Raw genomic sequence first — 49,333 nt, forward strand, 5'->3', positions numbered from 1 at the left:
TTTTCCAACAAAGAAGAATACTCTATCATAGGAAATATGAAGTTGAGATGGCTTCATTATCAGTTTGATGATGTAAAAGAAGCTGCGGATAAGTCTGTGATCTTCAGCGATGGAGGATTTTACAGAGCAGATGATCTCAATAACCGTGCTGCCATGCTCAATCAGATGCAGTCAGCCACCCGTACCATCAATCAGAATATCAATTATCTACTGCTTGATTTGGATAAATTAATCCTTTAAGAAAAAATTAACTGTAATGAAATTTGTTACATTTGAAAAAATGTTTACCTTTGCAATGTAATTACAATGAACAATACAAGATTTGCTACGGCAATACATATCATGACATTATTGGCGAAGAGCCCTCAGGAGTGGCTTACTTCCGAGTGGATCGCCGGTAGTATCAATGTGAATCCGGTGATTATCCGAAAGGAGATCAGCGTATTAAGAGAAGCAGGTCTGATGATTAGCAGACAAGGGAAAGAAGGAGGAAGTCAGCTTGGCAAAAATGCGGAACTGATCACCATTTCGGAGATCTATAAAGCAGTAAAAAATACAGAAGTATTGGGTAAAAAAAATCAGAATCCTAATCCGGCCTGCAGTGTTGGAAAGGAAATTAACGTTCATTTAAATACATTATTTGAAGAAACAGATCATTTGGTAGTAAAGTTTTTAGGAGACAAGTCATTACAGGAATTCGCTGACCAGTTCGAGTAAAAATTTTTTAACCTTAAATGTAACAAAATTTATTACAATTTAATTTAAAAATAAACATTATGAAAAAAGTAGCAGTAATCGGTGCAACAGGATTTGTAGGTGCACACGTAGTAGCAGAATTAGCAGACAGAGGATATGCTGTAGAAGCATTGGTAAGAGATGCATCTAAGGTAAAATCACAGGCAAATGTAACAGCAAAAAGCGTTGATGTAAACAATGTAGATGACTTGGCTGAAGCACTAAAAGGAAGCGACGCTGTCATCAGTACTTTCAACGCAGGATGGACGAATCCTAATCTTTATAACGATTTTTTGAATGGTTCTGAGAATATTCAAAAAGCAGTAGAACAGTCCGGGGTAAAAAGACTTATCGTAGTAGGGGGAGCAGGTAGCCTTTATACTTCGGATAATATACAAATCGTAGACACACCTGATTTTCCGGATGCTTACAAGCCAGGTGCTACAGCAGCAAGAGATTATCTGAACAAAATCAAAGAAAACAACACGCTGGATTGGACATTCTTCAGCCCTGCAGTAGAAATGAACCCGGCAAATGTAGGAGAAAGAACAGGAAAATACAGAACATCATTAGAAACTCCGGTATTTGATGAAAACGGAAGAAGCCGTCTGTCTGTAGAAGATGTAGCCGTAGTTTTGGTAGATGAACTGGAACAGAACAACCATATCAGAGAACGTTTTACAGCTGCATATTAATACATAAAAGAACAGAAATGATACAAAAGAAATTATTGTCGATATTAACGCTATTGGGATTTATCAGCATATTTGCCGGAAACCTTAAAGTAAAAGTGTATAATCCGGGAACCAAAGCTATTTTCCCGATTACTTCCACCATTATTTATGGAGATAAAGATGCCATACTTGTTGATGCTCAATTTCAGAAGCAATATGCAGAGCAGCTTGTGAAAGAAATAAAAGCAACAGGAAAGAACCTGAAAACAGTTTTTATCTCTCACAGCGACCCTGATTTTTATTTCGGGTTGGATGTCATCAAAAAAGCTTTTCCTAATGCAAAGATTATCTCAACAGCTCAGACAGCCTATTTGATATCAGCTTCAAAAGATGATAAAATGGGAGTATGGAAACCACAGTTGAAAGCAGATGCTCCATCAGAAATTATTGTTCCTGAAGCAGCTGTTTCAATTCCTGATCTTGAAGGAAACAAAATTGAAATCAGACAAAACCCGGAAGATCCGGCACATAGTTTTCTTTGGATTCCTTCCATCAAAACCATTGCGGGTGGTATTTCGGTTTCCATAGGCTCACACCTTTGGATGGCAGATACACAAAATGTGAAAGCAATTGATCAATGGATAGGACAGATTGATGCAATGAAAGCATTGAAGCCGGAGCAGGTTGTTCCTTCTCATTTTGCAGAACTTTCTACCACTCCAAAATCTCTTGATTTTGTGAAAAGCTATTTGGAAAACTATAAACAAGCAGTCACTGAAAACAAAACATCTTCTGCTGTTGTAGATTTTATGGTTAAAAAATATCCTGATCTTCATGGAAAAGATGAGCTGGGAATGGGAGCAAAAGTTTTTTTTGGCGAAATGGCTTGGGATCTGAAATTACCTTATCCGGCAATCAGGAATAAAGTGGAAGTTGATTTTGGAGCGGTGAAATTCCTTCTTGATTTTAAAGATAACAAAACAATGACGTTTACAGGAACAGCCGGAAGTTCAAAAAACAGTACAGATACTGTAGAATATACGGCTGTAGAAGTAGCGAAGAATGTTTTTATGGTGTATTGGCATGAGCCACATCTTGGCTTCAACGTAACCCATATTCAGGATTATAATCAAAATATAGTGTATTCAAATATTGCAGGTCCTGATGGTACATTTACCCATCCGAAAGGAACGCTTAAGATTTTGAAGTAATGATAAGAATCAAAAGTACATGTAAATTTTACATGTACTTTTTGTTATATTTGATTAGCAGAAAACCTTCTTTAAAAAGAGAAGAGAATCTGTAATTTATTTTTAAAATCAAATAATAACCAATGAAATTAATTAAAATTCTGCCTTTTCTGTTATTGCTGTTTTTATTCAGCTGTGGTAAACTGGCGACAACCTCCTAAGATAAAAAATCTGTTAATGAAGTTCTTAAGTTTTACGGAGGCTATGTTGAAACGATGAAAGGAGTACAAACACTGAATGGAAAATCCGGTGATTTTTTTGAAGTGGAGATTAAAGACAGTAAACTGATCAATAGCCAGCCTCAAAGAGCTGTATCCAATGCTGCCAATATTGCATTTATAGTTTTTCAGAATCAAAAGCCTAGAGAATATGATGTCATCAAAACAAAATTACTTTTATCAGACGGAGCCAGTTTTACAAAATCATTCACTCGAAAAGAACTGCAGGAAGTAAAAGATATATACCCGGAAATTGATAAGATCAATTCATTTTTGATTAATAAAGATGATAAAGGAATTCTTGAAATGTTTGAGCCAAAATTTAAGCCTAAAAAAGAAGTAGTCAAAGAAACAATTTCAAGAATGGATTCTGAATTAGGCCCGATTACAGAAATACAGTTTCAGGGATTTGAATTTCTGGATAATCCCAATCTGGGACAGATGATCTTAATAAGAGAAGTAAGCAAAAGAGATAAGGTTTTCCCGTTTATCAATGTAGCATTTGACAGAAAGACTAAAAAAATGCTGAACATTGAATTTCCATAAAGAATAAAATACGCATAACGTATCCGGAACCTGGGTAATATCAAAATAAAAAAGGCTGTTCATACTGAGCAGCCTTTCTTTTTATAGATTCATAAACAATTTCGGATTAATCGGAGTATTGTTTTTGTGGACTTCATAATGAAGATGAGGACCTGTAGAACGTCCTGAATTTCCGGATTTAGCAATTACCTGACCTACCTTTACTTTATCATTTACTTTAGATACAAGCTGTGATAAGTGTCCGTAGAGTGTAGCCAATCCATTTCCGTGAGAAACAATCACACAGTTTCCATAGCCCCCTCTCTGTCCGGAAAAAATAATTGTTCCGGCAGCGGCAGCTCTTACATCAGAACCATAGGCAACGGCAATGTCCAGTCCTTTGTGGAACTGCATCTGGTCAGCTTCTGCAGGCGGGTTGTTTTTTTCAGCAGCAGTTTTAGTTGTTGTAGTTCCTGCCACAGCTTTTGTTGTAGAAGGAGCTGATGCTGACGCTACAGGAGCTGCTTTTGGAGTAACCATTACTTTTACTTCCCTTTTATTTCCATAGCTGTCTGTAAGTTCTATAATTTTCTCAACAGGTTCAGCTTTTACTTCAGGCTTTGGAGCTGCAGCTACTGCCGGTTTTGCTTCCGTTGCAACACTTGTTTTTACCGACGCAAAAACAGTTTTGAATGGAATCGGATTTTTTCTCACTCCAAAATTAGAGGAAATATACCCGTCTGTAGGCATACCCAACGGAACCTGCATCAGCTTTTTCTGAAGATCCATCAGATATTGGCTGTATCGGTTTGCCTGTTTGGAAAGATAAATAGAATTTGAAATACTGTCCTGGTTGAGCATCATCAGTTTTTCGTTGGTAATGTCTTTGGACTTCAGGAAAGAGTTGAGTTGAGCCACTGTCTGATCTACGAGCGTAAGATCAGTTTTCATTTTTAGATAATCTACACTGTCTTTTTCAGTGTTTATTTTTACAAGATTGACTTCGTAGGTTTTGTTGTCTCTTTCAGAAAAGAGCTTCGCAATGAAGACACCTTGTGCAAAAACTACTAGTAAAAGTCCTCCCAGGAGAATGTTTACGTTCTTCTTGCTGCTTAGAAATTTTTTCATATTTCTTCTCTTAATAAATTTAAAACGGTTTTGAAGCTGCAAATTTAATTAAAAATAAGCTTTGTGGGTTATTTTTAATTAAAATTCAGTTTTTTCTGTATTTAACGGTTAATTAGCTGTTTAATTGTGTTGAAGTGTTAATTTTTTCAGAAAATGGCGTTTATCATAGTTTCAAAGCCTTTGTTACGTCTTTGTTTTAATATCTTTGCAGTTCACATTCCAATTATGGCTAAAAAGAAAATTATTTCAGAATCTTCGAATCCAAAAAAGAATAAAAAGGATATTTCTGTAGGAGTTGTAGGGAGCGGAAGTTTTGCAACCGCTATCGTAAAAATGCTTGTTGAAAACTGTAAGGTTGTACACTGGTGTGTAAGAAGTGAATTTGTAAAAGGAGCCATTGAGCTTCGCGGACATAACCCGACTTATCTTACAGCTGCCCACTTTAATCTGAAAAGCTTAAAATTAACAACAGATATCAATGAACTGGTTTCTGCCTGTGACGTTATTGTTCTGGCAACTCCGTCCATCTACCTGTCTGATACACTGGATAAGATGACGTGTGATTATTCAGATAAGATCTTTATCTCTGCAATTAAAGGGATTATTCCTAAAGTAAATGATGTGGTAGCGCATTATCTGCGTGATGAATTTAAAATCGGGTTCAGAAATCAGGCGGTTATTGCAGGGCCATGTCATGCAGAAGAGGTAGCGATGGAAAGGCTTTCTTACCTTACCATTGCGACAGTAGAAGATGAAACGGCTGAAAAACTTGAAGGTATTTTCAGTTCAGATTTTATCAAAGTACAAACAAGTAAAGATATTTTAGGAAATGAATACAGTGCGATTCTTAAAAATATTTTTGCAATCGGAGCAGGAATCGCAAGTGGTTTAGGATATGGAGATAACTTCACGGCTGTTTTTGTTTCAAATGCAATCCGTGAAATGGAAACATTCCTGGAAGCCATCTATGAAGCACCAAGAGATGTGAATGAAAGTGCTTATCTGGGTGACCTTCTGGTGACTGCTTATTCACTTTTCTCAAGAAACAGAAACCTGGGGAATCTTATCGGAAAAGGATATACCGTGAGATCTGCCATTCAGTCTATGAATATGGTGGCGGAAGGATACTATGCAGCAGATTCTATTTATAAAACAGCAAAACAGAAAAATCTTAAACTTCCAATTATAGATACTGTTTACGCTATTCTTTATGAAGGTAAAAATGCTGAAAAACAGTTTAAAAAACTGACTGCAAAATTGAATTAAAATAACAAGGCTTTATTGATAAAACCTTGTTTGTAACATTAGATTAATCAAAACTTAAGTATTTCAATGCTTAAGTTTTTTTGTTCATTTTGATGATCCAAGAGATTATAATGATCTGATATTATCAATCATTTCAATGATGTTTTATTGAAATTTTCCATAGCTTTTTGTTGCGTACTCAAGAAGTGTTTTTGCTGTAAAAAATAACGTGTTAAAATCGTTAAACGCGGTCCAGTTTTTAAAACTTTTCACGAAATTTGAAGTAAAATTTTAAATTATGTCACAATCGCTTACAAGCAGAACACCGAAACCTAAATATGACGTTGTACTGATAGGCGGCGGAATCATGAGCGCCACTTTAGCAACGCTGCTTCATGAATTTGATCCAAATCTTGAAATTGCAATCTTTGAAAGACTCGGAAGATTTGCCAAAGAAAGTACAGCAGCATGGAACAACGCCGGAACAGGGCACTCCGCATTTTGTGAGCTAAATTATACCCCTGAAAAACCAGACGGGTCTATTGATATCTCCAAAGCAGAGAGCATTGCAGAACAGTTTGAAATTTCAAAACAATTCTGGGCCTATCTGCTCACCAAAGGCTATATTCATGAGCCCAAAGAATTTATCAATTCCTGCCCGCATATGAGTCTGGTATTCGGAGAAAAAGATGCTGAATATCTTAAAAAACGCCACGATAAAATGGCCGAATCTGTTCTTTTCTCAGGAATGGAATTTTCTAAAGATCATGAGAAACTGAGAGAGTGGATTCCTTTGGTAATGAGCAAAAGAAATCAGTCTGAAGTAATGGCTGCAACGAAGATGGATATGGGGACGGATGTGAACTTCGGAACACTGACAAGAAAAATGGGAAGACATCTTCTGGAAGATTCCAATGTTGAGGTTTTCTTATACCACGAAGTGAAAGATATTGATGCAAGAGAAGACGGAAAGTGGGAAATGAAGGTGAAAGACAGAATCAACAGCCACAAACAGGAAGTGGTGGCAGACTTTGTTTTCATTGGTGCCGGAGGGTATGCACTTCCGTTATTAGACAGTTCAGATATTAAAGAAAGTGAAGGTTACGGAGGTTTCCCGGTTTCCGGACAGTGGTTGGTAAGCCATAACCAGGAATTGGTGGAAAAGCACCAGGCTAAAGTATATACTCAGGCTACAGTAGATGCTCCTCCAATGTCTGTTCCACACCTTGATCTTAGAATTATTGATGGTAAGAAAGCTCTTCTTTTCGGACCTTTTGCAGGGTTCTCCACCAAATTCCTGAGAGAAGGAAGCTATCTTGACCTTCCTGAAAGTGTAAACACCAAAAATCTGAAATCCCTTTTTGGAGCATGGTGGCATAATATTCCTCTGACGAAATACCTGATCCAGCAAGTTGCAATGACGAAATCTCAAAGAATGCAGCATTTAAGAGAATTCGTTAAGGATGCCAAAGAAGATGACTGGGAATTGAAAGTAGCAGGTCAGAGAGTTCAGGTCATCAAAAAAGATGAAAAAGAAGGGGGGAAACTGGAATTCGGAACTGAAGTAGTTGTGAATAAGAGCGGGACCATTGCTTCTCTGCTGGGAGCTTCACCAGGTGCGTCTACAGCAGTATATGCCATGTTGAATGTACTGGAAAAATGTTTCCCGGAAAAATTACATGGCGAATGGAAAGGAAAACTGCTTGAAATGGTTCCTTCTTATGGACAAAAACTGGCTGAAAATCCTGACCTGACCAATGAGGTGAGAAATTATACAAAAGAAAAATTAGAATTAGAATATTAACATCAGTAATGAACAATGGGAGTAGACACTGCTACCCATTGTTCATCACTCATTATTTATAAAAGGTGGAAGAAGTAATTGTAAAACCTGTTATTGCAAAGGAAATCCTGGAATCTCTTAAGGCAAAAACGGAAGAGGAAAAACAGGTGATCGTACATTGTTGTTTTCCGGCGTCACCGTTTTTAGGAAACCTGATCAGAATCTGGCACTCGACCTATCTTTTTGACAACCAGTCTGAGCATAGAAGCAAATTGATTCATGCGGAAAATATTTCAATTTCTCCCTATTGGACAGCGGTTCCTTTTATGAAAGATTTTTGGTTTACGTTGATCTTTTCCGGGCTTCCGAAAGATTGTAAAAGTTTTGATTTAAAAGAAGTAATTCCTGAAGAAGGCGGCTTTTTTGTAGAATCAATCAAAAGAAATTCTTCCGATGTGTATCGGGTAAAAATCTCAGAATCCTAATAAAGATGAAAATAAGGGAAGAAAAACTGAAACAGATTATTCATTGGGCTGAAAACAATCCCGATATCCGTGCTGTTCTTCTGACCAGTTCATTGGTAAACCCTTATGCTCCCGTAGATGATTTAAGTGATCTGGATGTAGAACTTGTTTTTGAAAACAGGGCATCTTATGAATCAGGAAATGAATGGATCAGGCTTTTTGGTGAACCTATTTCTATGATTGAAGAAGCTGACAGTGTTTTTGAGGGAAAACATGCCATGAAAATGGTTTTGTATAAAGACCATGTGAAGGTTGATTTTAAGCTGTATCAGGTGTCAGAATTTAGTAAAGAAATCAATGAAGAAAATCTTCCCGAAGATTGGGATGTAGGGTATAAAGTTTTACTGGATAAAGATAATCTGACTAAAAACCTGAAACCTCCAACCTATCAGTCTGTCATGATCCATAAGCCTACGGAAAAAGAATTTCAACAGCTGTTCAATGATTTTTGGTGGGATACAACGTATGTGGCAAAATGCCTTAAACGCGGTGATATTTTTTATGCCAAATTTATGTCTGAAAATGTCCTGCGTACTGATTATCTTGTTCCTTTGATTGAATGGTATATTGCCGCGAATCATAACTGGAATAATATTACGACCAATAAGCATGGAAGACTTTTCAAACAATATTTATCCCCGGAATTATGGAATAAAGTGGAAGCTACATTCTCAGGAAATGATATTGAAGAAAACTGGAAAGCTTTGCTTGCCTGTGCCGATCTGGTACATGAACTGGGAACTTCTCTGGCAGGAAAACTTCATTTTATCTATCCGGTAAAACTGGAAGATGATATCCGCAATTATCTTACAGAAATACAATCAATGCCCTGATTTCAGGCAAATTCATTTTGTTTGATGAGGTTTTCAATACAGTATTCTGCAATGGCAGTAATGGTTACAAACGGATTGACACCAATGGTTCCGGGAATTAGTGATCCATCCAGAACATACAGGTTTTCATGATTTTTTAATTTTCCAAATTCGTTGGTAGCTTCACCCAAAACACATCCTCCAAGCGGATGATAACAGATATCAGCTCCAAAACCATTATTGAAAAGCAGGTGGCTTCTCGTTCCGCCATTGGCTTTATTTATTTTCCGGATAAAATATTGGGCATTTTCTTTCATTTTGACGGTATTGCTTTCGTCCCAGTTCAAAGTCAGGGATTGGCTGGCTTTATTGTATGCAACTTCTCCTTTTTTATCGACTCTGTTGATGAGCAGATATAAAGCGGTAGCAACATCCATTCCCATCGGTAAGGGGGCAATTTCTGTGAAAAACGGATGTTCCGGATCTTCCCAGTTGTCAATTCCGCCTACCGGAATAGTAGATTGCTTGGCTCCTGTACCGCCAGACAAAGGTTGTACCCAGTTTCTTCCGGTCATAAAATTCCCATTGTTTCCCCATTTTTTTCCGATCTTTTCATGGAGGGGGAAATTATTTTCTGCATGAGATTGTAACAGAAGCTGTAAAGTTCCCATTGTTCCTGCAGAAAGAATCAGCTTTTTACAGTGGAAAACTTTGTCAGCAGCCAGGATACCTGATGTATCAATCTGGCGGACATTTAATGTATAGCTTTTATCATCATTAAGTTGTATCGTTTGGACATGATGAAGGTCGAGGATTTCCAAATTGCCGGTTTCCAGTGCTTTTCTGAGATAGGTTTTATCCAAACTATTTTTCCCATAATTGTTGCCATAGATCACTTCGGTATTAAGAGCAGAACGGGGGACTTCATTCCGGAACTCTTTTTCCATATACTTAAAATCATACACATTCGGAACTCTCATGGTTTTAAAACCTGCTTTATGAGCCTCTTCTTCACCTACCCGCGTGAATTTATAATATGGGCAGTCTTTCAGAAACTGTTCATCAATCACATTTACTTTGAGTTCTTCCCGTACCAGAGGAAAATAATGATTGTAAAACCTTTCAGGATCAAGATCAGGAAAAACTTCTTTGAAATAACTTTCTTTGGGAGTAACAGCCATTCCGCCATTCACCAGAGAACCTCCGCCAACGCCTCTTCCTACCCAGATATTGATATGTTCAAAATCCAGACGGTCCAATATCCCGGTAAAAGGAGTCAGAGAAAAAATATTCATGAAAGGGGCAATGCTTTTCTTTTTCAGCCAGGCCGAACTTTTCCCAGGTTTCAGCAGATTGGAAAACGGAATTCCTGCTTTCTCCCAGTTAAGACCCATTTCAAGCATCACTACTTTTTTCCCGGCTTCACAAAGACGTAATGCAGATACAGCTCCTCCGTACCCGCTGCCAATGATCACAATAGGAACATCAGTATTTTCTTTTATCTGGCTGTTTTTTCTTTCCGCGGCCCGGAACAATTCAGATTGAAGAAAATAGAAACCTGATATAGCCAATGCACTGGTCCTGATGAAATTTTTTCTGTCCATGAGCTTTGCTTTCCAAAAAGTATGCTAGATCAGCTGGTGCTTATTTTATTTAAAACAGATTATGTTTTTTTATCAGAATTTTAACTTTTGTTGTTCCGAAAATTCATAGTTTTGGTTATAATTTTACATACATGAAAAAATATATAGTACTCTTTTTACTCCTTCCATTATGGGCTTTTTCTCAGAAAACAGTTTCAAAGGAAGAGAAAGATGTTCAGAAATTTCAGAAAGAACTCAATGCTGAATATCTGAATCCGAAAGAGACTCCATTAAGGGGAGATAACTTTAAAAACTTTAAAGGTCACCCTTTCTTTCCTTTTGATGCTAAATACAGAGTAACCGCAAAATTTGTTAAATCAAAAGATACTAAACCCTTTGAACTTCCTACTTCTTCAGGAAAAACAAAGACGTATCAGGAATATGGAAAAGCTACATTTATGCTGGATGATAAACCCTATACGGTTACCTTATATCAAAGCCTGGCTTTAATCAAGCAAGATAAATATAAAGACTATCTTTTTCTTCCGTTTCGTGATGCTACCAATGAAAAAGAAACCTATGGAGGAGGAAAATATATGGATTTAAAGATACCGAAACGAAATACGATTGTGCTTGATTTCAATCAGTCCTATCATCCTTTTTGTGCCTATAATGCTTACGATTACAATTGCCCTGTTGTTCCTGAGGAGAATAAACTTCCTGTGGAAATCCGTGCGGGAGTAATGTATGAAGATATTTACCATCATTAAGACTATGATACATTTAGAATTCTTTAAACCAGAAGATCTTTCCGGAGTCAGTTATGCTTTGGATGAAAACCAGATGCAATTTACTGCGACAGCTCAACAGGCTTTGCAAAGTATCAACGAACGGGATGATGACGACGCATTTCCGATAACGATATTTGAAAATGAGCTGCCTGTCGGGTTTTTTGTACTTGATTTCGGGAAAGATAAATTTGAACTTACCGATGATAAAACATCAGTTTTACTGCGTTCTTTATCTGTAAATTCTCAGATGCAGGGGAAAGGAATAGGAAAAATGGCTATGCTGGAAGTAGGAAATTTTGTAAAAACCCACTTTGGAGATTGTAACGAAATTGTACTGGCAGTAAATCAGAAAAATGATTCCGCATACCATATTTATCTTCAGTCAGGATATATTTTTGACGGTAAAACCAGAATAGGAAGAAGCGGTCCTCAATATCTGATGTACAAAAAACTTTAATAAAATTTTAAAATCATAATTTTTTATCTGCTGATATCTTTCCATAACTTTGAGTAACATCAAATTACAAAACATGGAAATATCACTTCAAAATCAGGTAGCTGTGGTTACAGGTGCCTCCAGCGGAATAGGTTCAGGAATTGCAAAATCATTAGCTGCAGCAGGAGCGACAATCATTGTCAACCATTCTTCGGAAAGGTCTGCAGAAGAAGCCAAAGCTGTTTTGAAAGAAATCACTGATGCCGGAGGAAAAGGAGTAACCTATGCATGTGATGTATCCAAAGAAGATCAGGTGGTCAAAATGTTTCAGGATGTTGTTTCTGAATTTCAAACTGTAGATATTCTGGTGAATAATGCGGGTATTCAAAAAGATGCGAAATTCACCGAAATGACCATCGATCAGTGGAATGCTGTCATAGGGGTCAATCTTACGGGACAGTTTCTATGTGCCAGAGAAGCCATTAAAGAGTTTCTAAGGCGGGGAATAGACCCTTCACGTTCCATTGCATGTGGGAAGATTATTCATATCAGTTCTGTACACGAAATTATTCCGTGGGCCGGACATGCCAACTACGCATCAAGCAAAGGAGCCATCAGAATGTTGATGCAAACTCTTGCTCAGGAATATGGTGCAGATAAAATCAGGGTCAATTCTATTTGCCCGGGAGCTATTCAGACTCCTATTAATCAAAATGCCTGGAATACTCCTGAAGCACTGAATTCTCTTCTTACCCTTATTCCTTATAATAGAATCGGACAGCCTCAGGATATTGGAAATTTAGCCGCTTTTCTGGCCAGTGATCTTGCTGATTATATTACCGGAACCAGCATCTTCGTTGATGGTGGAATGACTACGTTTGAGAGTTTTTCTACAGGAGGTTAAGAAGTTCAAGGTTTAAAGTTTATAGTTTTGAGGTTGTTCTCATAGCTTCAAACGAGATCAGATATGACTCATTGCTTATTATTCATTACTCATAATTATCGCTTATGTCAGAAAAACAGAGAATTTCAGATATTTCATGGAAAAAATGGGGTCCTTATGTAAGTAACCGGGAATGGGGGCTTGTTCGTGAAGATTACAGTGAAAACGGAGATGCCTGGAATTATACCAGTCATGATACTGCGGAAGCCAAAACATACCGTTGGGGTGAGGAAGGCATATGCGGAATCTGTGATGACCTTCAGAAGCTTGTATTCTCTGTCGGATTCTGGAATAAAAAAGATAAAATGGTGAAAGAACGGTTCTTTGGATTGACCAACGGACAGGGAAATCACGGTGAAGATGTAAAGGAATATTTTTATTACCTGGATTCTACACCTACCCATTCTTATATGAAAATGCTGTATAAATATCCCCATACTATTTTTCCCTATGAAGATCTCATAAAAACAAATGCTTCAAGAAGTAAGGATGAAACGGAATATGAATTGATTGATACCGGAATTTTTGATAACAATGAATACTTTGACATTTTTATTGAATATGCAAAAGAAAGTCAGAATGATATTCTAGTCAGACTAACGGTTGTCAACAAATCTGAAAAAGAAGCATCCCTTGTAATATTGCCTACGGTTTGGTTCAGAAACACCTGGAAGTGGGGCTATGATGACTATCAACCCAAATTGTATGCTGAAGATGCAGACCGGATTGAAGTAAATCATCAGGATATTGACATCAAAAATGTATATGCAAAACAATCCTTAAAAACACTGTTTTGTAATAATGAAACCAATAATGAAAGACTTTACCAGTCGCAAAATGAATTAAAGTTCTGCAAAGACGGGATCAATAATTTTGTAATGACGGGTAACTCTCAATCTGTGAACCCGAAGAATGTAGGAACCAAAGCTTCTTTTTTTATTGATGAAGATTTCAAAGCCGGGGAATCCAGAATATTTGAATTCAGAATATCGGATAAGGACTTACGAGAGCCGTTCGGTGATTTTGATACTGTTTTTAATCAAAGACAGAAAGAAGCAGATGAATTTTATGCTGAAATCCAGAAAGGAATTGCTTCGGAAGATGAGAGGCTGGTACAAAGACAGGCTTTTGCAGGGATGCTGTGGAATAAAATGTTTTACCACTACAATGTTGAAAAATGGCTGAAAGGTGATCCTGCTGAAATGCCTCCTCCACAGTCGCGGAAAAAAATAAGAAATTACGACTGGAAGCATCTTAATAACGAACATATTATTTCCATGCCGGATAAATGGGAATATCCGTGGTATGCCACCTGGGATCTGGCATTTCATACCATCAGCTTTTCCTTGATAGATCCTGATTTTGCAAAGCATCAGCTGAAACTTTTCCTGTTTGAATGGTATATGCATCCAAACGGACAGCTTCCCGCCTACGAATGGAACTTGAGTGACGTGAATCCTCCGGTACATGCCTGGGCCGTTTTCAGAGTATTTAAAATTGATGAATATTTAAATAACAAACCTGACCTGGAATTTCTGGAAAGTGCTTTTCAGAAACTGTTAATGAACTTTACATGGTGGGTCAATAAAAAGGATACCAATGGCAATAACATATTTGAAGGAGGTTTCTTAGGACTTGATAATATTGGCGTTTTCGATCGGAATGCTGTTTTGCCAAACGGAGAGCAGCTGGAACAGTCGGACGGGACGAGCTGGATGGCCATGTTTGCCCTGAATATGATGCGGATTGCTTTGGAACTGGCTCTTTACAATAATGTGTATGAAGAAATGGCGATGAAGTTTTTTGAACATTTCCTGGCGATTGCCAATTCACTGGATAATATGGGTGAGGAAGAATTCAGTTTGTGGGATGAACAAGATGAGTTTTTCTATGATGCCATAGCTTCTAATGACGGAACGCATATGTATTTAAGATTAAGAACCATTGTAGGATTGATCCCGATGTTTGCCGTTGAGGTTATAGATGATGAAATGATTGAAAACCTGCCCAATTTTAAGAAAAGAATGAAATGGGTACTGGATAATAAACCGGAACTGGCTTCTCTGGTTTCAAGGTGGGAAGTCAAAGGCCAGGATTCCAAACACCTTTTGTCTTTGCTTCGCGGACACCGTTTGAAAAGATTATTAAACAGAATGCTGAATCCGGATGAATTTTTAAGTGATTATGGAGTAAGAGCGTTATCAAAAGAGTATGAAAATAATCCTTATACTTTAACACTGAATGAAACGGATTATAGTGTGAAATATACTCCCGCAGAAAGTGACAGCGGGCTTTTCGGAGGGAACAGCAATTGGCGCGGTCCGGTGTGGTTTCCTATTAATTTTTTGATTATCGATAGTCTTCAGCGCTTTTTCTTCTACTATAGTCCCGATTTTTTAGTGGAATATCCTACAGGGAGTGGAAACTATTTAAACCTTGATCAGATAGCGGATGCTTTAAACAAACGGCTTGCAAAGATTTTTTTAAAGGATGAAAAAGGGAAAAGACCTGTCCACGGGCAGTATGAAAGATTTCAGACGGATCCGGACTTTAAAGATTATATCCTGTTCTACGAATATTTTCATGGGAACAACGGACGTGGAGTAGGAGCTTCCCACCAGACAGGCTGGACGGGACTTATTGCCAAGATCTTACAGCCAAGATTCTCCAAAAAAGAAATTGCCGAATCTGAAACTGAAATGCCTGCAGATATTGAAAAAACAAAAGAATCATAAAACAATACTACCCATCGGCCTATTCAAATATCTGCTGGATAATTTCCAATGAGGCAGGTGTTTTGAAGTCTGTGATATGATAATGATAATATATCAGAAGGCTGTCCAGAAAATCTTTTCTTAATGAAGAGTGGATTTTTGTAGCATATAGATTTTCAGCACAAAGTGCTTCTTTCCATAATGTAGAAATTTCTTCATTGAATTGCTGATGACAGATTCCTAAGGAAAAAGTTCCGGTTTCCGGATCTAAAAACTTACCGTCACCCAACAGTGGAGCAACTCCCTGAATTTTTAAAACAGCCAGTAAAAAGAGCAGATGTGCCTGATAATTCCTGTTCGTCAGTTCATTGATAAAATGATTTATGCCGGTATAGATAGGAATATTTTTATCCTCATATTTAAGGATATGACTCAGGAAATCTGAAATAAAGAAAATAACGGTATTGACTTTTATATCTGTATAAATGTCATTATTTTTTACCAGTTCAAACTTTGAAACAGTTGGTATACCATTGCCACGGAGCGGTTGTATTGAAAAATTCAGATGGCTCAGGGGTAGCAGCAGGGCTTTCTTTTTGTTCTTTTTAGCATAAATTCCTTTCAGAAAATAGCTTTGAAAACCCTCTTCTTCAGTAAAACAATGCAATACAGCATCATTTTCTCCATATTTTATAAACGAAAGTAAAAAACCGTTTTGTGAATTCATTAATTAATTGACTACTCCTATTTTGGCTGTAGCTTTATCTGACCCATCTTCATTGGTCATCAGGACAAAGTACATTCCTGATGCTACTCTTACCCCTTTCTGATTATTAAGATCCCATTCATAATAACCTCCTCTTGCTACTGCAGAGTGTACAACATTTCCTGCTGCATCTACAATTCTTATATTCGTTTTTTCTGCAAGACCCTTAAGGGTAACTTTTCCTTTAAAATTAGAATATACAACAGGGTTAGGATATACTACAACATCACCGAAATTGGAAGTTACATCAGCAACATCACCCTGATATGTTACAATACCATTATATGTTACAAAATATACTTTCCCGGTTTTCTTATCAACTTTTATATCTGTAACACTGTTTGTAGGAAGAGGTGAATTTTCTTTAGTAAAATGTTTTATTGTTTTCTGGCCGTCAGCAGAAAGGTAATATACACCACCACCATCAATGGAAACCCATTTGTAATTTCCTTCGTCTACTGCGATCTGAAGAATAGCTGATTCCCTGAAAAGCTCTTCACCCAGCCCGTTTTGTTCTATGACTATAGGTTCTACTTCCGGCTGTGGATTTTTTATCTCAGATGCAGCATTAGGCATAATCCTTAAACCTCCGTCTGTACCGATCCATGCATCTCCGGACTTATCAAATGCTACAGATAAGATTCCTCCTGAACTATTAAATCCATTAGAAGAACCCAGAATATAATCTGTATCATCGGAAAGGTTGGTTGCATTTTTATAGTCATATACCCAAAAGTTATTAGATCTCGGCAGCGGAGTCCACAGCATATTTTCATGGAAAACGGCCTTTTGTATACCATCACTGGCAAGAACTATTTTCTTGATGATAAAATCATCAGCGGCTTTATCATAGATTCCCATGGAAGGGTTTCCGTCATTAAATCCGAAGGAAACAAAAAGATTGTTCTGAGTATCTGTAGTCAATCCTACCGGACGTCTGTAGTAAGGCTGTGCACCGAGATTATAATACTTTACCAGATCAAAATCTTTGCTTGTGGCATTATATTTCATTCTATACACTCCATTATCCAACATTGTATAGTTAGTAAAGAGAACTTCATTACTGTTATAAGGACTTATAATAGCATCCAATACGTTGACAAAGACTGGACGATTTGGATTACTTTTATTGAAAAAAGAAGGATAAATCCAATCCGTACCGTTGAAATAATAAAATCCCGGTTCTTGTGGAATAATGGACGGGTGGTTGTAATTATTTGCTCTGGCACCAGAGGAAACCAGAAGCTGATTATTATCGAAAAGATTAATATTATAGGCAAAATTGTAGTAAGGGCCTGATGGTTTGAAAGTATTATTACTTTCATCCTTGATCCCTGATAATACGGTTCCTCCAAAAATTTTTCCACCAGCTGTTATTGCAGTGTTGCATTCTTCTCCAAGGCTTACCGCATTTTGTGATACCCCGTTTATTCCGTAGGTATACACTCTGTTGTCAGTAACTATAATATTATTAGATGTAACAACGATATCACGGATATTATCAAAGTTCGTAGGAAGCTGAGTCGGAGTGCCGTTGTTGTAAAAATAGGCCGCTGTAGCTGATGAATATACAAGCTCAGATTCTGAATCTATATGCTTGAATGCTCCGGGAGCTTCCGTTGTCCATGTAGAATATACCGGGAAGGTAGTATTCAACTGATGGCTCTTCAATCCTGTATTGGTTACAGAGTATACCTTATTCCCGAATATGGTTGCTTCATTACTTGCTTCATACACCCCGCCAGTCAGGAAAAACGCAGAATCTCCGAATTCTTTATTGTTCAGATTAAATATGGAAAGTCCATAGCCTACAGAAATGACAGCCTGATTTCCGGTAATGGAAATATGATTGATTTTTTTATTTCCGTTATAGCCGGTAGCAATAGGAATATCAACAATATATTTGATTTCCTGTGGAGTGATAACATCCATGGAGCCGTTTTCATACCCAATAAGTCCTGTTTTAGTCTGTGGGTTGTAATCGAAGGCTGTTATTCCAATATTATGAAGGCCATTGGCCTTGGATAACTTCGTAATTTCTCCTGTTGATATTGTATAATAGAATATTCCGTTTTCTGTAGCTGCAATGATTTTCCCATTGTCTTCTTTCATAGCTAAGACTTTGTTATAGGAAAATACATCAGCCCATTTTTTCGATGAAATGACCTGCGCTTTTGTAAACTGCAGGGATGCTAAAATACCAAGAGAAATTATAGAGAGTTTTTTCATATTATGCGGTTATGCTGCTGTCTATTGCCTGATTGTTCCAGGAAATATGCTGTACGTTTTTGTTTGTATCAAAATAAAAATCTATTCTACCCAAAAGAAGACCTGCCCATCCTACCTGATTGACAAGTACGTTTTTGCCCTGTCTGTTGGTATAAGATTGAGGTTCCGGTAAAAATGTATGAGTATGGCCGCCCAGGATAATATCAATATTCTCTGTATTGGCCGCTAAAATTTTATCACTTATTTTATTCGGTTCATCTTTATAATCATAACCGATGTGTGAAAGACAAATTACCAGGTCACATTTCTGCTCTTTTTTCAGATAATTTGAATAATGCTGTGCTACGTCAATGGGATTGGAATAAACGGTTTCTCCATACTGTTTTTTACCTACAAGGCCGTCCAGTTGAATTCCCACTCCGAAAATTCCTACTTTAATTCCATTCTTGTTGAAGATCTTATACGGAGAAGTTTTCCCGTCAAGAATCGTATTTTTAAAATCATAATTGGAACAGATAAAAGGAAACTTCGCATTGGGAAGTACTTTTAAAAATCCATCAAGGCCATTATCAAAATCATGATTTCCCATGGTAGAGGCATCATATTTCATCATGGACATTAATTTAAACTCCAGTTCTCCTCCGAAGAAATTGAAGTAAGGAGTTCCCTGGAAAATATCTCCTGAATCAAGAAGCAGTACATTGCTTTCCTGATTTCTGATCTGCTGAATTAAGTTTGCCCTTCTTGCAAAACCTCCCTGATTAGGATTTTTTGTATAGCTTGCATCGAAAGGTTCTATTCTGCTATGCTGGTCATTGGTATGAAGAATAGTCAGTTTATTTGCGGATTTTAAATCAAGAATTTTCAACTCTTCCGCCATCATCATATTGGGAGCTAAAGCCATTGCCAAAGATCCGCCTCCTATTGCTTTTAAAAAACTTTTTCTATCCATTACTTCTTCCCGATAAAATTTAAACGAACATCTGAATTTACTACCACTTCAGGAGCCTTCTTAAAATAATCAATAAACAGATCTCTCATTTTAATTCCTGTTGAGATTGATTCTCCTTTTGCAAAGAATTTCATGTTGTCTCCTCCCAGTGCAAGATAGTCTGAAGTAGCAATATAATAGTCTTTAGCCGGATCTACTGCTTTTCCGTTGATCAGGGATTTGATTACCTGTCCGTTATTGGTCTCAATATATAAATGAGAAACAGGATTGTTGACCTGCGTTTTTGCATAATACTCAAAAAGTCCCTGTAAATCGGCTCCTTTCATTTTCACAATAACCACCTCATTTTCGAAAGGCATTACTTCAAATACATTTTTAAGTAAAATATCACCCTTTCCGATAGTGGTACGGATTCCTCCGATATTGATCAATGCAGCATCTACATTCTGCTTAAGATGAGTTTTTATCCATTCATTACCTCCTTCAAACGTATAGTCAGCTAAAAGATTGCCCAGATTGCTGTTGTCGCCCTGCTTTGTAAGATCCGCATTCGTGTGTGAGATCTTCTGGTTCATTTCTTTATCCAGTTTTTGCTTATAAGGCTCAATAAATTTTGCAAACTCCTCATCATTTTTTAGCTCATTATTAATAGAAATATTTTTCTGGGTCTTTACATCCGCAAGTTGCAGCGTAGAAGCTGTTTTGCATGCTGTAAGGGTTACCAGGGCAATTCCTATTAACAAGAATTTATTTTTCATAATATCTTTTAGTATATGCAAATATAACTATATGTATAATAAAACATTATTATTTATTGTAAATTCTTACTGTAAATTATTAAATTTGACAAAAATAATTCTAACAGATGAGCATTTTAAAAGGAGTAGGTGTTGCATTGGTAACGCCCTTTAATGAAGATTTATCCGTTGATTTTGATAGTTTAACAAAACTGGTTGAATACAATATCGAAAACGGAACCAATTATTTGGTAGTATTGGGTACTACGGCAGAAGCCGCAACGCTTTCTGCAGAGGAGAAGAAACAGGTAATTGAGCATATCATTAAGGTGAATAATAAACGTCTTCCTTTAGTTTTGGGAATTGGCGGCAACGATACTCTTGACGTTAAGAAACAGATTGAAGAAGCAGATCTTTCTGCATTTGAAGCAGTACTTTCAGTATCTCCTTATTACAATAAACCGAACCAGGAAGGTCTTTATCAGCATTATAAAGCTTTAGCTTCCACAGGGAAGAATATTATTATTTATAATGTTCCTTCAAGAACCGGTCAGAACGTAGAAGCAGATACTACCCTTCGTCTTGCAAAGGAATTTCCTAATTTATTCCTGATTAAGGAGGCTTCACCTAATATTTTACAGTATTTTGATATTCTGAGAAAGAAACCAGAAGGATTTTCATTGGTTTCCGGAGATGATGAATATACTTTACCCGTAACACTGGCAGGAGGAGATGGTGTGATTTCCGTAATCGGGCAGGCATACCCTAAAGAATTCTCTACCATGGTACAGCTAGCTTTTGAAGGAAAAGTGAAAGAAGCTTATGCAATTCACAATAAGCTGGTAGATATTACCCGTTTGATTTTTGCAGAAGGTAACCCTTGCGGTATTAAAGTAATACTGGCTGAAAAGGGAATCATTAAAAACTTCTTAAGACTTCCTCTGGTTGCTGCTTCAGAAGGTCTTCATGCAAAAATTAAAGCTGAAATGGCAAACATTTAATAAGGAATTGAATTTTAATATCACTTTAAAATTCAGCATTTCATTATTGAAAAACATAAGGGTGAAAAGTTTAGGCTTTTCACTTTTTTTAATCATAATAATACAATAAATCATGAAATTAAGACAGGCAACAGTCGTGGATGTCCCTTTAATTCAAGATCTGGCACGAAGATCGTGGGAAAATGCCTATGCAGACATTCTTTCAAAAGAACAAATGGAATTTATGCTTTCCGAAATGTATTCTGAAACAGAAATTCTGAACCACCTTCAGAATCCTAATTACCATTATTATCTCATTCAGGATGAAAATAATGACTCTTACGAAGGTTTTATCGGATATGAACATCATTATGAAGATAAAACAACCAAGCTGCACCGTATTTATCTTGTTCCGGAGAGTAAGGGTAAAGGATTCGGCAAAAAAGCACTTCAGTTTCTGCATGAAAAAGTTTCTGAAAACGGAAATGAAAGAATTATTTTGAATGTGAATAAAAATAATGCTGCCCGAAGCTTCTATGAGTCTCAAGGATACAGGGTTTATGGGGAAGGTATTTTCGATATAGGGAACGGATTTGTAATGGATGATTACATGATGGAATTTCTAATTCACTTATCATTGACTTAAAATTTTGTAACTTTATCCTGTAATTCTATAACAAGTGACTTCTTATTTTGAATGATCTTTGCTTCAGAACCAAATCACTTATAACAATACATTCATATGCTTGGTTTTGAGCTGACACAGCTTTTTATCAGTATATTTTTTTCATCCTTAGTGTTTAAATTCCTGTATTCTTAAATACAGGAGTTTTTGCGTCTATTTGGTAAAAATAAAAAATTTGCAGCTATTTCACTTTTAAATGAAATAAATTATTATATTTACTAAATAAAACAGGCTTATATATACTAGGATGAAAATGTATGTTAAATTTGATTTCAATGCCCTTTGCAAGAAGGTATTGGACGAAAAACTTAAAGAACACGGGCTGAAGTACAGGTTGCTGAACTTCGGTGAAGTGGAATTTTATGAGCCCCTTACACAAGAACAACACAGTCTTTTTAAGAAAAATCTTGAAGATTATGGTATAGAAATCATAGAAAGTCAAAAGACTGCGTTGGTACAGAAAATAAAAGATGCTATCGTAGAACTGGTCTTTTCTGATGAGATTATACCGGTAAAAGCATCCATATATATTGCTGAAAAACTGAATCACAGCTATGGTTATCTTTCCAACCTATTTTCCGAAGTTGCTTATACATCTATTGAGAATTTTATTATTCTGCAAAAGATAGAGCACGCGAAAGCCCTGATCATAAGAAATAAACAAAGCCTTACAGAAATAGCCCATAAGCTGAATTACTCCAGTGTGGCGCATTTGAGCACCCAGTTTAAAAATACAACGGGAATCACTCCCTCCCAGTTTCAAAAGATTATTGGAAAACGAAGAAGAGCTCAAAGCACGGTAATAAACCCTAAAATGCAGTATGAATAAAGAATTTCTGAACGTAATAGTAGCAGATAACGATGAAAACACCTTGATTTTTTTTAAAAATATTTTGAAAGAGTTGAAAATCTCTATAAAAGTTCAATGCTTCTGTAACGGAAAAGATATGATGTTATATCTGAATAATGATGATGCCGTAGTTCCGGAAATTGTTTTCATAAAATACACGATCCCTGGAAAAGACAGCTTGGAATGCCTGGAAGAAATTGGAGCGAATTCAAAATTCAATAATATGGTAACGACCATTTTTTCTGAACCTATTTCGGAAAATGAAATTGAAGATATTTTTGTAAAAGGGGCCAATATTTTCATGAAAAAACCTGAATCTTTTGAGAGTCTTAAAAAAGTACTTACAGAAATTATTACAATCAATTGGCAGTATCATACTTCAGGATTGAATAAAGATCATTTTATTCTAAAAGTATGATGAATAAAGGGATTATTAATTTTGTATTAAGAAAGTATTAATCATATTTGATGCATACTATTCACAAATAAGTGAAAATTTTATAACTAATGCTTAAAATAATATAAAAAGGATCTGAATTAATATACTGACATTTGTAAAAGTAATCTGAGACACAAATTTCATTATATAGTAGAAGATACAGATGAATGAGAAGTAATTGTTTCTAAAAACAAAAATTATATAAATCACGATGTTAGTTAACAAAATGGATTATACTAATTTTCCAATTTTAAAGCATAGAAGATCTTTAAACAAAACGGTACAATCATGAAAACTCAAAAGTAGTTGGAGGTATTTTTATTCGTTTCATTCCCTCATCTCCAGCGAAACTCAGTTAGTTTTTATAATAAGCAAGTTGGAAAAAAATAATTCATTTTGTTTTTCATAATTTATTTTAATAGTTAAGGTTTTAGCTTATCTAAATATATATTGTTATATAGATATTTTCACACCACACCACATCACAAAATATTAAGCCTTAACTATTAAATAAATTTTTGAATATATCAAAAGTAATTTCTTCTAAATAACAGTTTTATAAGGGGGCCGCAGGAAGTATTTTCTGCGGTTTTTTTATGAAATTTTACTCCACTTGTTTTTTCCTTTGTAGTATCTGATATAATAGTTTTTAATGATCAGATTATCAGGTCTGGACAGCATCGGATCCGCTTCCAGAATTTTTTCTACCGTATTTTTTGTTGTTTTAATGATCGCCGAATCATTAATCAGGTCCAATCTCTTAAAATCTACCACACCACTTTGCTGGGTACCCAGAATATCTCCCGGACCACGAAGCTGCATATCCACTTCAGAAATTTTAAAGCCGTCATTGGTTTCAGTCATTGTCTTAATACGCGTTCTGCTTTCCTTCGACAATTTGTCTGATGTCATCAGGATACAGTAACTCTGTTCAGCACCTCTCCCTACACGCCCTCTTAATTGATGAAGCTGTGAAAGCCCGAATCTTTCTGAACTTTCAATAACCATTACGGAAGCATTAGGGACATTTACTCCAACTTCAATTACTGTAGTTGCCACCATAATTTCAGCTTTTCCCGAAGCAAAATAAGCCATTGCCGCGTCTTTTTCGTCCGGTTTCATTTTCCCATGAAGCATGGTCACGTTGTATTCTGAGAAATAATCCATGACATGTTCCAAACCTTCCACCAGATTTTTGTAATCTAAGGTTTCAGATTCTTCAATAAGCGGATATACAAAATAGACCTGCCGGCCTTTTTTAATCTCATCTTTACAGAAATTATAAACATATAGTCTGTCTTTTTCACGTCTGTGAGCCGTAATGATAGGTTTTCTTCCTACAGGCATTTCATCAATCACAGAAACATCCAGATCTGAGTAAAAACTCATCGCAAGTGTTCTCGGAATAGGAGTAGCGGTCATCACCAGAATATGAGGCGGAATTTTGTTTTTGGCCCAAAGTTTAGCACGCTGAGCAACTCCAAACCTATGCTGTTCATCAATAATTGCTAATCCCAGATTTTTGAATTTAACCTTATCTTCTAAAACTGCATGGGTTCCTACCAGGATTGAAAGTGTACCATTTTCCAATTCTTCATGGATAATTCTCCTTTCCGCTGCTTTGGTAGAACCGGTCAGAATACGGATGTTGATTCCGGTTTTTTCTAGCAGTTCCTTGATACCATTATAATGCTGCTGGGCAAGAATTTCTGTTGGAGCCATCAAGCAACTCTGAAAACCATTGTCCATAGCAATAAGCATGGTTAACAATGCCACCATCGTTTTCCCTGATCCTACATCACCCTGTAAAAGCCTGTTCATCTGAATCGGCCTTTTCATATCAATACGGATTTCCTTTAATACCCTTTTCTGTGCATTGGTAAGCTCAAAAGGAAGGTGGTTTTCGTAGAAATCGTTAAAATGATCCCCAATAATTGGGAAAGGGTTGCCATGAGCCTGTGTTTTATGGTGAAGCTTTTTTAAGCCATATCCTAATTGAAAAAAGAATGATTCTTCAAATTTCAACCTGTAATCAGCCTTATCAAAATGCTCTTTATCTTTCGGAAAATGAACATTCAGAAAAGCATGCTGTCTGGACATGAATTTAAAGGTTTTCATGAGGTATTCCGGAAAATTCTCTTCAATAAGACCCGGAATTTCTTTGCAGATATTTTTCAATGCATTCTGAAAAAATCTTTGACTTAATCCTCTTTTAGTTAGTTTTTCTGAACTCGGATAAATAGGTTTAAGTCTTGTATCTCCTTCTTTACTTTCTTCAGCTTCTATTTCCGGATGCGGCATAGAAAACTGGCGGTTGAAAACATTGATTTTCCCAAAAATATAAACCTCCTTGTTAATAGGAAGCTGTTCTTTCAGCCATTTTGAATACTGGAACCATACCAGATCCATGCTGCCTGTTTCATCATTGAATTTCGCAGATAATCTTTTAGTCTTCCCAGTCTGGATTTCCTGAACATGAGTGATTCTTCCCCTCAATTGTATTTCCTGGCTGCTTTCTTCCCGAAGCTGAGAAACGGTATAAATTTTACTTTTATCCAGATAGCGGATAGGGTAGAAGTTCAGCATATCTTCAACAGTAGTCAGGCCCAATACACTTTTAATAAGTTTGGCTCTTTCCGGGCCTATGCCTTTTACGTATTCTATGGAGGTTTCGAGATTCATTTTTCAGATTTCAGGATGCGGGTTTTTGAATTTTTTGATCCTTATTTTTTGACAAAAGAAATAAAGGTTCGAATTTCGGTAAAATTAAAAAGACTTCCAAAAAATTGGAAGTCTGTATGGTGAATTTTTAAAATTAAATCCGAAAATCCGGATCTCTATATTAATCTTTGATTTTAGATTTAAACTTTTTCTGGTAATCTTCCCATTGTTCTCTGGTTTTAATCTTTTTGAACAAATCTTTTGAGATCAGTTCCAGGTAGGGTTCCAGTTCTTTGGCTGATAATTCTCCCTGAAGAATGGTGATAGGATCTCCATGCTCATCCAGAAATACGGTGCTTGGAACAGCACCTACATTCATATACTGTGTAAACTCATGCAGTGAATTTTTTCCTTTTCTGTGCTCGGTATTAGGGTTTGAAAATGTTCTTCCGAAGATATCAATACTCTTTTTTTCTTCTGCATTAAACTTTACAGGATAATAATTCTCGTTCAGATTCTGAGCAATTACAGGATGTCCGTAAGTTTTTTTGTCCATTATTTTACATGGGCCGCACCAGTCTGCATAAAAATCAATCAGTATTTTTTTAGGATTTTCTTTTTGGGCTTTTAAAGCTTCCTCAATGGTCATCCACTTTACCTGGGCAAAACTGAAATTTAATAAAACTAAGAGAATTATGCTTAAAAATTTCTTCATATTGTGATATTTAGGTAAAAATAAGCATAATTACTTATTCTTTTTATTTTACATCCTGCATTAATTTTTTCACGTACGGAGATATCAAAATTAATACCACTCCGGCAATTATTGCATATAATCCTAATTGTTTATATCCATCAGTATAAGTGATCAATTCATCATAGTTGGTGGAACCTTCTTTTGCCGTAGCAAGACTGGCTCCGATAATCCCTGCAACATACTGTCCATACGCAGAAGCAAGAAACCACATTCCCATCATCATCCCCTGCAGATTCTTGGTAGACAGTTTGGTCATAATAGATAATCCGATAGGAGAGAGGCATAGTTCACCAAGAGTAATGATTAATAATGCCAGGGTAAAGAAATTCAATGAAGTAATTCCCTGAAGGTCTGCGAACAATCGGGTAGCAAATAGGGCATAATATCCTAATCCCAGGAAAATAAATCCTAATCCGAATTTAATAATGGTATTAGGTTCAATTTTTCTCTTATTCAGCCAAATCCAAAGAAGTCCGATAATTGGAGCAAGGAAAATAATAAAGAAAGCTCCTCCAGAGTTATTCACACCATTAGGGTCTAATCCGAAAAGATCCTTGTTCAGGTTCTTAGCTGCAAAAATACTTAAAGAGCCTCCACTTTGTTCGTAAATTCCCCAGAATATGATGGAGAAAATAATGAAAACCAGAGCTGCCCATAACTTTTTACGTTCTGAAGCTGTTACTTTGGACATTTCATAGAATAGATAAATTAAGGTTAATGGCCCAATGGTCCACATGAAATAATCTGTATATTCTGTCTGAGCAACCATGATCATAATAATGGGTACAAAAACCAGTGACAATACATATACTCCGTATTCTTTCCATTTTGGTATAGGAGCTGTTTTTTCTTCTGCCAAAGGATGTCCCGGCTGTAGACCAATAGTGCCCAATGTTCTTTGTGTAAATACAAAATTAATTAAACTTATCACCATTACGATCGAAGCCAGTCCGAAAGCAATATGCCATCTCATTTCTTCTGCAATAATATTACTTAGGAATTCTCCTTTACCAATGGCAATACACAAATAACCACCTAATAATGCCCCAAGATTAATTCCTGCATAGAAAAGCGAAAAGCCTGCATCAGCCCTTGAATCATTAGGTTTATAAAGTTGTCCCACCATGGATGAAATATTAGGTTTAAAGAAACCTGTACCCACTACGGTGAATGCTATTCCGAGGAAAAAGAATTTATGAGGATCTGTAGCAAGAATTAAACTTCCTACAATCATCAGGAGACCTCCCCAGAAGAGGGATTTTCTGAATCCTAAAATTTTATCGGCAAAAAGACCTCCTATAAAAGTAAAGGCATATACGAAAGCCTGAGTGGCGCCATATTGAAGGTTGGCTTCCTTTTCATGGAAATTAAGCTGTGAGATCATAAAGAAGACCAGCATTCCACGCATTCCGTAGAAACAGAAACGTTCCCACATTTCAGAGAAAAAAAGGCTCCAGATCTGTCTGGGATATTTTCCTTTGAAATCTTGTATTTCATCTAAAGTTAAGCTCATAATGATATATGATTAAGTTCTAATTAAGGGTTTTTATCTTTCTGATCCAGTTCAAAACGGATTCTGTCCTGGTCAATAATTTGTTTTAATTCTTCTTCTTTTGGGAGGTACAGCAGGTATTTGCTGGCGAATAAATTGTTTTTATCATTTAGAACGGAATACTTTACAATGGTCTCATCCTTTTCTGAGCATAGTAGAATTCCGATAGTTGGGTTATCAAATCCCTTACATTCCAGTTATTTTGTACTGACTCATTCAGATAATAGTATCTTTTATCTTTATTATCTTGGTTTGAGAGTAATCTGTAATGAGACCAGCTCAATTGTTGAGACAATGTGTCAACAATTGGAAATGCTGTGTAAAACTTCCGCATATTAGATAGGTTGGTGTAGTCAAAGCCTTTTCCAAATTCTAAAGTAAACTTTTGAGAAAGCTTTTTGAGCGTATATTTTCCGTATTCTGCACGTTCTTTTCCCTGTTGCTCATCTTCCACAATAAGTTTTCCGATTTTCCAGTAGGTGAGCAGTAAAGTAGAATTCGCTATCCGAAAAACTTTTTCGCGCGACTGCTTAATGATCTCCTTTACGGATTGGAATAAAAAATCTTCGGAAATTTCCATCGTACGAAAATAAAAAAAACCTCTGACTTAGCAGAGGTTTTATTCATATTTTGTTAATACACTTAGTTTACACCGTGCATCATTTTCTTTAAGATAGGTGAAATTAAACCTAAGATTACAGAAGCAATACCACAAAGTACTACGAATACCATGAAGAATTCGAATAAGTTGTGAATCTCAAATCCTACAAAAGTAGGGTTGTGTAATGGTAACTGAGCTTTATCAAAGGCAGCTACCTGGTCAGCTGTTAAGGTTACTTTTTTATCCAAAACATCCTGTAGGTTAACTCCTATTTCCTGTGCTTTTGTAAATTTATCACCTGTTGCAGGGATAAGAGCTCCTAATGAACCTGCCAAAGCGTATCCTGCAGCATTAGAGATAAAGAAAACACCATATAATAATGAGGCAAATCTTTTTGGAGCCAGTTTACCAACCAATGATAAACCAATCGGAGAAAGACAAAGCTCACCACAAGTCTGGATGAAATAGAGTAGCATTAACCATTTGATTGCTAATAATCCTGAGTTTCCAAGATCTTTTACATTGTGTGCAATGATAAAATAAGAAAGAGCTATTAACGCTAATCCCATTGCTTGCTTGAATGGAGATACCGGTTCTTTTCCTTTTGCTCTTAGCTTATCCCAACACAAACTGAAAGGAACTGCCAATAGAACTACGAAAATTCCGTTAAAGATCTGAACCATTGAAGGTGGCATATTCCAACCGAAAATGTTTCTGTCTGTTTGGTTATCTGCGATAAATGTTAAAGAAGAACCTGCCTGTTCGAATGCAGCCCAGAAGAAAATAATAAAGAATGATACGATATAGATTACCCAGATTCTCTGTCTTTCAATTTTGTTTTCAGCAGAACTCATGATCAGGAATGCTAAGGAAATACCGGCTGCATAGATGAATGGATAAATAATTCCTTTGATCAATTGACCCATTTCTACTGCTTTAAAGCCAAATTCTCCTACAAGAAGATATCGGAAAGCAAAGAATAAAATCACAAATATAATTCCAGTAATACCTAAAGACATTCCTGAGAATTTAGCAGTCTGCGTTTCTCCTTCTTCAAAGTCTGCACTTGTATTGTTTTTAGGCAATCCTCCGATAGGTCTTCCTTCAGGGGTTACTACATATTTATTTTTAAGGATAAAGAATGTTATTGTTCCGATTATCATTGCAATAGAAGCAGCTAAGAATCCCCATTTGAAAGCAAAGATATCTCTTACTCCAGTCGCAGTATCTTTTACGTCTCCTACGTATGGACAGATAAACTGACCTAAGAATGCTCCAATGTTGATCCCCATATAGAAAATAGTGAAAGCTGAATCCAGTTTAGACTTTTCCTGTTTTGGATAAAGACTTCCTACCATTGAGGAAATGTTCGGTTTGAAGAATCCGTTACCAAAAATAATAACGAATAAAGCTAACCACATGATCATTTTGGAACTACCCAGATCTGCGGAGAAGGTAGAGGCACTGATGAATAATAGAAACTGGCCAATAGCCATTAATGATCCACCAATAATGATTGCAAATCTGTTTCCGATATACTTATCAGCAATAAACCCTCCTAAAAGAGGTGTTAAATAACATAAAGCTAGAAATCCACCATAGATGATCGCCGCATCAGCTTCTTTTATTAATAAGGAATTTACCATGAAGAGCGTCAAAAGTGCTCTCATCCCATAAAAGTTGAAACGCTCCCACATTTCTGTTCCGAAAAGAACCCATAATCCTTTAGGATGCCTGGAATTCTTATTCTCTACAAATTCATCCGGTTTCGGACTCAATGCTTCAATATTATCCATTTCTATTGTTAATTTTTGTTAAGACTGACAAATATAGTTTATTTTGGGTTTTTGGCAAGGTTTTAATTTTATTTTTAAATAAAAAAGCTGCGGAACTATTCCGCAGCTTGCTAATCGTTATAATATCAAGGATTAATGTCCTTTTTCTTTCATAATTTTGTTCAGTCTTTTTAACATAGAAAGACCTAAAAGTGTAGCAAATATTAACAAACCGAAGTTGACAAGGAAGTAATTCGTCTTGTTTTCGTAATTATACCACGTACTTGCCAGGATTCCGGAAAGCTTATTTCCCACAGAGTTGGCAAGGAAGAATCCTCCCATCATCAATGCGGTGATCCTTGCAGGGGAAAGTTTTGAAACAAATGAAAGTCCCATTGGAGACAAACATAATTCCCCGATGGTAATTACTCCATAGCTGGCAACAAGCCATAGAGGAGATACTTTTACAGCTCCGTTATCTCCAGCCATTACTGCTAAAACCATTACCAGACAGGAAAGTCCTGAAATAAATAATCCTAAAACAATCTTGGTAGGAGTCAGGGGTTCTTTTCCTTTTCTTCTCAATAATGCCCAGAATCCAACGATCACTGGAGTCAGAGCAATAACCCAGAATGGATTGATAGACTGGAATAATTCTGTATTGTATAAATATACTTTGTTTTCAGGGTTTTTCTCAAGGGCAACACGCTGTTCAGAAGAAATGTTTTTAAAATAAACATCTTTGCCTGTTTCTTTCTTAGTTTCTCCTTTGTCATCCTTTTGAGATCTGAACTGATTGTCATAAACCGGAGTTTCTTTGTTTTCATAGCTCTTGCCTTCCACCATATAAATACCTTCAAATGGTTTTTCAAGAGAAGCAGGAACACTTCTGTCCGTATAATAATTCGCCCATCTCGTTAAAGCTGTACCATTCTGTTTGAAAACAGCCCAGAAGAACATACTGATCAGGAATACAGAAAGTAATGCTCCGATAGAAGCTTTTTCATCTGGTTTAGCTTTAAAGTAAAGAGATGCATAGAAGTAGATTACAGGTACACATGCAAAAATAAAGGCATCTGTACTGTCACTTCCAAAAATATTGTTAGGAATAAACCAACCTATTGCTCCGGCAATAATAGCAGGAACAAATACTTTAAGCATAATTTCCGAAAGCTTGGTATCTCCTTCCTGTACGGGTTTCATCTGTGCAGCATGGATATAATGCTTTCTTCCGATGGTAAAAATCACCATACCAATAAGCATTCCCACTCCGGCAGTAATGAAAGCCTCACCCCAGCCAAATTTATTACGCATAAATGCCGCAATAATGTTACAGATAAATGCTCCAATATTGATTCCCATATAGAAAATATTATATCCGGAGTCTTTATTAGCTTTATAAGGTTCCTCAGAATAAAGGTTTCCTAATAGCGTTGAGATAGTAGGTTTAAAGAAACCATTTCCAATAATAATTAATGCCAGTGAAGCATAAAACAGAGGCAAATCTTTAAACACTCCCATTCCTATATATCCGGCAGCCATTAAAAAGCCTCCCAGATAAATAGATTTAATATATCCTAAAACTCTGTCTGCCAGGAATCCACCAATGAAAGGAGTCAGATAAGTTAAGGCAATATAAGTTCCGAAAATATCATCAGCAGTTTTGTCAGGCAGTCCAAGGCCCCCTTTCATACCGGTAGGCTCAATAACATACAGCACAAAGATTCCAAGAATCAGGTAATACCCGAAACGTTCCCACATCTCCGTAAAAAAGAGGAAGGGCAGGCCTTTAGGATGTTTAGTCTTCATATATTCAATTTTCAAATTTCCCAAAAATAAGTTTTTAATTTTAATTGATAAAATAAATAATACTTGCCTAAATGATTAATGAAATAAATATAAAATCCCTTTCAAGAAAATTGAAAGGGAGGGTGATTATTCATGAATGATTATATTATATATAGAAGATTCTATGAGCTAAAATCATTTTGAGATTTTAGTATTTGATTTTCTTCATTTAATTCACAAATCTTTTGTTTTAGAAAATCAATGTAGTCCTGTAAATTTTCAATGATTGAATAATTGAAATTTTGGATGTACTGATATTGAGCAGAGTCTTTGAATGTGGAATTTTTATTACTGAACACCATTTCTTCCTCTTCTTTAATATCAGAAATAGAAACACTGAGAGATTCAGCTATTTTCTTCCATTCATCTTCATGTATTCTGACCTCGCCCCGTTCTTTCCGGGAATAATTTGAAGGATCAGTAGATAAAATTTTTGCCATCTTCTCTTGAGAGATGCCTTTGAGTTTTCGTAGGTTTCTTAGTTTTTCTTGCTTCATGATTCTTAATGTCTATTGCAAATATGCAAAACATGTACATGTTTTGCAAGAAATTTGCCAAAAAAATACCTGATCTATTTCTCTTACTAGAGATTTTAATTTATAGTTTTGAAAAGTCAATAATGACACAGAATATTTAATTAAAACATTATGAAAAACAATTCTTTGAAAATGAAGAAAGCAAGTCTATCCAGAAATGAATTAAGATCACTTAAAGGAGGGAAAATAGGAAACGGAGGAGGAACTATTATCGGAATCGGTGGTGGAGAAGTAGAGTGCGGATGTGTACAAGCTGGTTGTGCTGGAGATGGTAGTGCAAGATGCGGAGGAGGATGTTGTAACTAAAATTAAAATCGTAATCAGCAATGAAATTTCATTGCTGATTATTTTTAAGTATTTATGAAGAAAAATATTAATATATTAACAAGCTATTTAAATCTTGTCGATATCCATATTGATAAGACTGAGTTTGAATACCAGTTAAATGGACATCCGGAATTTCCTAATATTCTGTCTTTTTCCGATACACTTCATTTTTTTAATATTGATTGTTCAATTTTTGAAATAGATGAAGAAGATGTTGAGCTGCTGCCTAAAAACTTTCTTTCAATCAATGAAGGAAATTTTACATTAGAAGAGAAAAAAAAATATGATATTTCAACTTCTAATGTTGTTTTATTAGTTGACAAGTCAGAGAGTTTTTACAATGAAAAGAAGAAAAATAATCTTTTCTTATGGAGTAGCCTTTTATTGGGAACTCTAGTATTGTCTGTTTTATTATTAGACTTTTCTTTCTTTTATGCGGGAATCGCATTTTTATCACTTTCATTTTTAGGAATTTTCCTTTCTTATGAAGCCTATAAAAAAACGCATGGTAAAGGAACAATTATACCTTTAGGGGTATGTCAGAATAAGATGTTAAAAACTGACTGTGATTATGTATTTAATTATAAGAAATGGAAGTTTTTGGATATATCTGAAATCTCTTTATTGTTCTTTTTCTCTCAAATTATTAGTTTTATAGTTTTAGCGATATACAAAGATCTGAGTTTTTACTATTTTGTATATAAGTATATATTCTATTTGTTTATACCCGTTTCATTTGTTTCATTGTACTATCAGATCATTATTATTAAAAAGCTGTGTCCGGTTTGTATTGGTATCATACTTTGTGTTTATGCCCAGCTGGCTCTTTTATACTTTTTACCAAATCAATTTGTAAAGATCAATCCATTTTCTATCGTTTTATATGGTTTGTTTGTCTTGGCTTCTGCTTTGTTTCTTCTTTATTTAAAGGAAAAAATTAATTGGAACAATAAATTGAAAGAAGAGATTGTAAAAAGTTCAAGGTTTAAAAAGAACTATACATTTTTCAGAAATAATCTTTCAATTCAAAAGAAAGCTCTTAATGACGATTTTTTAAGTTCTTTTAATTTTGGAACTTCAGATTCTAATTTAACATTAACTTTAGTGACGAATCCTTCTTGTAAATATTGTAAAGAATTCTACCCGACATTTATGAGAATAATAAATAATTACGGTAATAAAATTCATGTTCGCCTTGTATTGGATGCAGATCTGGATAATTTTTCTGAAGAATTACGTTCCACCTACATAAATATGGCCAGCATTTATGAAAATTCGGAAGATAAAACCACATTTTTTGTAGCTTTGGAAGAGTGGTATAAGATAAGAACAGATAAAAATGGAATAGATAAATGGAATAATAAGTATTCTCATTTATTTAAAAATCAAGAAAATGTCATTGCGACCTTAAATAATCAGAAAAAATGGAGAAAAATAAATGATATTAATTTCACACCGGATATTTTTATCAATGGTTATCAATACCCTATCGAATATGACAGAGCAGATTTAGAATATTTCTTATCTGAAATGATTGAGTAAATTAAACTATGAAAAAGCTATTATTTTTATTATTGGGAACATTCACCTGTTTTGCTCAAAGCAACAGATTTGTATATGATGTTGTATCTAAGAAAGATTCCACCTCAAAAAATCTTATTAAAGAAAATTTTAATCTGGATATTTCTAAAGATGAAATGAAATATTATAATAGAATATACTATATCAATGATTCAATATTTGCGACTAAAAATCAATATGGATTTAAAGGGTATAAACAGACTTCATTTGTGATTAAAAAAAATGATAATAATGAATACCAAAACTATGAATATATAGGAGATGTGAATTTTTATAAAATAGATGAAAAGGCGGAACAGAACTGGAAAATTACAGATAGTATCAAGATAGCTGATGAACTTCACCTTCAAAAGGCAACAACACAATTTGGAGGAAGAAGTTGGGTAGCATGGTTTTCTAAAGATATTCCTATTCCTTATGGCCCCTATAAATTTAATGGATTACCAGGGCTCATTGTAGACTTGTATGACACAAAGGAAGATTATCATTTCAAGATCATAAAAAGCGAAAAAATTACAGAGGATTATAAACAGGTTTCATTAGAAAACTCTATTTCCAGAGCAATTCCTGTTAATCAGGTTAAACTGGATAAATTGAAGTTAGAATTGTATGATAGTCCTTTTAAATATATAATGAATGGAAGACTTGTCTTACCTGAAGGAAAGAAGTTGCAACTTGAAGACGGAACCATTCTCACCAAAGAACAGTTGAAACCAGCTGAAGCTAACGAAAGAAAAAAAATAAAATCTTTCAATAATCCAATAGAGTTAGATAAAGCTGTAAAATATCCTTAATAAAAACCCCCTTCAAAAGTTTGAAGGGGGTTTTTATTAAGGATAATGTATTGTTTATAAATTATTCAAAATGAAATCAGTCATTTTCTGATACAGCTGAGGTCTTGTCTGTCCACCATAGATCCCGTGGTTTTTATCCGGGTAAGCCATGAAATCAAACTGTTTTTTGTTTTGAATCAATGCTTCAGAGAATTCCATAGAGTTCTGGAAGTGAACATTGTCATCAGCAGTTCCGTGAATCAGAAGGAATTTACCTTTTAACAGATTTGCATATTCTGTAGGAGAGTTTTTATCATATCCATCAGGGTTTTCCTGAGGAGTTCTCATAAATCTTTCCGTGTATACAGAGTCGTAATATCTCCAGTTGGTTACCGGTGCTACGGCAATTCCCATTTTGAAAACATCTGCACCTTTGGTCATTGCTAAGCTGGTCATATAACCACCGAAGCTCCATCCGAACATTCCGATTCTGCTTTTATCAACATAAGATTGGCTTCCAAACCACTTTGCCGCCGTGATCTGATCTTCAATTTCATATTTCCCTAAATTCATATAGGTTACTTTCTTATATTTTGCTCCCTTGTAACCAGTTCCACGACCGTCTACACAAGCTACAATATAGCCTTTTTGTACAAGGTGGTTGAACCACATTGCATTTCCATTATCCCATGAATTGGCAACCTGCTGAGATCCCGGTCCGGAATACTGGAACATAAATAAAGGATACTTTTTATTCGGATCAAAGTTTTTAGGCTTCATGATCCATGCATTCATCTGATCGCCTACAGCATTTGGAATGGTGATGAACTCTTTTTCAACAAAATTATCCGTTTTTAATTTCTGTAACTGATCATTGTTGTTCTGAAGTTCTTTTACCGCTTTTCCGTTCCCGTCTTTTAAAACATAAGTGTAAGGTTTTGCTGCTGTAGAAGAGGTTTCAATGAAGTAATTATAGTTTTTGCTGAAATTGGCAGAGTTGTTTCCTTCAGCATTGGAGATCAGCTGAGATTTTCCGTTTTCAATATTTACTTTGGAAACAATCTTATTGATACTTCCTTTCTCGGTAGTCTGAACGTAAATTTCTTTCGATTTTGGATTGAATCCATAATAATCAGTTACCTCCCAGTTTCCTTTTGTGATTTGTTTTTTAAGCTTACCATCTTTGTCATACCAGTAAAGGTGGCGGTTTCCATCTCTTTCAGAAGCCCAAAGGAAAGAATCATCCTCAAGGAACTCCAGAGTAGGGCTGTCTGTATCAATCCATTTATCATCAGTTTCAGTAAATAATTTCTGAACTGCCCCTGTTTTGGTATTTACTTTTAAAATATCTGAAGCATTCTGAATTCTCTCAGAAGTAATTAAAACAATTTCATCCGGTTTTGCAGTCTGAAATACATTCGGGATGTAATAATTCTTGAAAGAACCTAAGTTCAGCTGCATTGTTTTTCCATTGTCAAGACGGTACAGCTGTGCGGAAACCACAGAGTTTTTCTCACCTGCTTTTGGATATTTATAACGCATTTCAGCTGGATACAGGCTTTTTCCGTAGATAGGAATATAGATTTCAGGTACTTGCCCTTCGTCAGATTTTACAAATACAATGGCATCAGAATTCCTGGTCCATTCATACTGTCTTGCATGTCCGAATTCCTCTTCATAAACCCAATCTGCCAAACCATTCAGTATGGAATTCTTTTTACCATCAGTAGTAATCTGTGTGATTTTTCCTGAAGCAAGGTCCTGATAGAATAAATTATTATCAGAAATGAAGGCCACTTTTGTCGCATCAGGTGAAAATGTAGGCTCCTGAACTGTTTTTCCCTCATTCAGGCTGGTTACTTTTCCGGATTTTAAATCTTTTACATCAAATTTTCCAAGGAAAGAATGTCTGTAAATAGGCTGGCTGCCTACCTGTAAAAGGATTTTAGACTCATCATCAGAAAAAATATAGCTTTCAAACTTTCCGTCCACAAGATTTCCTTCTTTCTGTGACGTTTTATAAGAATATTTTGCAATTCCTGATGGTTCAATCACAAGATAATTTTCACCGTTTTTCATGGATGTGATTCCTGCGATCCCTTTTCCACGGTAATATCCTGAATATATTTTATCTAAAGTAATTTCCTGTGCTGACACATTTTGGAATACAGCAGCAACAGTAAGAGTTAATAGGAGCTTTTTCATTTCTAATTTTAATGATTCCAAATTTAATAATTCTTACTTATATAACCATATAAAATACAAAATCAAGATATCAAGTCCCGATTTTATAAGCTTCATGCATCGTCCCGGATATTCTGTTTCTGGAGGATAATGTCCTTCAGGAGCGCAGAAAGAACTTCCATTTGCTTCCTTTAATTGTAGTCTTGAAATTTTTCAGGGTTAAATATTTTTAGTTTTCAGCTTTAAAATAATAATAAATATTCAGAAATGAAATTTTTAAAAAAGGCAATTTGGCAAAAAAATTGAATATATAATAACTATAAATCAAATCAAATGATAATTATGGAAACGAATGCATATAACCAGAAACTGAACCGTTATGTATTAAACGACCAGATTGTTTATACAGGTTTTTCCAGTTTTAATGACGCCGAAGAATGCGCACATAAAAAAGGAGGAAAATTGGTAGAAGTAGTGTTTAGAGACGGAAATGATAATCCCGAAATTACTGATGAAGCAGGGTTGATAGAGAAAAAAATGCATTACCATGTGTATGCAGGCGATGAATACAAATTTATTCATTCCTCCGATCCGGGATTCAGAAAATATGCGGATGAATTGCAAAAAATTAAAGCAAGACAACAGCAATCACCACCCGATGAAAGATATTTTGCCAATTTTGAAATTGAAAATGCGGAAGATCCGATCATTGTAATCAAAAATGATCATTTTGAATCGGTAACATCGAGAGAGCGTTCAAAGTATTTGAAACATGCCTGCGTTTATGAATTAGGGGTATCCCTGCCAAAATCTTAAAAAAATATGATCATGAGCAAGACTAAATATTCAGAAAAAGCTCAGGACAAAGTAGGAAAAGTGATGCACGAATTCAAAGAAGGAAAACTGAAATCTTCTTCCGGAAAGAAAGTGACAAGCAGAAAGCAAGCCGTAGCCATCGGCATTTCTGAAGCGAAAGAAAAGGGTCTTAAAGTGCCTGCAAAGAAAAATAGTAAATAAACCTATAAAGAAATGCCCGGAAATTTTTCCAGGCATTTTTATGAGATATAAAACTGAGAATTCGTATTTTCTCTATTTCGTTTCATTATAAAGCACTCTATAATATTCATCTGCCATCCTGTCGCTGTTGAAATGATCTTTCACATCATTCATTGCATTGTGCTGGATTTTTCTCCATTCATCAGGATGATCATAATAGGTTGGAAGAATCTCGTTTTCAAGAATTTCATATAATTTGTTTAAATCATAGTTGTCCTGTTCATAGATGCTCATATTCAGATAATCTGCTTTCGGAACAACGAAAGAGTTTTCTCTGTGTTTGGCAAATTCCGGGATCCAGCCGTCATCAGTGGATAAATTCACTGAGCCGTTCATGGCTGCTGTCATACCGGAAGTTCCTGAAGCTTCCCTTGGAACTCTGGGATTATTAAGCCATAGATCCGAACCTTGTTTTAAAGATTTACTTAAGGAAAGTTCATATCCCGTAAGAACAGCTATACTTTTATGATTTTTACTTTCCTCCACCAAAGTATTGAATGTGGAAATGGCGGAATAGTCCATTGGATAAGGTTTTCCTGCCCAGATGATTTGTACCGGATATTTCGGGTTGTTCAGAAGCCTATAGAATCTTTCTTTATCATGTAAAAGAAGTTCTGCTCTTTTATAGCCTGCAAATCTTCTTGCCCAGACAATGGTAAAGATATTAGGGTTGAATAAATTTCCTGTTTGATCTGCAACAATACTGAACAGCTTTTTCTTTAAATACTTTTTACGGTAGTCAAAAACAGTTGCATCATTTTCGTCTTTGGCGTTGTATAAAGGTTTATCAGACCAATATTTAAATTCCTGTGCGTTAGTGATAGACGTAATTTCACAGATGTCAGAATATTTATTCCACATGGCTCTGGAAACCACACCATGAAGCTGGGAAACTCCGTTGGCAATTCTGGCCATCCTCAATGCACAAAGGGAATGATTGAAACGGTCATCATTGGAGCCTTCAATCTTTTTTACTTCTTCCATGCTGTAACCGGAGAAATAGGACATATCATAACATAATCTGAAACTATGTTTTTCATTTCCTGCCTCTTCAGGTGTATGGGTCGTGAAAACCAGTTTTTCCTTAACTTTACTGAGGTCTCCGTTATATTTTTTCAACAGGTAAAAGGCTGCCGGAAGTCCGTGAGCTTCATTAAGATGGTAAACATCTCTTTCAATATTCAATTCATCCAATAGCTTGGCTCCTCCTTTTCCTAATAAAATATATTGGGCAAGCTTGGTAGATTCATTGGCATCATATAATTTGTGACAGATCGTTTTGGAAACGTGGTCATTTTCCGGAACATCTGTGGAAAGAAAAAACATTGGTGCCGTATTGAACGTTTCAGGATCAAGGTACCATACTTTTACCCAAACCGGAGCACTGTGGATTTCGATTTGAAATTTTATTCCGGTATCTTCCAGAAAGCTGTACATTTTTCTCGTCCATACAGGCTGTAAAGTCTGATCATGATTTCTCGCCTGGTCATAATAACCAAACTTCCAAAGAATACCGATTCCTATAAGATCCTGCTTAAGATTGTAGGCACTTCTCATATGAGATCCTGCCAGAAAGCCAAGTCCTCCCGAATATATTTTAAGTACTTGCTCAAGAGCAAATTCCATCGAAAAATAGGCGGTTTTTTTTGAATATTGAGGATTGATATTGTAGGGTATTCTGAAATTCCTAAAATCCATAAATGTGCGTTTGTGTTAGAAAAAGACAAAGGTATTAATTATGAAAATAAACTTTACATTAATTAACAGATAAATTAATTTTAAAACGAAGTGTTGAATTGTTTTTTTACTTACCTTTAAGTGTGTAAAATTTTGATTATCAAAAACTTTTAACGATGAAAGCCCATGGCAGCATGTGTTCTTAATTAAATAAAAAAATCACACATGAAAAAGACGTTTTCTGAGGAAGATCTGATAAAGAATCTAAGTTTATATTATCTGAACAGGCATTTGAAAAAAAAGCCCATAGAGAAGTATCACCGTACCATAGACGAATCTCCGCTTCATGACCGTGAAAAATACAGAAAGAAATCCGAGATTCTACTTCTCAATTCTTTTATGCATCACTTCCCCGAAGTGAAATTTGAAAACCTTACCTGCGAGAGCCCAGACTTTATCGCAAAGCTAAACGACAAAAAAATTGGAATAGAACTGACTGAAGTAATCAATCATCTGGAAATGAAAAAAGTGGAAAGTACTTTGAATAAAATGTTCCGTCAGGCAGAAATATTATTAGAACAGGAAGACACTACGAAATATCGTGGTGTTTATTTTTTAGAATTCCACCAGGAAACTAAATTTGATCATCTTGAAGCACAGCAGGAAAATATTATTAATATCTATAAAAGCATCAAGAAAAATAAAGCCATGGGTTGTGTAAAAAGCATAAGAAAATCTTTTCACCGGAGAAATGTCTTTATCACTCATGAATATAACATGAACCTTTTTGATGAACTCTGCTCGGAAAAAATCCTGGAACTCATTGAAAAGAAAAATGAAAAATTTCCTTACTACGATACCTCAGTGGATGAATGCTGGCTGGTAATTGTTTCAGATATGAATTCTATTGCTTCAAGATATACCTTTATCCAGGATAAAGAACATTTGACGGAAGTAAAGAGTCCTTTCCATAAGATATTCCATCTCGAAAATCTGTGCGGGAATATTACAAGTATAAAATAAAATTTTGTTTATTTACACATTGGTTATTTCGTGCTTTAATTTGAAATTGTATGAACTATTTTAAATTATTTGCTGTTTTGATTTGAAATAGTTTAAAATTATTTAGATTTTATTGTTTGTAATTAAAATATGGGTATATTTGGTGTACGTTGAATATCAATACGATGTATAACTAATGAACCATAAAAACATGTAATCTATGAGAAAACTTTTACTTTTCATACTTCTGTGCATCTCTCATACTTATTATTCTCAGGCAGATTGTGCCACTGCATTGTCCGTCTGCGGAAACTCAAATATCACTTACAGTCCTACAGGATATGGTAATATAAAAGAATTGGTCAACTCGGGAAGTTGTATAGACTTTACCGGAGAGCATAATTCCATTTGGTATAAAATTACGATTGCTACTGGAGGTACCCTTACTTTTGATCTTGTTCCGAATAATCCGGATGCCGATTATGACTGGGCTATTTTTGGCCCTAATGTAACCTGTGGAAGCTTAGGCTCACCAATACGTTGTAATGCTGCAACAGTTATCGGGCCCGGTCCTGCTACAGGATTAAATATGACAAGTACTCTTTTAAGTGCTGCCGGAGGTTCTCTGACTCCTTATTGCAGATATATGGATGTTTTACCAGGGCAAACGTATTATTTGTTTATTGACAACTGGGTAAGCAGCACCAGTTCTACAACTGCTCCGTTTTCTTTGACATGGGGCGGAACTGCCACACTGGCTTCACCGTTTACAGATCCTAATATCCAGACGCAGCCGTTTAACCCTCCTGGAATTCCGGCGGCCAACCCTGCCGATCCGAGAGAAGTGGTAATATGCTCAAGTACAGCTCTGTTTGATTTTTCTACATTGTCTGCAGGAATTCTTAATGGAAATCAAAACTTTAATGTAAGTTACCATCTGAGTCAGAATGATGCTTTAACAGGGAATAATCCTATTACAGCTCCAATCACAGTAAATACAACTACTGTTTACTATTACAGTATCAATTATACCGATCCAACCAATGCCACCAATCCGCTTAATAAATGTAAACAGGTTGGGACATTTAAATTCAAAGACGGTTCTATTACAGTTAAGAATGTAACATTAACCGAATGTAACAATAATAATGCGGGTACAGCTTTATTTGATTTAACCACAGCAGATGTTATTGGAAACCCAAATGTCACTAAGAAATATTATCACACGATGGCGGATCTCAATGCCGGTATCAATGAAATTACAACTCCCATGGCATTTGTATCTGCAGAAGGGGTTGTTTATGTAAAAGTCATCTCTGAATTTGGCTGTACAGCAGTCGCGCAGATCACATTGAAGTTTTATCCGGTAGTTGTTGTGAATGAAGTGACATTAAGATCATGTTTCATCGAAGGCAATCCTTCCACAGCATCTTTCAATCTTGTAAATGCTTCGGTAACGGGTCAGACGAATCCTACAAAAAAATACTATCCTTCAATGACGGATGCTGTCAATCAGACTAATGAGATTTTGAATGCTAATAATTATATTGCTCCAAATGGATTTGTATATGTAAGAGTTTCCAATGCTCAGGGATGTTATGCAGTAGCCAGAATTACCTTAGTCGTTATTGCGCCGGTATATTCTGCTACTCTTAAAGATGTAACTATTTGTGCAGAAGATCAGACCACGCTGGATGCGGGTGCAGGATTCAAAAGCTACGAATGGAGCACAGGAGCCACTACTCAAACGATCAAAGCAGGAATTGGAGTATATTGGGTAAAACTTAAAACCGGAGAATGTATTGCTATACAAACAGTAAAAGTACTTCCTTCCGAGCAGCCGGTTGTTTCCGGAATTGATATTTCTAATAATACAATTACGGTGTCCGTAACAGGAGGAAATCCGGCATATAAATATTCAATAGACAATATCATTTGGCAGGACTCCAATGTTTTTAATAATCTTTCAAGAGGAGATCATAAAGTATACGTAAAAGACGCTTACGATTGTGATCCCATAGAAATAGGAGTGGTTGTACCAAATTTGGTTAACGTGATAACCCCGAATGCAGATGGAGTGAATGATGTGATTGATTATTCAGCATTAGGCAGCAAGCAAAACCTGATCATGAATATTTTTGACCGCTATGGAAACAAAATCTTCCAGGCAGATAAATCAAATGGCTATAAATGGGATGGTACACAGGGCGGAAGAAGAGTGCCTACCGGAACTTACTGGTATTCTATCACATGGAATGAAAATGATAAAAATAATACAGCAATCAAATTTACAGGTTGGGTATTGGTGAAAAACAGGGAATAACAATAAATATAAAGCATAGATAAAACCACTTCGTTTGAAGTGGTTTTTATTTTTAAAAGTTTTTAAATTAGTTATCAAAATAGAAAAAATGAAAGACCTGTTTGTAAAACGTTTTGAATATTATAAATCCCTGGGAGATAAAACATTTGGTCAGCTTAATGATGAACAGATGTTCTGGCAGTATAATGATGAAAGTAATTCTATTGCCGTCATTGTGAAGCATATTGCAGGAAATATGCTTTCAAGATGGACTAATTTTCTGACTGAAGATGGAGAAAAATCCTGGCGTAACCGTGATGGAGAATTTGTCAATACATTTACGACTAAAGAGCAGGTACTGGATTTTTGGGAAAAAGGCTGGGAATGTTTTTTTGATGCTCTTGAAAAGATAAATGATGATAATATGTATTCAACAACTTATATCAGAGGGGAAGCTCACCCTGTTATTGATGCTGTTCTCCGCCAGCTGGCTCACTATCCTTATCATATCGGCCAGATTGTTTATATCGCTAAGATGATAAAAAATGAAGATTGGAATACACTGACTATTGCCAGAAACCGTTCTCAGGAATTTAATACAGAAATGAAAGGCAAGTTTTTAAATAATGAACCGGATGCCAATTCGTCACCCGTCTGCTTTCAAAACAGCCCTGAAGTAAGGGATGAATATAAACAATAGATTGAATCAATCTTGGATTCTTATTAAAATTACTATCTTTGCACCCATAAAATTCAGGAGTAACAAATGTCTACTTTTCATAGAACTGCCGCGTTTCATACACTTGGCTGCAAATTAAACTTTGCAGAAACATCTACTATTGCCCGTCAATTAACAGATGCTGGTTATGATAAGGTAAGTTTTGATGATAAAGCGAATGTATATGTTATCAATACATGTTCCGTGACAGAAAATGCTGACCGTGAGTGTAAAATGCACGTAAAAAGAGCAATGAAAGCCAATCCGGAAGGACTGGTAGTTATTGTTGGATGCTATGCACAATTGAAACCTGAAGAAATTTCACAAATTGAAGGGGTTGATCTCGTTTTAGGAGCAAAAGAAAAATTCAATATTCTTAGCTACCTTGATGATTTAGAGAAATCCGAAAGTGAAGGAATAGTTCACTCATGTGAAATTGAAGAAACAGACTTCTTTATCGGAAGTTATTCTATTGGTGACAGAACCAGGGCTTTTCTGAAAGTTCAGGATGGCTGTGACTATAAATGTACCTATTGTACGATCCCGTTAGCAAGAGGAATTTCACGTTCTGATACTATCGAAAATGTTCTCAGAAATGCCACAGAAATTGCTGCAAAAGACATCAAAGAAATTGTTCTTACAGGGGTGAATATCGGTGATTATGGTAAAGGTGAATTCGGAAATAAAAGACACGAGCATACTTTCCTTGATCTTATTTCAGAACTGGATAAGGTAGAAGGGATTGAAAGAATCCGTATATCTTCTATTGAACCCAACCTTCTGAAAGATGAAAGTATTGAGCTGGTTTCTAAAAGTAAAAGCTTTGTTCCTCATTTTCATATTCCCCTACAGTCCGGAAGCGATGATCTCTTGAAAAAGATGAAACGCCGTTACCTGACAAAACTGTATAATGACAGAGTAAACAAGATCCGCGAGGTAATGCCTGATGCGGCTATTGGTGTAGATGTTATTGTAGGATTTCCGGGAGAAACAGAGGAGATATTTATGGAAACCTATAATTTCCTTAATGAACTTCCTATTACTTATCTTCACGTATTTACCTATTCTGAAAGAGAAAATACGGAAGCCGCTGCAATGGAAGGTGTTGTTCCAATAGCTGAAAGAAAAAAAAGAAATAAAATGCTTAGAATTCTATCTGAAAAGAAGAAAATGGCATTCTATCAGACACAACTTGGAAAATCGCTTCCTGTTCTTTGGGAGCACGAAAATAAAGACGGGAAAATGTTTGGTTTCACAGAAAACTATGTGAGAGTTCAAAAAGACTTTGACCCTGCCTCAGTAAACAAAATCGAATTTCTAAATTTAGAAAAAATCCTGTCAGATGGCACGGTTTCAGTGCAATCTTCCTACCAAAATTTTTTAGCAAAAGCATAGGCTCTTTGCAAAATTTCCACTAAATTTATTTTTAAACTTTAAATACTACATTCATGAGAGATAAGTTTTTATCTTGGGGAATTGTATTAGTAGCTGCTACATGGATTATAGCACTGCTGATCAGAGCGCATTATTGGATACCAACACTGTTATCCGCAATTTATGCATTAGGTGTATACAATGCTTACCAATCGAAACATGCTATTTTGAGGAACTTTCCTGTATTGGGATACTTCAGGTATTTTTTCGAGAGTATTTCACCTGAAATGCAGCAATATTTTATTGAAAGGGAGACAGATGGGAAGCCGTTTCCAAGAAATCAGCGTTCTGCAGTATACAGACGTGCAAAAAATTTAAGTGATACCGTAGCTTTCGGTACACAGCTGGAAGTTAATCACAGAAAATATGAAGGGATCAAGCATTCTATTTATGCAAAATCACCGTCAGAAGAGCTTCCGAGAGTATGGGTAGGAGGAGAACAATGTACACAGCCTTACCACGCCTCATTATTTAATATCTCAGCCATGAGTTTCGGAGCATTGAGTGACAGAGCTCAGATCTCCCTGAACAGAGGGGCCAAAAAAGGAAATTTTTATCACAATACAGGAGAAGGAGGAATTTCACCCCACCATATGGAAGGAGGTGATTTATGCTGGCAGATCGGAACAGGATACTTTGGATGTCGTGACGAAGAAGGAAAGTTTAATCCGCAGCTTTTTGAAAAATATGCTACACTGCCTAATGTTAAAATGGTGGAAATCAAATTATCACAAGGGGCAAAACCAGGACACGGCGGAGTTCTTCCCGGTGTAAAAAATACTGCGGAAATTGCAGCGATCCGTCACGTAACACCTGGAATGACTGTTATTTCACCACCATCACATACCTCATTCTCTGATGCGGCAGGATTGCTGGGGTTTGTACAGCAGCTGAGAGAACTTTCAGGCGGGAAACCTGTAGGTTTTAAGCTTTGTATAGGAGATACCAAAGAATTTGAAGACATCTGCGTTCAAATGAATGTTTTGAAAATTTATCCGGACTTTATTACCATTGACGGAGCGGAAGGAGGAACTGGAGCTGCTCCGCCAGAATTCTCGGATGGAGTAGGTATGCCATTGGAACCAGCTTTGATATTTGTCAACAGAACACTTAATAACTATAATGTAAGACACAAACTAAGAGTAATTGCCAGCGGAAAAGTTCTTACCAGTCTGGATATTCTGAGAGCAATTTCGATGGGGGCTGATATGTGTAACAATGCAAGAGGATTTATGTTCTCTCTGGGATGTATTCAGGCATTGAGATGTAATACAAACAACTGTCCTACAGGAGTTGCTACCCAGGATAAAATGCTTATAAAAGGGCTTGATGTGACAGATAAAGCAGAAAGAGTATATCACTTCCACAAAAATACACTTCATACCTGCAATGAACTGATTGCTGCTGCTGGAAGAAGTTCTTACGAAGAAGTAGATGCTACCATGTTTATGAGAGGAGATGAATTTGACCACCTTGCAGATCTTTATTTCCCTGATATCTTAGGAAATGTGAAGCAGAAGGCAAGATGATCGTAAAATATTACATAAAAAAACACCGCTATTGAGACGGTGTTTTTTATTATGTGATTACTTTTACTGTTGTTGTTCTGGTGTTTGTTTCTCACCACTTGGTCTGTCCTCCCTTCCATAAATCTGAAAGTTGAATACAAAAGATTTATTTCTGTAAGAAGTATTCAAGTACGGATAATGGGGGTTTCTGGCAAAAGCAGCTCTTGAAGGAACGATAATCACTCCCTGTAAGTTATAAGGAGCCTCACTAGAAGGATTATTGAATGCTTTGAACTTTTGTAAAGCTTCTCTGAAACCAGGGATTTGATAATAACTTGCTTTTTTTGCAGCATCAGGGGTAGTAACAGGGTCTAATATTGATTTCTTTGTGTAATAAAACATAGGGTCAATAACAGGGATGCCAGTTCCGTCAATGGTATTTAAAAAAGCAGCTTTTGCTTGAAATGAAGTATTTCCATCAGAATTAACTGCCAGATAGGAGTATACTCTTCCCATGATTTTGATAATATCTGTACTTTCAATGGTTTTTCCATCAGCTGGTGAAGGCTGGGCTCCACTTCTCATGATATAAATAGTTCCGGAAGGAAGTGTTATAGGAGACAACTCAGATAGTTTCTTTTCATTGTCATCCGCAGTATCTGTTGAACTGAAAGTTTTTATATTACCCTGCGCATCCAGATAATTCTCATCCATGAATTTCTTAATGGCTTGATCATCATACGTGTTTTGTGTTGCAACGTCTTCCGGCTCTACATAAGGTTCTGTCGTATCATCTTTTTTACAAGCAGAAAAACACAAAGATCCTGCAAGGATATATAAAAATATTTTTTTCATTTCAAAAAACTTTAATTACTTTACAAATAATATAACGGCAAAAGTATAAAAAATTATGAGAATAGATAAATTTTTATGGAGCATTCGTTTTTATAAGACGAGAAATATTGCAGCAGAGGAGATTAAAAAGAATAGAGTTTCTATAGGAACGTCTTCCGTAAAGTCATCTAAAGAGGTAAAAGAAGGAGATACTATTAAAATCCGTAAAAATCAAATTGATTATAAAATAAAGGTAATTCAGCTTCCTAAAAGCAGAATAGGGGCTAAATTGGTGCCTCTCCATATCCAGGATGTGACGGATAAAGAACAATATGAACTGTTGAAACTTCGTAAGATGTCACAAGACTATTACAGAAATAAAGGAGAAGGAAGACCTACGAAGAAAGACAGAAGGGAAATGGATGATTATGTCGGTAACGACATTGCTTCAGACTTTACAGACTGGGATGATTTCTTTGGAGAGACAGATAATGGAGAGGAAAACGAAGATTAACATAAAAAATAAAAAAGCTCTAGAGATAGAGCTTTTCTATTATTTCGTTGACAATGTCTTCCGGTTCTCTGGAATCTGTACCTACAGTGAATTGTGCTTTACTGTAAAACTGATTTCTTTCAAATAAATGTTTAGCGATGAATTCCGGGAGGTCTTCATCAGATATATTGGCAATCAACGGTCTTTTTTCTTTCTGTTTTGAAAGCCTTTCAACCAATGTTCCCACAGAACTTCTTAAGAAAACACTTTTAGAGTTATGATTGATGATCTCCATATTATTGTAATACACAGGAGTCCCTCCGCCAAGACTTAAAACTACATTTTCTTCCGAAGCCAATATCTCTTCCAGGGCCTCTCTTTCCAGCTTTCTAAAGTAAATCTCACCCTTCTTTTCAAAAATTTCCGGGATGGTTAATTTATTTCTTCTGGAAATCTCTTTATCGAGATCAATCAGTTTAAAATCGATTTTTTCGCTTAATATTTTGGAAATGTGAGATTTGCCACTTCCCATGTATCCAATCAATGAAATTACCATGAATTTTTTTTAAACAAATTTGCGAAAAAGTTTTGAGATAAAGAAAAAAGTCATATCTTTGCACCACTTAAAACAAGGGACATTACTTAAATGAAAACTTGATGAGTAAGTGACCGACTCGGTAGCTCAGCTGGTAGAGCAATACACTTTTAATGTATG

At 35.8% G+C, this 49,333-nt stretch carries 46 protein-coding genes (1 of these 46 cut by a window edge); 28 read left to right on the forward strand and 18 right to left on the reverse strand.

The features are described 5' to 3' along the window. The 5 genes from ACTJIP_RS20845 to ACTJIP_RS20865 form a co-directional block, all read left to right on the forward strand. Nucleotides 1-240 carry the final stretch of a hypothetical protein gene (locus ACTJIP_RS20845; protein WP_426480734.1) on the forward strand. 711 nt of this gene lie to the left of the window's left edge, so only the last 240 of its 951 coding nucleotides appear in the window; its start codon lies beyond the left edge, outside the window; it ends in the stop codon at nucleotides 238-240. Nucleotides 241-306: 66 nt separating this feature from the next. Next, nucleotides 307-717 carry an Rrf2 family transcriptional regulator gene (locus ACTJIP_RS20850; RefSeq protein ID WP_077413945.1) on the forward strand — a complete coding sequence of 137 codons (411 nt, stop codon included), beginning with the start codon at nucleotides 307-309 and terminating at the stop codon, nucleotides 715-717. A 59-nt stretch (nucleotides 718-776) separates the two neighbouring features. Then, nucleotides 777-1,430, forward strand: a complete 654-nt coding sequence (locus tag ACTJIP_RS20855; RefSeq protein ID WP_077413946.1) for an NAD(P)-dependent oxidoreductase — start codon at nucleotides 777-779, stop codon at nucleotides 1,428-1,430. A gap of 17 nt (nucleotides 1,431-1,447) precedes the next feature. Continuing rightward, nucleotides 1,448-2,620, forward strand: coding sequence for an MBL fold metallo-hydrolase (locus ACTJIP_RS20860; protein ID WP_077413947.1), 1,173 nt, complete (start codon nucleotides 1,448-1,450; stop codon nucleotides 2,618-2,620). A gap of 254 nt (nucleotides 2,621-2,874) precedes the next feature. Beyond that, the gene (locus ACTJIP_RS20865; protein ID WP_228408631.1) at nucleotides 2,875-3,423 is read left to right on the forward strand and encodes a hypothetical protein; all 549 of its coding nucleotides are present in this window, start codon (nucleotides 2,875-2,877) and stop codon (nucleotides 3,421-3,423) included. Between the two features lie 81 nt (nucleotides 3,424-3,504). Here the strand turns inward: ACTJIP_RS20865 and ACTJIP_RS20870 are convergent, their stop codons facing one another. Then, nucleotides 3,505-4,530, reverse strand: coding sequence for a M23 family metallopeptidase (locus ACTJIP_RS20870; protein ID WP_440705044.1), 1,026 nt, complete (start codon nucleotides 4,528-4,530; stop codon nucleotides 3,505-3,507). A 225-nt stretch (nucleotides 4,531-4,755) separates the two neighbouring features. On the opposite strand from ACTJIP_RS20870, the gene ACTJIP_RS20875 reads away from it, so the two are divergent. The 4 genes from ACTJIP_RS20875 to ACTJIP_RS20890 all read left to right on the forward strand — a co-directional run bounded on the left by ACTJIP_RS20875 (nucleotide 4,756) and on the right by ACTJIP_RS20890 (nucleotide 8,915). Then, nucleotides 4,756-5,796, forward strand: a complete 1,041-nt coding sequence (locus ACTJIP_RS20875; protein ID WP_180565195.1) for an NAD(P)H-dependent glycerol-3-phosphate dehydrogenase — start codon at nucleotides 4,756-4,758, stop codon at nucleotides 5,794-5,796. Nucleotides 5,797-6,073: 277 nt separating this feature from the next. After that, entirely contained in the window at nucleotides 6,074-7,579 is a 1,506-nt protein-coding gene (gene mqo, locus ACTJIP_RS20880; protein WP_077413949.1) for a malate dehydrogenase (quinone), read from the forward strand. A gap of 65 nt (nucleotides 7,580-7,644) precedes the next feature. Beyond that, nucleotides 7,645-8,043 carry a hypothetical protein gene (locus ACTJIP_RS20885; protein WP_047382319.1) on the forward strand — a complete coding sequence of 133 codons (399 nt, stop codon included), beginning with the start codon at nucleotides 7,645-7,647 and terminating at the stop codon, nucleotides 8,041-8,043. A 5-nt stretch (nucleotides 8,044-8,048) separates the two neighbouring features. Continuing rightward, nucleotides 8,049-8,915 (forward strand): AadS family aminoglycoside 6-adenylyltransferase, encoded by an 867-nt coding sequence (locus ACTJIP_RS20890; RefSeq protein WP_077413950.1) that lies wholly within the window; start codon nucleotides 8,049-8,051, stop codon nucleotides 8,913-8,915. 2 nt (nucleotides 8,916-8,917) lie between these two features. Here ACTJIP_RS20890 and ACTJIP_RS20895 read toward each other — a convergent pair whose 3' ends face one another. Continuing rightward, complete coding sequence (locus ACTJIP_RS20895) at nucleotides 8,918-10,498, reverse strand: GMC family oxidoreductase N-terminal domain-containing protein (RefSeq protein WP_440705045.1); 1,581 nt, start codon at nucleotides 10,496-10,498, stop codon at nucleotides 8,918-8,920. A gap of 131 nt (nucleotides 10,499-10,629) precedes the next feature. On the opposite strand from ACTJIP_RS20895, the gene ACTJIP_RS20900 reads away from it, so the two are divergent. The 4 genes from ACTJIP_RS20900 (at nucleotide 10,630) to ACTJIP_RS20915 (ending at nucleotide 15,382) form a co-directional block, all read left to right on the forward strand. After that, nucleotides 10,630-11,247 carry a DUF1684 domain-containing protein gene (locus ACTJIP_RS20900; protein WP_077413952.1) on the forward strand — a complete coding sequence of 206 codons (618 nt, stop codon included), beginning with the start codon at nucleotides 10,630-10,632 and terminating at the stop codon, nucleotides 11,245-11,247. A gap of 4 nt (nucleotides 11,248-11,251) precedes the next feature. Continuing rightward, nucleotides 11,252-11,725: a GNAT family N-acetyltransferase gene (locus ACTJIP_RS20905; RefSeq protein WP_228408633.1), complete on the forward strand. Its 474-nt coding sequence runs from the start codon at nucleotides 11,252-11,254 to the stop codon at nucleotides 11,723-11,725. Between the two features lie 73 nt (nucleotides 11,726-11,798). After that, the gene (locus ACTJIP_RS20910; RefSeq protein ID WP_440705046.1) at nucleotides 11,799-12,608 is read left to right on the forward strand and encodes a glucose 1-dehydrogenase; all 810 of its coding nucleotides are present in this window, start codon (nucleotides 11,799-11,801) and stop codon (nucleotides 12,606-12,608) included. A 104-nt stretch (nucleotides 12,609-12,712) separates the two neighbouring features. Beyond that, nucleotides 12,713-15,382 (forward strand): MGH1-like glycoside hydrolase domain-containing protein, encoded by a 2,670-nt coding sequence (locus ACTJIP_RS20915; RefSeq protein ID WP_440705047.1) that lies wholly within the window; start codon nucleotides 12,713-12,715, stop codon nucleotides 15,380-15,382. Nucleotides 15,383-15,401: 19 nt separating this feature from the next. Here the strand turns inward: ACTJIP_RS20915 and recO are convergent, their stop codons facing one another. From recO to ACTJIP_RS20935, 4 genes are read right to left on the reverse strand one after another with little or no spacing between them, the layout of a single operon-like run. Then, nucleotides 15,402-16,088 (reverse strand): DNA repair protein RecO, encoded by a 687-nt coding sequence (recO, locus tag ACTJIP_RS20920; RefSeq protein WP_077413956.1) that lies wholly within the window; start codon nucleotides 16,086-16,088, stop codon nucleotides 15,402-15,404. Nucleotides 16,089-16,091: 3 nt separating this feature from the next. Then, nucleotides 16,092-18,356 carry a type IX secretion system anionic LPS delivery protein PorZ gene (gene porZ, locus ACTJIP_RS20925; protein WP_180565199.1) on the reverse strand — a complete coding sequence of 755 codons (2,265 nt, stop codon included), beginning with the start codon at nucleotides 18,354-18,356 and terminating at the stop codon, nucleotides 16,092-16,094. 1 nt (nucleotide 18,357) lies between these two features. Further along, on the reverse strand, nucleotides 18,358-19,308 hold the full coding sequence (locus ACTJIP_RS20930; RefSeq protein ID WP_077413958.1) for a bifunctional metallophosphatase/5'-nucleotidase: 951 nt from the start codon (nucleotides 19,306-19,308) through the stop codon (nucleotides 18,358-18,360). Beyond that, entirely contained in the window at nucleotides 19,308-20,066 is a 759-nt protein-coding gene (locus ACTJIP_RS20935) for a 5'-nucleotidase C-terminal domain-containing protein (protein ID WP_175627197.1), read from the reverse strand. The genes ACTJIP_RS20930 and ACTJIP_RS20935 overlap by 1 nt, the downstream gene beginning before the upstream one ends. A gap of 107 nt (nucleotides 20,067-20,173) precedes the next feature. Here ACTJIP_RS20935 and dapA point away from each other — a divergent pair, with 107 nt between their 5' ends. The 4 genes from dapA (at nucleotide 20,174) to ACTJIP_RS20955 (ending at nucleotide 22,978) form a co-directional block, all read left to right on the forward strand. Then, nucleotides 20,174-21,046: a 4-hydroxy-tetrahydrodipicolinate synthase gene (gene dapA / locus ACTJIP_RS20940; protein WP_077413960.1), complete on the forward strand. Its 873-nt coding sequence runs from the start codon at nucleotides 20,174-20,176 to the stop codon at nucleotides 21,044-21,046. Nucleotides 21,047-21,158: 112 nt separating this feature from the next. After that, a complete protein-coding gene (locus tag ACTJIP_RS20945) occupies nucleotides 21,159-21,671 on the forward strand; it encodes an N-acetyltransferase family protein (protein WP_440705048.1) in 513 nt (170 codons plus the stop codon). Between the two features lie 286 nt (nucleotides 21,672-21,957). After that, nucleotides 21,958-22,539, forward strand: coding sequence for a helix-turn-helix domain-containing protein (locus tag ACTJIP_RS20950; protein ID WP_077413962.1), 582 nt, complete (start codon nucleotides 21,958-21,960; stop codon nucleotides 22,537-22,539). After that, nucleotides 22,532-22,978 (forward strand): response regulator, encoded by a 447-nt coding sequence (locus tag ACTJIP_RS20955; protein ID WP_077413963.1) that lies wholly within the window; start codon nucleotides 22,532-22,534, stop codon nucleotides 22,976-22,978. Before ACTJIP_RS20950 ends, ACTJIP_RS20955 begins: the two co-directional genes overlap by 8 nt. Nucleotides 22,979-23,593: 615 nt before the next feature. Here ACTJIP_RS20955 and recG read toward each other — a convergent pair. The 8 genes from recG to ACTJIP_RS20995 form a co-directional block, all read right to left on the reverse strand. Then, a complete protein-coding gene (recG, locus tag ACTJIP_RS20960; RefSeq protein WP_180565200.1) occupies nucleotides 23,594-25,681 on the reverse strand; it encodes an ATP-dependent DNA helicase RecG in 2,088 nt (695 codons plus the stop codon). Nucleotides 25,682-25,841: 160 nt separating this feature from the next. Beyond that, nucleotides 25,842-26,375, reverse strand: a complete 534-nt coding sequence (locus ACTJIP_RS20965; protein ID WP_077413965.1) for a thioredoxin family protein — start codon at nucleotides 26,373-26,375, stop codon at nucleotides 25,842-25,844. 43 nt (nucleotides 26,376-26,418) lie between these two features. After that, nucleotides 26,419-27,930, reverse strand: coding sequence for a peptide MFS transporter (locus ACTJIP_RS20970; RefSeq protein ID WP_077413966.1), 1,512 nt, complete (start codon nucleotides 27,928-27,930; stop codon nucleotides 26,419-26,421). A gap of 23 nt (nucleotides 27,931-27,953) precedes the next feature. Further along, the gene (locus tag ACTJIP_RS20975) at nucleotides 27,954-28,166 is read right to left on the reverse strand and encodes a PDDEXK nuclease domain-containing protein (RefSeq protein WP_219073272.1); all 213 of its coding nucleotides are present in this window, start codon (nucleotides 28,164-28,166) and stop codon (nucleotides 27,954-27,956) included. Continuing rightward, nucleotides 28,094-28,549: a DUF1016 N-terminal domain-containing protein gene (locus ACTJIP_RS20980; RefSeq protein WP_077413967.1), complete on the reverse strand. Its 456-nt coding sequence runs from the start codon at nucleotides 28,547-28,549 to the stop codon at nucleotides 28,094-28,096. The genes ACTJIP_RS20975 and ACTJIP_RS20980 overlap by 73 nt, the downstream gene beginning before the upstream one ends. 62 nt (nucleotides 28,550-28,611) lie before the next feature. Continuing rightward, nucleotides 28,612-30,366, reverse strand: coding sequence for a peptide MFS transporter (locus ACTJIP_RS20985; protein ID WP_077413968.1), 1,755 nt, complete (start codon nucleotides 30,364-30,366; stop codon nucleotides 28,612-28,614). 132 nt (nucleotides 30,367-30,498) lie between these two features. Next, nucleotides 30,499-32,154, reverse strand: a complete 1,656-nt coding sequence (locus ACTJIP_RS20990; protein WP_440705049.1) for a peptide MFS transporter — start codon at nucleotides 32,152-32,154, stop codon at nucleotides 30,499-30,501. 161 nt (nucleotides 32,155-32,315) lie between these two features. After that, entirely contained in the window at nucleotides 32,316-32,690 is a 375-nt protein-coding gene (locus tag ACTJIP_RS20995; protein WP_440705050.1) for a helix-turn-helix domain-containing protein, read from the reverse strand. A 150-nt stretch (nucleotides 32,691-32,840) separates the two neighbouring features. Between ACTJIP_RS20995 and ACTJIP_RS21000 the strand changes: the two genes are divergently transcribed. Genes ACTJIP_RS21000 through ACTJIP_RS21010 form a run of 3 tightly spaced genes read left to right on the forward strand, consistent with a single transcriptional unit; the run spans nucleotide 32,841 to nucleotide 35,431 of the window. Beyond that, the gene (locus tag ACTJIP_RS21000) at nucleotides 32,841-33,035 is read left to right on the forward strand and encodes a hypothetical protein (RefSeq protein WP_047382371.1); all 195 of its coding nucleotides are present in this window, start codon (nucleotides 32,841-32,843) and stop codon (nucleotides 33,033-33,035) included. Nucleotides 33,036-33,089: 54 nt separating this feature from the next. After that, nucleotides 33,090-34,598, forward strand: a complete 1,509-nt coding sequence (locus ACTJIP_RS21005; protein WP_180565203.1) for a thioredoxin domain-containing protein — start codon at nucleotides 33,090-33,092, stop codon at nucleotides 34,596-34,598. Nucleotides 34,599-34,606: 8 nt separating this feature from the next. Beyond that, nucleotides 34,607-35,431 carry a GLPGLI family protein gene (locus tag ACTJIP_RS21010; RefSeq protein ID WP_440705051.1) on the forward strand — a complete coding sequence of 275 codons (825 nt, stop codon included), beginning with the start codon at nucleotides 34,607-34,609 and terminating at the stop codon, nucleotides 35,429-35,431. Nucleotides 35,432-35,485: 54 nt separating this feature from the next. On the opposite strand, the gene ACTJIP_RS21015 is transcribed toward ACTJIP_RS21010, so the two are convergent. Further along, nucleotides 35,486-37,615 (reverse strand): S9 family peptidase, encoded by a 2,130-nt coding sequence (locus tag ACTJIP_RS21015; RefSeq protein WP_077413973.1) that lies wholly within the window; start codon nucleotides 37,613-37,615, stop codon nucleotides 35,486-35,488. A gap of 321 nt (nucleotides 37,616-37,936) precedes the next feature. On the opposite strand from ACTJIP_RS21015, the gene ACTJIP_RS21020 reads away from it, so the two are divergent. After that, a complete protein-coding gene (locus tag ACTJIP_RS21020; RefSeq protein ID WP_077414246.1) occupies nucleotides 37,937-38,410 on the forward strand; it encodes a hypothetical protein in 474 nt (157 codons plus the stop codon). A gap of 12 nt (nucleotides 38,411-38,422) precedes the next feature. Then, nucleotides 38,423-38,611, forward strand: coding sequence for a DUF6496 domain-containing protein (locus tag ACTJIP_RS21025; protein ID WP_077413974.1), 189 nt, complete (start codon nucleotides 38,423-38,425; stop codon nucleotides 38,609-38,611). 72 nt (nucleotides 38,612-38,683) lie between these two features. Here the strand turns inward: ACTJIP_RS21025 and glgP are convergent, their stop codons facing one another. Next, on the reverse strand, nucleotides 38,684-40,348 hold the full coding sequence (glgP, locus tag ACTJIP_RS21030) for an alpha-glucan family phosphorylase (RefSeq protein WP_077413975.1): 1,665 nt from the start codon (nucleotides 40,346-40,348) through the stop codon (nucleotides 38,684-38,686). A gap of 204 nt (nucleotides 40,349-40,552) precedes the next feature. Here glgP and ACTJIP_RS21035 point away from each other — a divergent pair, with 204 nt between their 5' ends. The 5 genes from ACTJIP_RS21035 (at nucleotide 40,553) to ACTJIP_RS21055 (ending at nucleotide 47,312) form a co-directional block, all read left to right on the forward strand. After that, the gene (locus tag ACTJIP_RS21035; protein WP_077413976.1) at nucleotides 40,553-41,350 is read left to right on the forward strand and encodes a hypothetical protein; all 798 of its coding nucleotides are present in this window, start codon (nucleotides 40,553-40,555) and stop codon (nucleotides 41,348-41,350) included. Between the two features lie 199 nt (nucleotides 41,351-41,549). After that, entirely contained in the window at nucleotides 41,550-43,652 is a 2,103-nt protein-coding gene (locus ACTJIP_RS21040) for a T9SS type B sorting domain-containing protein (RefSeq protein ID WP_440705052.1), read from the forward strand. 88 nt (nucleotides 43,653-43,740) lie between these two features. Further along, nucleotides 43,741-44,331 (forward strand): DUF1572 family protein, encoded by a 591-nt coding sequence (locus tag ACTJIP_RS21045; protein ID WP_440705053.1) that lies wholly within the window; start codon nucleotides 43,741-43,743, stop codon nucleotides 44,329-44,331. Nucleotides 44,332-44,397: 66 nt separating this feature from the next. Continuing rightward, nucleotides 44,398-45,744 (forward strand): tRNA (N(6)-L-threonylcarbamoyladenosine(37)-C(2))-methylthiotransferase MtaB, encoded by a 1,347-nt coding sequence (gene mtaB / locus ACTJIP_RS21050; protein WP_077413979.1) that lies wholly within the window; start codon nucleotides 44,398-44,400, stop codon nucleotides 45,742-45,744. Nucleotides 45,745-45,797: 53 nt separating this feature from the next. After that, on the forward strand, nucleotides 45,798-47,312 hold the full coding sequence (locus ACTJIP_RS21055; RefSeq protein ID WP_440705054.1) for an FMN-binding glutamate synthase family protein: 1,515 nt from the start codon (nucleotides 45,798-45,800) through the stop codon (nucleotides 47,310-47,312). Between the two features lie 63 nt (nucleotides 47,313-47,375). On the opposite strand, the gene ACTJIP_RS21060 is transcribed toward ACTJIP_RS21055, so the two are convergent. Continuing rightward, nucleotides 47,376-48,146, reverse strand: coding sequence for a hypothetical protein (locus ACTJIP_RS21060; RefSeq protein ID WP_428169164.1), 771 nt, complete (start codon nucleotides 48,144-48,146; stop codon nucleotides 47,376-47,378). A 55-nt stretch (nucleotides 48,147-48,201) separates the two neighbouring features. On the opposite strand from ACTJIP_RS21060, the gene ACTJIP_RS21065 reads away from it, so the two are divergent. Beyond that, a complete protein-coding gene (locus tag ACTJIP_RS21065) occupies nucleotides 48,202-48,639 on the forward strand; it encodes an RNA-binding S4 domain-containing protein (protein WP_180565209.1) in 438 nt (145 codons plus the stop codon). A 19-nt stretch (nucleotides 48,640-48,658) separates the two neighbouring features. Here the strand turns inward: ACTJIP_RS21065 and ACTJIP_RS21070 are convergent, their stop codons facing one another. Continuing rightward, nucleotides 48,659-49,174 (reverse strand): shikimate kinase, encoded by a 516-nt coding sequence (locus tag ACTJIP_RS21070; RefSeq protein ID WP_047377852.1) that lies wholly within the window; start codon nucleotides 49,172-49,174, stop codon nucleotides 48,659-48,661. Nucleotides 49,175-49,333 lie beyond the last annotated feature (159 nt).

The sequence above is a fragment of the Chryseobacterium sp. 22543 genome (assembly GCF_052044565.1).
GTDB lineage: Bacteria > Bacteroidota > Bacteroidia > Flavobacteriales > Weeksellaceae > Chryseobacterium.

Bases quoted from the DNA above. Each gene is read 5' to 3' on its own strand.
- ACTJIP_RS20850 (WP_077413945.1), top strand. From the start codon at position 307: ATGAACAATACAAGATTTGCTACGGCAATACATATCATGACATTATTG.
- ACTJIP_RS20855 (WP_077413946.1), top strand. From the start codon at position 777: ATGAAAAAAGTAGCAGTAATCGGTGCAACAGGATTTGTAGGTGCACAC.
- ACTJIP_RS20860 (WP_077413947.1), top strand. From the start codon at position 1,448: ATGATACAAAAGAAATTATTGTCGATATTAACGCTATTGGGATTTATC.
- ACTJIP_RS20865 (WP_228408631.1), top strand. From the start codon at position 2,875: ATGAAAGGAGTACAAACACTGAATGGAAAATCCGGTGATTTTTTTGAA.
- ACTJIP_RS20870 (WP_440705044.1), bottom strand. From the start codon at position 4,530: ATGAAAAAATTTCTAAGCAGCAAGAAGAACGTAAACATTCTCCTGGGA.
- ACTJIP_RS20875 (WP_180565195.1), top strand. From the start codon at position 4,756: ATGGCTAAAAAGAAAATTATTTCAGAATCTTCGAATCCAAAAAAGAAT.
- mqo (WP_077413949.1), top strand. From the start codon at position 6,074: ATGTCACAATCGCTTACAAGCAGAACACCGAAACCTAAATATGACGTT.
- ACTJIP_RS20890 (WP_077413950.1), top strand. From the start codon at position 8,049: ATGAAAATAAGGGAAGAAAAACTGAAACAGATTATTCATTGGGCTGAA.
- ACTJIP_RS20895 (WP_440705045.1), bottom strand. From the start codon at position 10,498: ATGGACAGAAAAAATTTCATCAGGACCAGTGCATTGGCTATATCAGGT.
- ACTJIP_RS20900 (WP_077413952.1), top strand. From the start codon at position 10,630: ATGAAAAAATATATAGTACTCTTTTTACTCCTTCCATTATGGGCTTTT.
- ACTJIP_RS20905 (WP_228408633.1), top strand. From the start codon at position 11,252: ATGATACATTTAGAATTCTTTAAACCAGAAGATCTTTCCGGAGTCAGT.
- ACTJIP_RS20910 (WP_440705046.1), top strand. From the start codon at position 11,799: ATGGAAATATCACTTCAAAATCAGGTAGCTGTGGTTACAGGTGCCTCC.
- ACTJIP_RS20915 (WP_440705047.1), top strand. From the start codon at position 12,713: ATGTCAGAAAAACAGAGAATTTCAGATATTTCATGGAAAAAATGGGGT.
- recO (WP_077413956.1), bottom strand. From the start codon at position 16,088: ATGAATTCACAAAACGGTTTTTTACTTTCGTTTATAAAATATGGAGAA.
- porZ (WP_180565199.1), bottom strand. From the start codon at position 18,356: ATGAAAAAACTCTCTATAATTTCTCTTGGTATTTTAGCATCCCTGCAG.
- ACTJIP_RS20930 (WP_077413958.1), bottom strand. From the start codon at position 19,308: ATGGATAGAAAAAGTTTTTTAAAAGCAATAGGAGGCGGATCTTTGGCA.
- ACTJIP_RS20935 (WP_175627197.1), bottom strand. From the start codon at position 20,066: ATGAAAAATAAATTCTTGTTAATAGGAATTGCCCTGGTAACCCTTACA.
- dapA (WP_077413960.1), top strand. From the start codon at position 20,174: ATGAGCATTTTAAAAGGAGTAGGTGTTGCATTGGTAACGCCCTTTAAT.
- ACTJIP_RS20945 (WP_440705048.1), top strand. From the start codon at position 21,159: ATGAAATTAAGACAGGCAACAGTCGTGGATGTCCCTTTAATTCAAGAT.
- ACTJIP_RS20950 (WP_077413962.1), top strand. From the start codon at position 21,958: ATGAAAATGTATGTTAAATTTGATTTCAATGCCCTTTGCAAGAAGGTA.
- ACTJIP_RS20955 (WP_077413963.1), top strand. From the start codon at position 22,532: ATGAATAAAGAATTTCTGAACGTAATAGTAGCAGATAACGATGAAAAC.
- recG (WP_180565200.1), bottom strand. From the start codon at position 25,681: ATGAATCTCGAAACCTCCATAGAATACGTAAAAGGCATAGGCCCGGAA.
- ACTJIP_RS20965 (WP_077413965.1), bottom strand. From the start codon at position 26,375: ATGAAGAAATTTTTAAGCATAATTCTCTTAGTTTTATTAAATTTCAGT.
- ACTJIP_RS20970 (WP_077413966.1), bottom strand. From the start codon at position 27,930: ATGAGCTTAACTTTAGATGAAATACAAGATTTCAAAGGAAAATATCCC.
- ACTJIP_RS20980 (WP_077413967.1), bottom strand. From the start codon at position 28,549: ATGGAAATTTCCGAAGATTTTTTATTCCAATCCGTAAAGGAGATCATT.
- ACTJIP_RS20985 (WP_077413968.1), bottom strand. From the start codon at position 30,366: ATGGATAATATTGAAGCATTGAGTCCGAAACCGGATGAATTTGTAGAG.
- ACTJIP_RS20990 (WP_440705049.1), bottom strand. From the start codon at position 32,154: ATGAAGACTAAACATCCTAAAGGCCTGCCCTTCCTCTTTTTTACGGAG.
- ACTJIP_RS20995 (WP_440705050.1), bottom strand. From the start codon at position 32,690: ATGAAGCAAGAAAAACTAAGAAACCTACGAAAACTCAAAGGCATCTCT.
- ACTJIP_RS21000 (WP_047382371.1), top strand. From the start codon at position 32,841: ATGAAAAACAATTCTTTGAAAATGAAGAAAGCAAGTCTATCCAGAAAT.
- ACTJIP_RS21005 (WP_180565203.1), top strand. From the start codon at position 33,090: ATGAAGAAAAATATTAATATATTAACAAGCTATTTAAATCTTGTCGAT.
- ACTJIP_RS21010 (WP_440705051.1), top strand. From the start codon at position 34,607: ATGAAAAAGCTATTATTTTTATTATTGGGAACATTCACCTGTTTTGCT.
- ACTJIP_RS21015 (WP_077413973.1), bottom strand. From the start codon at position 37,615: ATGAAAAAGCTCCTATTAACTCTTACTGTTGCTGCTGTATTCCAAAAT.
- ACTJIP_RS21020 (WP_077414246.1), top strand. From the start codon at position 37,937: ATGGAAACGAATGCATATAACCAGAAACTGAACCGTTATGTATTAAAC.
- ACTJIP_RS21025 (WP_077413974.1), top strand. From the start codon at position 38,423: ATGAGCAAGACTAAATATTCAGAAAAAGCTCAGGACAAAGTAGGAAAA.
- glgP (WP_077413975.1), bottom strand. From the start codon at position 40,348: ATGGATTTTAGGAATTTCAGAATACCCTACAATATCAATCCTCAATAT.
- ACTJIP_RS21035 (WP_077413976.1), top strand. From the start codon at position 40,553: ATGAAAAAGACGTTTTCTGAGGAAGATCTGATAAAGAATCTAAGTTTA.
- ACTJIP_RS21040 (WP_440705052.1), top strand. From the start codon at position 41,550: ATGAGAAAACTTTTACTTTTCATACTTCTGTGCATCTCTCATACTTAT.
- ACTJIP_RS21045 (WP_440705053.1), top strand. From the start codon at position 43,741: ATGAAAGACCTGTTTGTAAAACGTTTTGAATATTATAAATCCCTGGGA.
- mtaB (WP_077413979.1), top strand. From the start codon at position 44,398: ATGTCTACTTTTCATAGAACTGCCGCGTTTCATACACTTGGCTGCAAA.
- ACTJIP_RS21055 (WP_440705054.1), top strand. From the start codon at position 45,798: ATGAGAGATAAGTTTTTATCTTGGGGAATTGTATTAGTAGCTGCTACA.
- ACTJIP_RS21060 (WP_428169164.1), bottom strand. From the start codon at position 48,146: ATGAAAAAAATATTTTTATATATCCTTGCAGGATCTTTGTGTTTTTCT.
- ACTJIP_RS21065 (WP_180565209.1), top strand. From the start codon at position 48,202: ATGAGAATAGATAAATTTTTATGGAGCATTCGTTTTTATAAGACGAGA.
- ACTJIP_RS21070 (WP_047377852.1), bottom strand. From the start codon at position 49,174: ATGGTAATTTCATTGATTGGATACATGGGAAGTGGCAAATCTCACATT.